The sequence below is a fragment of the Aquabacterium sp. G14 genome, from assembly GCF_037482285.1.
In the GTDB taxonomy this organism is placed as follows: Bacteria; Pseudomonadota; Gammaproteobacteria; order Burkholderiales; family Burkholderiaceae_C; genus Aquabacterium.
Genome location: NZ_JBBEYB010000002.1, coordinates 344,690 through 399,519, shown reverse-complemented (window position 1 = coordinate 399,519; position 54,830 = coordinate 344,690). Strand labels below are relative to the sequence as shown.

Annotated in this window: 56 protein-coding genes and 1 pseudogene (2 of these 57 running past the window's edge); 14 read left to right on the top strand and 43 right to left on the bottom strand. The window is 63.7% G+C overall.

Annotation, left to right across the window (positions count from 1 at the left end; all coding sequences use genetic code 11):
* The 8 genes from WIT60_RS04175 to WIT60_RS04140 form a co-directional block, all read right to left on the bottom strand.
* Positions 1–162 carry the beginning of an exodeoxyribonuclease III gene (locus WIT60_RS04175; RefSeq protein WP_339582680.1) on the bottom strand. Its footprint begins 618 nt before the window's first position, so the window shows 162 of its 780 coding nt (coding positions 1–162); its start codon is at positions 160–162; its stop codon lies off the left edge, out of view.
* Positions 163–352: 190 nt separating this feature from the next.
* The gene (locus WIT60_RS04170; protein WP_339582679.1) at positions 353–1,111 is read right to left on the bottom strand and encodes a TerC family protein; all 759 of its coding nucleotides are present in this window, start codon (positions 1,109–1,111) and stop codon (positions 353–355) included.
* Positions 1,112–1,250: 139 nt separating this feature from the next.
* Positions 1,251–1,742, bottom strand: a complete 492-nt coding sequence (locus WIT60_RS04165) for a dihydrofolate reductase (protein ID WP_339582678.1) — start codon at positions 1,740–1,742, stop codon at positions 1,251–1,253.
* 75 nt (positions 1,743–1,817) lie between these two features.
* Complete coding sequence (locus WIT60_RS04160) at positions 1,818–3,416, bottom strand: hypothetical protein (RefSeq protein ID WP_339582677.1); 1,599 nt, start codon at positions 3,414–3,416, stop codon at positions 1,818–1,820.
* Positions 3,417–3,509: 93 nt separating this feature from the next.
* Positions 3,510–4,553: an NAD(P)H-dependent flavin oxidoreductase gene (locus WIT60_RS04155; protein ID WP_339582676.1), complete on the bottom strand. Its 1,044-nt coding sequence runs from the start codon at positions 4,551–4,553 to the stop codon at positions 3,510–3,512.
* 65 nt (positions 4,554–4,618) lie between these two features.
* Positions 4,619–4,975: a DUF1304 domain-containing protein gene (locus tag WIT60_RS04150; protein ID WP_339582675.1), complete on the bottom strand. Its 357-nt coding sequence runs from the start codon at positions 4,973–4,975 to the stop codon at positions 4,619–4,621.
* A 33-nt stretch (positions 4,976–5,008) separates the two neighbouring features.
* Positions 5,009–5,287, bottom strand: coding sequence for a hypothetical protein (locus WIT60_RS04145; protein WP_339582674.1), 279 nt, complete (start codon positions 5,285–5,287; stop codon positions 5,009–5,011).
* Between the two features lie 26 nt (positions 5,288–5,313).
* A complete protein-coding gene (locus WIT60_RS04140; protein WP_339582673.1) occupies positions 5,314–5,649 on the bottom strand; it encodes an ankyrin repeat domain-containing protein in 336 nt (111 codons plus the stop codon).
* Between the two features lie 351 nt (positions 5,650–6,000).
* Here WIT60_RS04140 and WIT60_RS04135 point away from each other — a divergent pair, with 351 nt between their 5' ends.
* The 3 genes from WIT60_RS04135 to WIT60_RS04125 are packed head-to-tail and all read left to right on the top strand — an operon-like array spanning position 6,001 to position 9,555.
* Positions 6,001–8,190, top strand: a complete 2,190-nt coding sequence (locus tag WIT60_RS04135) for a TonB-dependent siderophore receptor (protein ID WP_339582672.1) — start codon at positions 6,001–6,003, stop codon at positions 8,188–8,190.
* 7 nt (positions 8,191–8,197) lie between these two features.
* The gene (locus tag WIT60_RS04130; RefSeq protein ID WP_339582671.1) at positions 8,198–9,349 is read left to right on the top strand and encodes a PepSY-associated TM helix domain-containing protein; all 1,152 of its coding nucleotides are present in this window, start codon (positions 8,198–8,200) and stop codon (positions 9,347–9,349) included.
* Complete coding sequence (locus WIT60_RS04125; protein WP_339582670.1) at positions 9,346–9,555, top strand: hypothetical protein; 210 nt, start codon at positions 9,346–9,348, stop codon at positions 9,553–9,555. Before WIT60_RS04130 ends, WIT60_RS04125 begins: the two co-directional genes overlap by 4 nt.
* Positions 9,556–9,585: 30 nt before the next feature.
* Here the strand turns inward: WIT60_RS04125 and WIT60_RS04120 are convergent, their stop codons facing one another.
* The 7 genes from WIT60_RS04120 to WIT60_RS04090 form a co-directional block, all read right to left on the bottom strand.
* Positions 9,586–10,110, bottom strand: coding sequence for a cytochrome b (locus tag WIT60_RS04120; protein WP_339582669.1), 525 nt, complete (start codon positions 10,108–10,110; stop codon positions 9,586–9,588).
* A 23-nt stretch (positions 10,111–10,133) separates the two neighbouring features.
* The gene (locus tag WIT60_RS04115) at positions 10,134–11,144 is read right to left on the bottom strand and encodes a catalase family peroxidase (RefSeq protein WP_339582668.1); all 1,011 of its coding nucleotides are present in this window, start codon (positions 11,142–11,144) and stop codon (positions 10,134–10,136) included.
* A gap of 106 nt (positions 11,145–11,250) precedes the next feature.
* On the bottom strand, positions 11,251–11,721 hold the full coding sequence (locus tag WIT60_RS04110) for a DUF2059 domain-containing protein (protein ID WP_339582667.1): 471 nt from the start codon (positions 11,719–11,721) through the stop codon (positions 11,251–11,253).
* 39 nt (positions 11,722–11,760) lie between these two features.
* Entirely contained in the window at positions 11,761–12,168 is a 408-nt protein-coding gene (locus tag WIT60_RS04105) for a VOC family protein (RefSeq protein ID WP_339582666.1), read from the bottom strand.
* Between the two features lie 19 nt (positions 12,169–12,187).
* On the bottom strand, positions 12,188–12,832 hold the full coding sequence (gene yfcF, locus WIT60_RS04100; protein WP_339582665.1) for a glutathione transferase: 645 nt from the start codon (positions 12,830–12,832) through the stop codon (positions 12,188–12,190).
* Between the two features lie 62 nt (positions 12,833–12,894).
* The gene (locus WIT60_RS04095; protein WP_339582664.1) at positions 12,895–13,287 is read right to left on the bottom strand and encodes a VOC family protein; all 393 of its coding nucleotides are present in this window, start codon (positions 13,285–13,287) and stop codon (positions 12,895–12,897) included.
* A 49-nt stretch (positions 13,288–13,336) separates the two neighbouring features.
* Positions 13,337–13,786 carry a hypothetical protein gene (locus tag WIT60_RS04090; RefSeq protein ID WP_339582663.1) on the bottom strand — a complete coding sequence of 150 codons (450 nt, stop codon included), beginning with the start codon at positions 13,784–13,786 and terminating at the stop codon, positions 13,337–13,339.
* A 397-nt stretch (positions 13,787–14,183) separates the two neighbouring features.
* On the opposite strand from WIT60_RS04090, the gene WIT60_RS04085 reads away from it, so the two are divergent.
* Together WIT60_RS04085 and WIT60_RS04080 are read left to right on the top strand one after the other, a co-directional pair.
* A complete protein-coding gene (locus tag WIT60_RS04085) occupies positions 14,184–14,465 on the top strand; it encodes a type II toxin-antitoxin system Phd/YefM family antitoxin (protein ID WP_339582662.1) in 282 nt (93 codons plus the stop codon).
* 5 nt (positions 14,466–14,470) lie between these two features.
* The gene (locus WIT60_RS04080; protein ID WP_339582661.1) at positions 14,471–14,878 is read left to right on the top strand and encodes a type II toxin-antitoxin system VapC family toxin; all 408 of its coding nucleotides are present in this window, start codon (positions 14,471–14,473) and stop codon (positions 14,876–14,878) included.
* A 465-nt stretch (positions 14,879–15,343) separates the two neighbouring features.
* On the opposite strand, the gene WIT60_RS04075 is transcribed toward WIT60_RS04080, so the two are convergent.
* Both WIT60_RS04075 and WIT60_RS04070 read right to left on the bottom strand, forming a co-directional pair.
* The gene (locus WIT60_RS04075; protein ID WP_339582660.1) at positions 15,344–16,030 is read right to left on the bottom strand and encodes an alpha/beta hydrolase; all 687 of its coding nucleotides are present in this window, start codon (positions 16,028–16,030) and stop codon (positions 15,344–15,346) included.
* A gap of 311 nt (positions 16,031–16,341) precedes the next feature.
* Positions 16,342–16,602: pseudogene (locus WIT60_RS04070) on the bottom strand (PAAR domain-containing protein); the annotation flags it as partial.
* Positions 16,603–16,781: 179 nt separating this feature from the next.
* Between WIT60_RS04070 and WIT60_RS04065 the strand changes: the two are divergent.
* A complete protein-coding gene (locus WIT60_RS04065; RefSeq protein WP_339582659.1) occupies positions 16,782–17,798 on the top strand; it encodes an IS110 family RNA-guided transposase in 1,017 nt (338 codons plus the stop codon).
* Between the two features lie 446 nt (positions 17,799–18,244).
* On the opposite strand, the gene WIT60_RS04060 is transcribed toward WIT60_RS04065, so the two are convergent.
* A complete protein-coding gene (locus WIT60_RS04060) occupies positions 18,245–18,490 on the bottom strand; it encodes a hypothetical protein (RefSeq protein ID WP_339582658.1) in 246 nt (81 codons plus the stop codon).
* A gap of 390 nt (positions 18,491–18,880) precedes the next feature.
* Positions 18,881–19,237, bottom strand: a complete 357-nt coding sequence (locus tag WIT60_RS04055; protein ID WP_339582657.1) for a ribonuclease E inhibitor RraB — start codon at positions 19,235–19,237, stop codon at positions 18,881–18,883.
* Between the two features lie 636 nt (positions 19,238–19,873).
* Between WIT60_RS04055 and WIT60_RS04050 the strand changes: the two genes are divergently transcribed.
* The gene (locus WIT60_RS04050) at positions 19,874–20,866 is read left to right on the top strand and encodes an IS5 family transposase (RefSeq protein WP_339582656.1); all 993 of its coding nucleotides are present in this window, start codon (positions 19,874–19,876) and stop codon (positions 20,864–20,866) included.
* Between the two features lie 437 nt (positions 20,867–21,303).
* Here WIT60_RS04050 and WIT60_RS04045 read toward each other — a convergent pair whose 3' ends face one another.
* The 11 genes from WIT60_RS04045 to WIT60_RS03995 all read right to left on the bottom strand — a co-directional run bounded on the left by WIT60_RS04045 (position 21,304) and on the right by WIT60_RS03995 (position 31,007).
* Positions 21,304–21,666 carry a hypothetical protein gene (locus WIT60_RS04045; RefSeq protein WP_339582655.1) on the bottom strand — a complete coding sequence of 121 codons (363 nt, stop codon included), beginning with the start codon at positions 21,664–21,666 and terminating at the stop codon, positions 21,304–21,306.
* A gap of 261 nt (positions 21,667–21,927) precedes the next feature.
* Positions 21,928–22,545 carry a pseudaminic acid biosynthesis-associated methylase gene (locus WIT60_RS04040; protein ID WP_339582654.1) on the bottom strand — a complete coding sequence of 206 codons (618 nt, stop codon included), beginning with the start codon at positions 22,543–22,545 and terminating at the stop codon, positions 21,928–21,930.
* A gap of 164 nt (positions 22,546–22,709) precedes the next feature.
* Positions 22,710–22,997 carry a copper-binding protein gene (locus WIT60_RS04035; protein ID WP_339582653.1) on the bottom strand — a complete coding sequence of 96 codons (288 nt, stop codon included), beginning with the start codon at positions 22,995–22,997 and terminating at the stop codon, positions 22,710–22,712.
* An 11-nt stretch (positions 22,998–23,008) separates the two neighbouring features.
* On the bottom strand, positions 23,009–23,491 hold the full coding sequence (locus WIT60_RS04030) for a DUF411 domain-containing protein (RefSeq protein WP_339582652.1): 483 nt from the start codon (positions 23,489–23,491) through the stop codon (positions 23,009–23,011).
* Between the two features lie 30 nt (positions 23,492–23,521).
* Positions 23,522–24,931 (bottom strand): multicopper oxidase domain-containing protein, encoded by a 1,410-nt coding sequence (locus tag WIT60_RS04025; RefSeq protein ID WP_339582651.1) that lies wholly within the window; start codon positions 24,929–24,931, stop codon positions 23,522–23,524.
* Between the two features lie 13 nt (positions 24,932–24,944).
* Positions 24,945–26,348, bottom strand: a complete 1,404-nt coding sequence (locus WIT60_RS04020; protein WP_339582650.1) for a TolC family protein — start codon at positions 26,346–26,348, stop codon at positions 24,945–24,947.
* Positions 26,345–26,770: a hypothetical protein gene (locus WIT60_RS04015; protein ID WP_339582649.1), complete on the bottom strand. Its 426-nt coding sequence runs from the start codon at positions 26,768–26,770 to the stop codon at positions 26,345–26,347. Before WIT60_RS04015 ends, WIT60_RS04020 begins: the two co-directional genes overlap by 4 nt.
* Positions 26,771–26,859: 89 nt before the next feature.
* Positions 26,860–27,282: a hypothetical protein gene (locus WIT60_RS04010; protein WP_339582648.1), complete on the bottom strand. Its 423-nt coding sequence runs from the start codon at positions 27,280–27,282 to the stop codon at positions 26,860–26,862.
* Positions 27,283–27,335: 53 nt separating this feature from the next.
* Complete coding sequence (locus WIT60_RS04005) at positions 27,336–28,313, bottom strand: thymidylate synthase (RefSeq protein ID WP_339582647.1); 978 nt, start codon at positions 28,311–28,313, stop codon at positions 27,336–27,338.
* 122 nt (positions 28,314–28,435) lie between these two features.
* Positions 28,436–29,125 carry a YiaD family glycine zipper/OmpA-like lipoprotein gene (locus WIT60_RS04000; protein WP_339582646.1) on the bottom strand — a complete coding sequence of 230 codons (690 nt, stop codon included), beginning with the start codon at positions 29,123–29,125 and terminating at the stop codon, positions 28,436–28,438.
* Positions 29,126–29,216: 91 nt separating this feature from the next.
* The gene (locus WIT60_RS03995) at positions 29,217–31,007 is read right to left on the bottom strand and encodes an ABC transporter transmembrane domain-containing protein (RefSeq protein ID WP_339582645.1); all 1,791 of its coding nucleotides are present in this window, start codon (positions 31,005–31,007) and stop codon (positions 29,217–29,219) included.
* Positions 31,008–31,096: 89 nt separating this feature from the next.
* Here WIT60_RS03995 and WIT60_RS03990 point away from each other — a divergent pair, with 89 nt between their 5' ends.
* From WIT60_RS03990 to WIT60_RS03980, 3 genes are read left to right on the top strand one after another with little or no spacing between them, the layout of a single operon-like run.
* Positions 31,097–31,645, top strand: coding sequence for a MarR family winged helix-turn-helix transcriptional regulator (locus WIT60_RS03990; protein WP_339582644.1), 549 nt, complete (start codon positions 31,097–31,099; stop codon positions 31,643–31,645).
* A complete protein-coding gene (locus tag WIT60_RS03985) occupies positions 31,642–32,889 on the top strand; it encodes an HlyD family secretion protein (protein WP_445207641.1) in 1,248 nt (415 codons plus the stop codon). The genes WIT60_RS03990 and WIT60_RS03985 overlap by 4 nt, the downstream gene beginning before the upstream one ends.
* A gap of 2 nt (positions 32,890–32,891) precedes the next feature.
* Entirely contained in the window at positions 32,892–34,463 is a 1,572-nt protein-coding gene (locus tag WIT60_RS03980; RefSeq protein WP_339582643.1) for a DHA2 family efflux MFS transporter permease subunit, read from the top strand.
* Positions 34,464–34,563: 100 nt separating this feature from the next.
* On the opposite strand, the gene WIT60_RS03975 is transcribed toward WIT60_RS03980, so the two are convergent.
* The 5 genes from WIT60_RS03975 to mutL all read right to left on the bottom strand — a co-directional run bounded on the left by WIT60_RS03975 (position 34,564) and on the right by mutL (position 41,225).
* Entirely contained in the window at positions 34,564–35,337 is a 774-nt protein-coding gene (locus WIT60_RS03975) for an oxygen-binding di-iron domain-containing protein (protein ID WP_339582642.1), read from the bottom strand.
* Between the two features lie 135 nt (positions 35,338–35,472).
* Positions 35,473–36,435 carry a tRNA (adenosine(37)-N6)-dimethylallyltransferase MiaA gene (miaA, locus tag WIT60_RS03970; protein ID WP_339582641.1) on the bottom strand — a complete coding sequence of 321 codons (963 nt, stop codon included), beginning with the start codon at positions 36,433–36,435 and terminating at the stop codon, positions 35,473–35,475.
* Positions 36,432–37,724, bottom strand: a complete 1,293-nt coding sequence (locus WIT60_RS03965; protein ID WP_339582640.1) for a multidrug effflux MFS transporter — start codon at positions 37,722–37,724, stop codon at positions 36,432–36,434. The genes miaA and WIT60_RS03965 overlap by 4 nt, the downstream gene beginning before the upstream one ends.
* Positions 37,711–39,135, bottom strand: coding sequence for a pseudouridine synthase (locus WIT60_RS03960; protein WP_339582639.1), 1,425 nt, complete (start codon positions 39,133–39,135; stop codon positions 37,711–37,713). The genes WIT60_RS03965 and WIT60_RS03960 overlap by 14 nt, the downstream gene beginning before the upstream one ends.
* Before the next feature lie 20 nt (positions 39,136–39,155).
* Positions 39,156–41,225, bottom strand: coding sequence for a DNA mismatch repair endonuclease MutL (mutL, locus tag WIT60_RS03955; protein WP_339582638.1), 2,070 nt, complete (start codon positions 41,223–41,225; stop codon positions 39,156–39,158).
* A gap of 70 nt (positions 41,226–41,295) precedes the next feature.
* Here mutL and WIT60_RS03950 point away from each other — a divergent pair, with 70 nt between their 5' ends.
* Positions 41,296–41,946, top strand: coding sequence for a DedA family protein (locus WIT60_RS03950; protein ID WP_339582637.1), 651 nt, complete (start codon positions 41,296–41,298; stop codon positions 41,944–41,946).
* 63 nt (positions 41,947–42,009) lie between these two features.
* On the opposite strand, the gene WIT60_RS03945 is transcribed toward WIT60_RS03950, so the two are convergent.
* Complete coding sequence (locus WIT60_RS03945; RefSeq protein WP_339582636.1) at positions 42,010–43,566, bottom strand: N-acetylmuramoyl-L-alanine amidase; 1,557 nt, start codon at positions 43,564–43,566, stop codon at positions 42,010–42,012.
* Positions 43,563–44,096 carry a tRNA (adenosine(37)-N6)-threonylcarbamoyltransferase complex ATPase subunit type 1 TsaE gene (gene tsaE, locus WIT60_RS03940; protein ID WP_445207640.1) on the bottom strand — a complete coding sequence of 178 codons (534 nt, stop codon included), beginning with the start codon at positions 44,094–44,096 and terminating at the stop codon, positions 43,563–43,565. Before tsaE ends, WIT60_RS03945 begins: the two co-directional genes overlap by 4 nt.
* Positions 44,097–44,156: 60 nt before the next feature.
* Here tsaE and queG point away from each other — a divergent pair, with 60 nt between their 5' ends.
* The gene (queG, locus tag WIT60_RS03935) at positions 44,157–45,269 is read left to right on the top strand and encodes a tRNA epoxyqueuosine(34) reductase QueG (RefSeq protein WP_339582744.1); all 1,113 of its coding nucleotides are present in this window, start codon (positions 44,157–44,159) and stop codon (positions 45,267–45,269) included.
* An 18-nt stretch (positions 45,270–45,287) separates the two neighbouring features.
* On the opposite strand, the gene WIT60_RS03930 is transcribed toward queG, so the two are convergent.
* Complete coding sequence (locus WIT60_RS03930; RefSeq protein ID WP_339582634.1) at positions 45,288–46,265, bottom strand: NADPH:quinone oxidoreductase family protein; 978 nt, start codon at positions 46,263–46,265, stop codon at positions 45,288–45,290.
* A 40-nt stretch (positions 46,266–46,305) separates the two neighbouring features.
* Positions 46,306–47,178 carry a KPN_02809 family neutral zinc metallopeptidase gene (gene ypfJ, locus WIT60_RS03925; protein ID WP_339582633.1) on the bottom strand — a complete coding sequence of 291 codons (873 nt, stop codon included), beginning with the start codon at positions 47,176–47,178 and terminating at the stop codon, positions 46,306–46,308.
* Between the two features lie 132 nt (positions 47,179–47,310).
* Between ypfJ and WIT60_RS03920 the strand changes: the two genes are divergently transcribed.
* Both WIT60_RS03920 and nadB read left to right on the top strand, forming a co-directional pair.
* Complete coding sequence (locus WIT60_RS03920) at positions 47,311–48,903, top strand: ArnT family glycosyltransferase (RefSeq protein WP_339582632.1); 1,593 nt, start codon at positions 47,311–47,313, stop codon at positions 48,901–48,903.
* Between the two features lie 80 nt (positions 48,904–48,983).
* Positions 48,984–50,618: an L-aspartate oxidase gene (gene nadB, locus WIT60_RS03915; protein ID WP_339582631.1), complete on the top strand. Its 1,635-nt coding sequence runs from the start codon at positions 48,984–48,986 to the stop codon at positions 50,616–50,618.
* A gap of 56 nt (positions 50,619–50,674) precedes the next feature.
* On the opposite strand, the gene nadC is transcribed toward nadB, so the two are convergent.
* From nadC to WIT60_RS03895, 4 genes are all read right to left on the bottom strand, one after another.
* On the bottom strand, positions 50,675–51,583 hold the full coding sequence (gene nadC / locus WIT60_RS03910) for a carboxylating nicotinate-nucleotide diphosphorylase (protein WP_339582630.1): 909 nt from the start codon (positions 51,581–51,583) through the stop codon (positions 50,675–50,677).
* A gap of 43 nt (positions 51,584–51,626) precedes the next feature.
* Positions 51,627–52,748, bottom strand: coding sequence for a quinolinate synthase NadA (gene nadA / locus WIT60_RS03905; RefSeq protein ID WP_339582629.1), 1,122 nt, complete (start codon positions 52,746–52,748; stop codon positions 51,627–51,629).
* 89 nt (positions 52,749–52,837) lie between these two features.
* Positions 52,838–53,596: a phosphatase PAP2 family protein gene (locus tag WIT60_RS03900; protein WP_339582628.1), complete on the bottom strand. Its 759-nt coding sequence runs from the start codon at positions 53,594–53,596 to the stop codon at positions 52,838–52,840.
* Positions 53,589–54,830, bottom strand: partial view of an ArnT family glycosyltransferase gene (locus WIT60_RS03895; protein WP_339582627.1) — the 3' portion only. Its footprint extends 492 nt past the window's final position; only the last 1,242 of its 1,734 coding nucleotides appear in the window; its start codon lies off the right edge, out of view — the gene reads right to left on this strand; the stop codon is at positions 53,589–53,591. Before WIT60_RS03895 ends, WIT60_RS03900 begins: the two co-directional genes overlap by 8 nt.

The window sequence follows — 54,830 nt, the reverse complement described above, 5'->3', positions numbered from 1 at the left end:
GGCCTGATAGCCGGCGGCTTCCAGATCGGCGTGGGGGAACTTGTCGTCGGTGAGCTTGGTTTCCTGTAGCACCAGGGCATCGACCGGGTTGGCGGCGAGCCAGTCCAGCAGTTGCGGCAGGCGCACGGAGAGGGAGTTGACGTTCCAGGTGGCAAGTTGCATGGGGGGGAGGCCTTGGCGGATCGAGTCTGGGAGGCGCACAGGGCGCGTCGGATGATCCGGATTGTCGCTGTTGTGGGTGGACCTTGCTGGCAGCGGGGCGGGTGTTGCAGGTGTGCGGCGCATGAAAAAGGCCGACACAGGGTCGGCCTTGGTTGCATGGCGAGCAGTGCAGGCGCTGAGCGCCTGAGCATCAAGCCTGAGATGCCGCCTTCAACGCCAGGCGCTTGGTGCGCGCGCGGATGTTGAGGAACTCCACCGCCAGCGAGAAGGACATGGCGGCGTAGATGTAGCCTTTGGGCACGTGAGCGTCCAGTGCTTCGGCAGTCAGGGCCATGCCGACCATCACGAGGAAGGCCAGGGCCAGCACCTTGACGGAGGGGTGGGCATCGACGAAGTCGCCAATGGGCTTGGCGGCAAACAGCATCACGCCGACCGAGGTGATGACGGCGGCGATCATCACGCCGAGTTGGTCGACCATGCCGACCGCGGTGATGACCGAGTCGAGCGAGAACACGATGTCGATGACGGCGATCTGGGCGATGATGCCCCAGAACAGGCGGGCGCCGGCGGCCTTGATGAGGGCCGGGTCGGTGTCAGGGGCGTGATCTTCTTCGCGGGCTTCCACTTCGACGAAGATTTCGTGCGAGGCCTTCCACAGCAGGAACAGGCCACCGAACAGCAGCACCAGATCGCGGCCACTGATACCCAGGTCGAAGATGTGGAAGAGGTCGGCCTTGAGGCTCATGACCCAGCTCAGCGAGAACAGCAGCAGCAGGCGCGAGATCATCGCAAAGGCCAGGCCCATGCGGCGGGCCTTGTCGCGCACGTCGGCGGGCAGGCGGCCGACCAGGATGGAGATGAAGATGATGTTGTCGACGCCGAGGACGATTTCCAGGGCAGTCAGCATCGCGAAGGCGATCCAGATATTGGGGTCGAACAGGAAATCCATGAGGAGCGGTGCAGGAGGTGCAGTGAAAGGAAAACTGGCGGCGCAACAGGCCAAACCGTCGAAGATAACTCGCGCCGGTTCTCAGGTAAATTCGAATTTCAAATGAATTCGAGTTTGTAAAAACTGAATTTGGGGAAACTTATTTCCGTCGCTGGTAGACGACGAAGTGGTAAGGCCAGCCTGCCTCGGCCTGGTGGGTTTCGCGGCTGACCTCGTTGAAGGCGCTGCGGTCCCAGGAGGGGAAGAAGGTGTCGGCGTCGAAGTCGGCATCGACTTCGGTGAGGATGAGTTCGTCGGCCTGAGGCAGTGCCTGCGCATACAGTTCGCCGCCGCCGATGACGAAGACACGGGCCTGGTCGGCGACCCGTGCCTGGGCCTCCTCCAGTGTGTGGGCCACTTCGACCCCTTCGTGTTGCCAGGCGGTGTTACGGGTGATGACGATGTTGCGACGTCCGGGCAGCGGGCGTCCGATGGACTCGAAGGTCTTGCGGCCCATGATGACCGGGCAACCCAGGGTGGTGCGCTTGAAGAACTTGAGGTCTTCGGGCAGACGCCACAGCAGGGCGTTGTCTTTGCCGATGGCGCCATTGCGGGCCACGGCGGCGATCAGGATGAGGGTGGAGGTGGACATGGTGACAGCGGATACCAGACGGCGTTCAGGGCGGGGAGTGTAGGCCGTCTGGCGTCAGGTGTGCGGACGATCGGGTCAGGGGCGCACCATCTGGGCGTCGCGTCGCATGCGTCGCTCGGCTTCCAGCTGGCGTCGTTGCTCCTCCGCCTCGCGCAGTCGTCGGGCTTGATAGGCCTCCAGTTCGCGCTGTCGGGCCTGCATCTCGAGGCGACGTTGTTCTTCGTCACGCATCAGGCGGTTCTGAAAGGCGTCCCGAGTCTGTTGTGCGCGCAACATGGTGTCTTGCATGGCTTGTTCGCGCGAGAACATTTCCAGCTTGTGCTGGTTGGCGGCATCGACCAGTGCGGCCAGCACATTGCTCAGTGGAACGGGCGGGAGAGTTGGCAGGCTGTCGAGCAAGGTGATCTTGCTGTCGCTGATCACGGCCTGGCGGTTGACCGATGGCACGTAGGTGAACTGACGCGATGGCAGTTCGCTGCTGTTGACTTCGGACAGGGTGTTGGCGCTCAGGCTGAAGACGTAGTCCTTGCCACCATGGGTGGGGACGCCTTGAACGTAGCCCCGGATGATGATCTTGTCTGCATCGGGGGTGGCGCTGCCCTGCTGGATGTACAGCGGCTCGGTCTGGATTTCACGGGCTTGCAGGTCTTCGAGGTTGATCACTGTGAGTTGACGGGAAGCCTCGAAAGCGTGCTTGCCTCCTGGCAACACGCCAGAGGTGTTGGTGGACCAGTTGATGGCGCGGGGCAGGTTGCGCTCGCTCACGAGGCGCACCTCGGGCTTGCCCGTGCCGCGGATCACCTCGATGCGGCTGGCTTGCTGGTGACCGAACACGACAAACTGGTTGGGGGTGCCCGGCACCGCTGCCACAGTGGTGAGCCCGCGCTGGATCATGGGCAGCTCCACTTCTTCACCCGAGACGAAATCGAGCAGGAAGGTTTTGCGGTTGTCGCTGCGCTCGTACAGGGCGGTGCGGTCGTCCAGCCAGTGGAACTCGTGCGGGTAGACGGACGGGATGTCTGCCAGCGTGGTGCCGGTGGCCGATTCACGAATTTGAAGGCGCTGTCCCAGTCCGACGGTGTAGAGCCGTCCGTTGGCGGAGAGGCGCCCGACGGCGGAGGTGTCTTTGGGGGCGCGGTGAATGGCCTTGTTGGCGCCCAGGTCCATCACCTCAAGGGTTTCGCGAGCTTCGAGCAAGGCCACGCCCGCCTTGTCTGCAAAGCGGGCGCTCTGGATGGTGGAGCTCGCCACGATGTAGGGCGGGACTGTGCTCGGGATCGCGCGCAGCGCAGGCTGGCTCAGTTGCATGCCGGCACGTCGCAGGCCCAGCCAGGTTTGCAAGGCGGCGTCGGCATCGGTGAAGCAGGTGCTGTCGCCCAGCTTTTCGCGGATGTCGGTCAGCGAAGCGTACCAGGACGGGGTGTAGTCTTTGGCGCATTCCAGGGCGCGCAGGCGCAGTCGCGACTTCAACAGGCGCTGGATGTCGTCTCGTTGCTCAGGGCTTGCTTGTTCCAGCAGGGTGACTTGGCTGAAGCGAACGGCTTCTGATACCGGAAAGGCCGCGTTGATCTTGTCTTCGGGTGAAAAGGTCAGCCGTCCATCCATGTTGCAACCGCTGAGCAGGCCGGTGGACAGCAGCGTGCAAGCCGCCAGTTTGCGGTACTTCATGTTCATCATCTTCCTGTGATCGTGCCCAAAGATCATAGAGCCAGCGCAGCGTCGTTTCACCCTTCAATCAGGGCGTCGTGGACAGTGAGCGTCGGTGGTTCAAGTGCGAACGAGGGTGGCCAGCGCGCGGGTGAGCTCGGCTGCAGGCTGGGTGTGACATCCGCTGGTGTTTTGCCCTGCCCACAAGGGCGTGAAGTCGGTGAGCCCGTGGCTTTCGGCCTGGGCCCGCAAGGGCGCGATGGCTGCGGTGGCGAGCGGGAAGGCCGGGGCGAGGGGGGAGATGGCGCCCATCTCACGCATGATGCGGTTGACGATGCCACGTGCCGGCCGGCCTGTGAACAGATTGGTGAGTGCCGTGACGCGGGCCTGCTCGCTTTGCAGTGCGGCACGGTGCAGGGGGCTGGTCGTGGCCTCGCTGCAGGTGAGGTAAGCGGTGCCGACCTGTACACCCGCAGCACCCAGGGACAGGGCGGCGGCCACCCCTGCTGCATCGGCAATGCCACCTGCGGCAATCACCGGGATGTTGACGGCCTGCACGACCTGGGGCAGCAGGGCAAAGGTGCCGACCTGGGTGTGGAGATCGTCGGTGAGGAACATGCCGCGGTGCCCACCGGCTTCGAGGCCTTGGGCAATGATGGCATCGGCCCCGTGGGCCTCAAGCCAGCACGCTTCGTCCACCGTGGTGGCCGACGACAGCACTTTCGCGCCCCAGCTTTTCACGCGAGCCAGCAGATCCGCCGAGGGCAGGCCGAAATGAAAGCTCACGACCGGGGGCTTGAACTCGGCCAGTACATCGGCCATGTCGGCGCTGAAGGGCTGCCGGCCAGGTCCCGATGGGATGACATTCGCATCCAGGCCCAGTTCTGTGAAGTAGGGGGTCAGGGCGGCGCGCCAGGCGGCCTCTCGCTCTGCATCAGGTGTGGGTGGTGTGTGGCAAAAGAAGTTGACGTTGTAGGGGTGGGTGGTCTGGGTCTGGAGGACGGTCAACTCACGGCGCAGTGTCTCGGGGGTGAGCATGGCGCAGGGCAGTGAGCCCAGTCCGCCCGCGTTCGACACCGCCACGGCCAGCGCGCTCCCTTGAACGCCGGCCATGGGCGCCTGGATGATGGGGAGGTGAATGCCGAGGAGTTGTTGCAGGCACATGGTGATGGCTCAGGTGGCGTGAGGACGTGCGGTCTGGGCGGCATGGCCCCTGCTGCGCATGAGGCTCAGGCCAGCAGGAGCAAGCCCAGACCGATGGCCGCTGGCAGGGCCTGAATGAAGAGGATTTTGCGGCTGGCGGTTGCCGCGCCAAAGACGCCAGCCACGATCACGCAGCCCAGGAAGAAGACTTGGATGTGGGTGCCGTCTGCGCCGCGCAGCAGCCCCCAGATCAGACCCGCGGCGAGGAAGCCGTTGTACAGGCCTTGGTTGGCCGCAAGGACTTTGGTGGCCTTGGCTTGCTCCAGCTTTTGGCCGAAGGCTTTCAACCCTGCAGGCTTGTCCCACAAGAACATCTCAAGGACGAGAAAGTAGATGTGCAAGGCCGCCACCATGGCGATGACGATGCTGGCGATCAGGCCCATGAGGTGCTTTCGATGAAGGTGGTCAGAGCGTCATTATGAAACGATGGAGGACCCGATGAGCCAGTAGCCTGCGAGCGCAAGTCCCCCCGCCACCTGTGTCCACAGTGCCCAGCGGAGGTGGCGCTTGCAGGTTGCATGGGGCGCCTTGAACCAGGCGATCAGCCCTGCGAGGAGCGTCAGCAGGTACAGGCCGGACCATGCAAACCACGCAACCCCCAGTCCCATGCAGCCAAAGCTCTCGCAACGGAGTCTGAAGTTGAGAACCGCGACCACCGCGGTGGCCATCAGAAGCAGTCCGTATACGTAGCGCATGGTGTGTTGCCTGGGTGTGCCATCGCCTAGATGGGCAGCCAGCGCCACCAAAAGGGCTGATGAGGAGCCTTCGCGCGCAAGCGGGTCAGCTCGGTGACCAGGGCGGTGCGACCGTGCTTGCGAGCCGCTTGCAGTGGTGTGAGCCCGTCAAAGTCAGACATGAGGTTTGGGTCGGCGCCGTGCGTGAGCAGGTAATGCGCAACCTCGTCGTGTCCGTGGATCAGGCTGGCCACGAGCGGTGTGCACAGGATCTCGGGGTGCTGGTAGTTGGGGTTGACGCCCTGGCTGATGTGGTAGTCGACCAGCGCGAGGTTGCCATCCAGGGCGGCCTGGTAGAGGTCCTTCCAGTCTCCAGCGGACATTGTGATCTCCCGTGTGTGCGCTTGTGTTGCGCACTATAGGGCAGTCATGCCGGGCTGTGCAGGGTTCAGGCCTGTACGGGCACGAAGACCCAGACACACACGATGGTGATGGCCAGGGCGGTCCATTCCAGGATGGCTTGCAGGCGGCTGTTGCGCATGGTTCGTTCCTTGTACATGAGAAGCGGGTGAGGGGGCCCGATGGCAGGCCCGCGGCGTAACCCTGTTGGCATCATAGCAATGAATATAAATGAGAGTGATTTGTATTTACAATAAAGTGAGCTGAACGGTGAACGTGACGTTTGGAGCGCAAGGCTGGTTCAGCACCCACGCTTTTCATGAGAGGTAAATCGGATGAACTCGCAAGCGCGCGCCACCCAGCGCCATCAGCTCACTCCCTTGGCTTTGTGCATCGCTTTGGCCATGCCTGCGGGGGCCTGGGCACAAACGCAGAACGCGGACAAGGCGGACAGCACCTTGCCAGCGGTGGGGGTCAAAGCCACCAAGCAGCGGGACACGACGGAGGGCACGGGCTCGTACACCACCACCGGCAAGACAAAGACGGCGACCCCCTTGGGCTTGTCTTTGCGTGATACGCCGCAATCGGTGTCGGTGGTGACGCGGCAACGCATCGAAGACCAGTCGATGCTCACGGTGACCGATGCGGTCAACAACGTGACCGGGGTGTCGGTGAACCAGTACGAAACCAACCGAGGCCAGTTCACGGCCCGGGGCTTCAAGATCAACACCTTGATGATCGATGGGGTGCCCACGACCTGGGAGCAGCCCTGGAGTTCGGGCGAGATCCTGACCAGCCTGGCCCCCTATGACCGCGTGGAGATGGTGCGTGGTTCGACGGGGCTGACCACGGGCGCGGGCGACCCCTCGGCGGCAATCAACCTGGTGCGCAAGCGCGCCAACAGCAAGACCTTGCAGGGCACCGTTGAGACCGATGTAGGCAGCTGGAACCAGCGCCGCGTGATGGGGGACTTGCAGGCGCCACTCAACGAGGCGCAAACCGTGCGCGGTCGTGTGGTGGCCGAACATACCGAGCGAGACAGCTGGGTGGATGGCTTGCACAACCAGAGCCAGACGCTGTACGCAACGTTGGAGGCCGACTTGGGTCCGCACACGCTCTTGTCGACCGGCTTGACTCACCAGACCCATGACACCGATGGGCCGATGTGGGGTGGCTTGCCTGTTTGGTACAGCGATGGCTCGCGCACACACTGGGATCGCTCGAAATCCACCGCGGCGGACTGGACTCGATGGGACACCGACCATGACAGCTACTTCGTGACGCTGGACCATCGTTTCGCCAATGACTGGAAGGTCAAGGCCAGCTACAACCAGAGTGACCGTCGGGCTGACTCTTACCTGCTGTATCTGATGGGGGCGCCGAATGCCGGCACGGGCCTGGGCATGTTCACGTGGCCGGGCTCCTACAAGGTGAGCACCAAGCAGGAGGACATGGCTTTGCAGGCTTCCGGGCCGTTCCAGTTGCTGGGCCGCAGCCATGAACTGGCGCTGGGATACACCCATTCTCGACAGGACTTCCGGGCGCGCAGCCGCGCGGCCGCTGGAGGGGCGGCGCCCAACTTCAACACCTGGGATGGCTCCTATGCGGAGCCCGCGTGGGGGCCTTTGAGCTACTACGGCAATGGCAGGGTCACACAGGAGGCGGTGTATGGCGCTGCGCGTTTGAGCCTGTCTGACCCGCTGAAGCTCATCCTGGGCGCCCGCTGGACCAACTATGAGCGCAAGGGCGACGACTACCAGGCCACGCCGGCGTACAAGATGAAGTTCGAGCGGGAGTTCACGCCATATGCCGGCATCGTCTACGACCTGAACGACACCTACTCGGCCTACGCCAGCTACACCGACATCTTCCAGCCGCAGCAAAAGCGCGATGTGGATGGCAACTATCTGGATCCCATTGTGGGCACCAGTACCGAGGTCGGGGTGAAGGGGGAGTTTCTGGAGGGCCGCGTGAATGCCTCTGCGGCTGTGTTCCGCATTCAGCAAGACAAGCTGGCCCAGGCCACCGGGAGCTTTGTGACCGGCACCACTGCCGAGACCGCGTACCGAGCCTCGGAAGGGGCGACGAGTGAAGGCTTCGAGCTGGATGTTTCTGGCGAGTTGGCCCCGGGCTGGAACGCCAGCGCCGGCTACAGCCAGTTCAAGGCCAAGGACGCCAGCGGCAAGGATGTGAACAGCATTTACCCACGCAAGTTGCTGCGTCTGTTCACCACCTACCGCCTGCCCGGTGCATGGAACGCCTTGACCCTGGGGGGGGGCGTGAACTGGGAAGGGGCCACCTATACGAATGCCCAGAACCCGCTGGGGGTGGTTCAGAAGATTGACCAGAACAGCTATGCCCTGGTCAACCTGATGGCCCGCTATGACTTCAGCCCGCAACTGTCGGCGCAGTTGAACGTCCACAACGTCTTTGACAAGACCTACTACGGCATGTTCGACGCCTACAGCCAGTTCACCTATGGGGCACCGCGCAGTGCCACGTTGAGCCTGAAGTACAAGTTCTGAGCACGCCATGCAGAACAAGACCATCAAAGCGTGGACCTGGCTTCACAAATGGAGCAGCCTGGTCTGTACCGCGTTCATGCTGCTGCTGTGCATCACGGGCTTGCCCTTGATCTTTCACCATGAGATCGGGCATCTGCTTGGCACCGAGGTCGAGGCGCGCGAGATGCCGGCCGATACGCCGCGCCTCAGCCTTGACAAGGTGCTGGCCATCGCTCGGGCCGAGCACCCGGACCGCGTGGTGCAGTACGCCTCGCAACCGGAGGACAGCCCTGACCTGTGGTTCGTCACCATGACGCCCACACCGGCCCCCACGGATGACTTTCGCTCGGTGGCGGTGGACGCCCGCACGGGTGAGGTGTATGAGCGGCCACGTGTGGATCAGGGATTCATGTGGGTGATGTTCAAGCTGCATGTGGACCTGTTTGCTGGCCTGCCCGGCATGCTGTTCCTTGGCTTGATGGGCTTCTTGCTGCTGGTGGCCATCGTCAGCGGGGCCGTCTTGTACAGCCCCTTCATGCGCAAGCTGGACTTTGGCACCGTGCGGCGCGAGCGGCGTGCACGCTTGAAGTGGCTGGACCTGCACAACTTGCTGGGCATCGTCACCCTGGTGTGGCTGTTCGTGGTGGGTGCCACGGGCATGGTCAACACCTGGGCTGACCTGATGGTGAAGTACTGGCAGCACGACCAGCTCAGTGCCCTGCTGGCGCCGTATCAGGGGCAGCCCACGGTCCCGCTGGCCGAACGTGGTTCGGTGCAGGTGGGGCTGGACAAGGCTTTGGCCCAGTTGCCGGGCAAGGAGTTGTCGTTCGTGGCGTTTCCGGGCACGGCCTATTCCAGCCCGCATCACACCACCTTCTTCCTGCGTGGCAACGAACCCCTGAGTGCACGGCTGTTGCAGCCCGTGCTGGTGGATGCACGCACGCTGGTGGTGACATCGTCTCCCGAGTTGCCGTGGTACCTGACGGCGCTGTTGGTGTCGCAGCCGCTGCACTTCGGCGACTATGGTGGTCTGCCCATGCAGATCCTGTGGGCCGTGCTCGACATCGCCAGCATCATCGTGCTGGGCAGCGGCTTGTACCTGTGGCTGCGCAAGGGCCAACCGGCCAAGGCGCGTGATCATGCAGCGGCCGTGGTGGTCAGCTCCGGGAGCACCACATGAGCCAGGAACATCGCTTGGGTGCCATGGCGATCTGGCGTTGGCCGTTGCTGCTGGGCGTGCTGACCAGCATCGGGCTGGTGGCAGCCTTGTTCAGCGACGGGGGCTGGGGCGACACCGTTGCCAACGCCTGCCTGGCGATGCCGGTGGTGGTGGCGCTGTGGTTTGGGTGGCTCCATCGACTCGTCAGACCGCGTCCACCGGGCTGACCGGTGAGCCTGACACGGGTTCGTCCAGGCTCACAGCATGCTGCGCAGCACCTTGTCGCGCTTGATCAGCCCATGGTGCAAGGCGGCGGTGACGTGCAGCAGCACCAGCGCGATGAGGCCCCACGCGCCCCAGCCATGCAACTCGCGCAACAGGCCATAGGCGCGCAGGTCGACGGGTAGCAGCGCTGGCACCGTGAACAGACCCAACACGTTCACAGGCCGGCCGGCTGCGCCTTGCATCAGCAGGCCTGTGAGCGGCATGGCAAACATGGCCACATACAACAGCACCTGTGTGGCGTGGGCGGCGCGCTTCTGTGCGGCCGGCAGGCTGGTGGGCAAGGCCGGTGGCGTGTGGGTGAGGCGAACCGCCAGCCGTATCACGGCCAACAGCAAGGCCAATACGCCGAAGGACTTGTGCGTCGCCAGCAAGGTGAGATGCCAGGTTTGCAGGCTCTGCACCATGGCCAGACCGGCCAGCAAGAGCGAGAACAACAACAGCGCCATGGCCCAGTGCAGGATGCGTGCGGGCAGGCTGTAAACGTCAGCTTGACTCATGATGTGCATGCCAATCGGGTGGGTCACAAACTTTCGCGGGCGCGACGGCGATAAGACTCCGCATACGCGGCCGAGCGGGCGCGCAAGATGGGGTCCGCCGTGGCAGCCATGCCGGTGGGCAACACCAACGGATCAAAGTTGATGTCCTTGCATGACCCCTCGGCTTCGGACTGGGCGGCGCGGATCAGCAACTGGCCCGCCACCACCGTGGGGCGAGACGCAGGCCAAGGCACCGTGGGGTTGGCCTCGTCATCGGTGGGCGCCGCCAGCGTGAAAACCAGATCGAACACCACAGGCGCCTGCTTCACACGTGCCAAAAACTCGGCTTGCAGCGCATCCGGGTCGTTGGGGTCGAGTGCCGTTGCTGCTTGGAGCCCTGTGCCTGCCACCGGCACGGCAGCCCAGCGCACGGCCTGGCGCTGCCCGTTGGGCGCCAGCAGGTAGAAGGCATTGATGCTGTGATAGCGCTCGGTGGCAAAGCTCTGCGTGGGCACATAGCTCTTTTGCCATGCCAGAAAGGCTTGCGTTTCCGGGTGCGAGGCAAAGAAGGCTTGAATGCGCTGTGGGTTGCGCTGACCCGTGGCGGGGTCGGGCGCCAGCGCCGACAACTGCTCGTAGAACGACTCGGGTGTGCCCACGGCCATCACAGGCGGTGTGTTCATGGCGGTGCGCCAACCATCTGCATCGCCGCGGCCCAGGCTCAGCGCCAGGCTGCGAACAGGCGAGCGCAGGTCAGGCGCGGTGGGGTTGGTGCCCGCAATCGAGATGCGGCCCACAAAACCCGTTTGACCCGGCTGAAACACACGGGCGCTGGAGTAGGGGGCCAGCTTGCCGCTGGATTGGAACTCGCCCACCACGCAAAAGCCCTTGGCATGAGCCCGACGGAAGCCCTCGTGAACTTGGGGACCCTCCTGCAGGTTCACAAACCGTTGGGCGGTGATGCTGGACTGTCCGGCTCCGCTGGCCGCAGCGTAAATCACGCCAGCCAGTGAGCCCACCGCCAGCACCAAAGCGGCATACCGAAAAGCGGTCATGAACCGGCCATCCTTTCGTGTTGTCGTGACATGAAGTGGTGAAGCGGCACATTGTGGGCAACTTCACGCACGACCGGGGATGTGGGGTTAATGCCGCCTAGCGCGCTTACTGACCTTGACCCTGATCCTGACCCTGACCCTGACCCTGACCCTGACGCTTCGCGATGGCGCGCATGACCTCTTGCTGCGCCACCGGCATGATGTCGGCCATGTAGAACTTCATCTTGCCCATGGCCGACTTGCCCTCGGGCTTTTCCATGAAGGCCACAAAGGCCGACAACTCCTGTGCCGTCATGTGCTTGGACATGCTCTCCTTGGCCGCGGTCTCCAGCACATCCGCCCGGATCTCCTGGGTCATGAGCTGAATGAAGTCCTGACGCTGCTCTGGGGGCAGGTTGTTGGCCATTTCCACCGATATGTCATTGACCATCTGGGTCAGCGGCACCAGCTTGAAGTACTTGTTGACCAGTTCGGTGCGGGCTTCAGGGGAGTCCTGCACGGGGGCTTCGGTTTTGGCGTTGCATGCAGCCAGTGCAATGGCCGAAGCGAGCAGGACAGACTTGACGACGAATTTCATGGGTTCCCTTGTTTGAATGTGAAGGATCACTACGCCGTCTCAAGCAGGTCGGATCACGACCGAAGGTGCACTGCGATGATGAGGCCCATGGCAGACCGCTTCGATGTTGTTGCCGTCCGGGTCCAGCACAAAGGCAGCGTAGTAGCCCGGATGATAGGCGCGTTCGCCGGGCGGGCCGTTGTCTACGCCGCCTGCGGCCAAGGCAGCCCGATGGAAGGCCTGGACGGTGGCTCGATCAGGCGCCTGGAAGGCCAGGTGCACGCGCGACACGTACTCTCCTGCGGCTTCCACCACCAGTTCGTCGGCATAGAAAAAGTCAGGCCCCTCTTGCACGATGTCGGGCCAGCCCAATGCGGTGAACACCGCTCGGTAGAAGCGCTTGCTCGCCGTCAGGTCGGAGACCCGCAAGTGCACATGATCAAACAGCCTGCCTCGGTGGAATTCCATGGCGCGCTCCTGTCAGACCTCAACACCCCGGCCGGGGCTGGTTCACCCATTCCTGCACGCTGGGGCGCTGCCATTGAGCCTCGGCATACGCGGCCAGTCGGGCGGGCAGCGCATCGCCGGCCACACGCAGACGGTTGAGCATCAACGCCAGATCGGTGTCGGCAATGGACCACTGATCGAACAAGGATGTGCGACCAGGTGGCAGGTAGGCCTGCGTGGCTGCGACAAGCTTGCGCAGTGCCGCCTGGGCTTCCGCCGTCAGAGGGGGCAGCGCACCGTGCTTGAGAAAGACCACCTCGGCCGAACGTTCCTGCCGAATGGGCATGAGGTCGCTGCGCAGCCAAGCCTGAATCTCGCGGGCCTTGGCTTTGGATTGGATGTCTGCCGGGTAGAGCGCCGTACCGGGATAGCGGTCTTCCAGGTATTCGCAAATGGCCGACGATTCCGACAGGTGGAAGCCATCGTCGCTGAGGGCGGGCACACGACGGGTGGTGGACACCTCGGCGTACAGCGGGTCGGACTGTTCTTGCCGCCCCAGGTTGACGAGCACCAGCTCAAAGGGGATCTGTTTCTCACGCAGCGCCACGAATGCGGTCATGGCGTAGGGAGACAGGTAGTTGGAATCCACAAACAGCTTCATGGCGCAGCCCCCTGTTGTGTTCATGCCCGCAGCGCAAGGATGGGCGGGCGTGGCTCATTGAACCACAAAGCACCGTGCAGGTGGCCTCAGGCGGAGATGGGCGAGCACAGCTCAACCAACAAGCCGTCCGGACAGCGCACGTAAGACACCACCTGTCCCCACGGCTTGGTGACAGGGGCGGACAGCTCGGTGGCGCCCGCCTTCACCGCCCTGGCATGGGCGCCGGCCACGTCGCTGGTGACCAGGCCGATTTCAAAACCCAGTGGTTGCGTCGATGTGTGGGCGGCCACGTGCCCGCCGGGGAAGTTGGCATCACCCAACTCGTGGGCGGCAAAGGACAGCGTGGTCTCGCCTGTGTCCAGCTCGCCATAAGTGCCCGATTCGTGCAGAAAGCGCCGCGTCAGGCCGAAGGCTTGCTCGCAGAACGCCAGAGAGGCCGCCACGTCTGGGACGTAGATGATGGTGTAGCCAAGCTTCATGGGGCCTCCATGGCGGACGGTGTGGACGATGGCGAGGTGGGCGCGCGCTTCACTTGCCTGAGAAGGCTGCCTCAAACTTCGCGCGGTCCAGATACTTGACGTAGTTGGAGAATGACGCGGCGACGGCGGGGTTGGTGGTGAGCTCCTGCATGGCCAGCCGCCCCAGCGCGTTGAAGGCGAACTCGAAGGACTTTTCACCCTCGGTGGAGAACGCCAGATGGGCCTCGGTGCGGCAACTCTCGGTGATCAGCTTGGTGGCAATGTTGGCCAGGTTCTTGTCGAGAGATTCCTTGACGGCGTCGCTGGCCTTGGACAGAGGCTTGATTTCAGGGTGGGCCGACATGGCGACGAAAACCCACTTGGCCAAGTCCTTGCGGTCTTTACCAGTGGTGTTGTCGGCCACGCAAGAGGCCAGCGCATCGGTGGCCGGCCCCGCCACACTGACGGCAGGCATGAGGGTGACCGTGAGGGCGATGGCGGAGAGGAGGGGTTTGATCATCTTGAGTAGGCCGAAGCCTTCAGAAGGAATGGAACAGAGGGGCGCTCATCAGGCTCTTTGTAGCGCAACCCGGCTTCATTTTGCAAAGGGACGGTCTGCCTACTGTTGCATCGCGTTCAGGAAGAAGCCGTACACCGCCAGTGAGTCGCCTTCACTGGCAACGGTGATCTTCATTTCACCAGTCGGAATGGAACCACCAGAAAGACGCACCTTGTAAAAGATGGTCTTGAACGCCTTGCCATCATGGCTTCCAGCGGCGCCCGTGTGGGAATACGCGTAGTCGTCAACCTTGCTGAAGCGATGGCCGTAACAGCGTCCACGTTGAACTTACAGTTAGCCCGGGCCCCAGCACCAACGGTGGTTTGACATGGACTGCAATCAGTGGCAGACTAGTTAAATGACTAGTTCGATTGAGGTTGCTATGCATACATGGCCAGTTCAGGATGCGAAAGCACGTTTTAGCGAGTTCTTGGATGCGTGCCTCGTGGAGGGGCCGCAGATGGTGACAAGGAGGGGCGCTGAAGCTGCCGTGCTTGTGCCTGTGCAAGAGTGGCGCCGCTTGCAGTCTGCCGCACGCCCCTCTTTGAAGCAACTGCTGCTCTCTGACCAAGCTCGTTCCGACTTGAACGTGCCAGCAAGAGGGAAGGCGAAGCGCCGCAATGTGGAGCCTATGCTGTGACGAGCATGTATTTGCTTGACACCAATGTTGTCTCTGAGCTCCGCAAGCAGCGCCCACACGGCGGCGTGGTTGCTTGGCTGCAGTCGATTGATGACGCCCAGTTGTACCTTTCCGCGGTGACCCTCGGTGAGATACAAGCCGGTATCGAGTTGACGCGAGAGCAAGACCCTCGCAAAGCCGAAGAAATTGAAACGTGGCTGGAGTTGGTTGCAGGCGCTTATAACGTTTTGCCAATGGATGCGGCGACCTTCAGGGCTTGGGCGAGATTGATGCACAGGAAATCCGATACGCTTTATGAAGATGCCATGATCGCGGCAACCGCGAAAGTGCATGGGTTGACGGTTGCAACGAGAAACGTCAGTGACTTCAATGCTCTCGGGCTAGACGTTTTCAATCCATTTGCTCCGGCATAGGCCTGAAGGTGCCAAGAGGGCTAACGAACGAGTTAACTGGCGCCGGAGCCCGAAGGGCGCAGGGCACCAACAGCGGCCAATAAAATGCCGAAGGCATGGCCAGTGTTGGCGTCCGCGTTGAACCGACAGTTAGACCTGGCGCCAGATGCATATTAGGTCGCGCTGCTGATGAGTGGGCGACTGATTACAAAGACAACGACCGCAGCCGCAATTGCAAGTGCTCCCCCCAAGAAGGCTGACCTCCAAAGATGATGCCGGGTTCGAGCAAGGTAGCCTACAGAGCCAGCAAGAACGACAAGTGAAACGCTCGACACGGCAAGCAGTACGGCGGCGTAAAACGTGATGGCGCCTATGTACACGCTCTGCTTGGTTATGGTGACGGCGCTTAGGTATGCGAAATAACAAAGCCAACTGCCGCCTAGCGTGGCGCTTGCCGCAAGCGCCAGCCAATAGGCAATTGGCTTCTTAGCGTAGACCTGCGTCATAGATTTTCTTTGCAAGATCGGTCCAGCGGCGCTGGCTATCGGGCACAACGTGACCGTAATAAAAATGTCCCTCGCCTTTGTTGGCGAGCATGTCTTTTGCCAGTTGCGGGACGCCTGCGGTCAACTCCGTGAGCGGCATGCCTGCATAGATTGGGTCGCCATGCTCTCGGAGGTCAATAACCGTGACTTTGCCGATGTTTCTGTAGGCACGAAGCTTGAAAAGGAACTCCTTCTCGATCGGTGAACCGATTAACACGAGGTTGTCCACTTTGAAGCCCTTCTTCGAATAGAAGTTGGCCGTTTGCGCAGCAAGTAATGAACCGTAGGAATACCCGATCAGGTTGAATTGTTCGGCAGGTTGATCCATGCCGGAGTCAATGGTCCAAGGGCTCTCGTCCTCGTAGCGAATGATCAGTCCGGCGCGGATGGCATCAACAATGGTGCCGAATTCGCCACCCATGACTTTGGTGGCGGTGTTTGTGAGTCCAACCCATATGTGCTTGATGCCCGCCTTTCGGAAGGCTTCGATTTGTGGTTGGACGTAGCCACCATTGAGCCCGGCACCGCCCCAGTAGATGGTGCCCCGTGGCACCTTGACTTTGAGCTTGACGGGCTCTTTGTCTGTGGTCGGCGTTGTTGACGCGACATGCTCAAGGATTGAGCTCATGCTTGTGCCTCCACCCCGAGGAGTTCGATTTTTACGTCTGACTTTTCCTTGGCAGCAATTTTTTGAGTTTGCCCAGAATCGTCGGTGATGCCTTCCACTGTCTTGTCGCCGCAGGTGAGTCGGTACTTCCAGTGAGGTAGCGGCTCACCAGTCAGTTCGTCTGTAAACACGAAAAACTGGTCGTGGTTGAGAACGAAAAGACCTGATGTTTCGTCTACTTCCATGCGCGGTGTGGAGTGCTGCGCGAGATGGGCGGAACTTGCTGCCTGTGCTGCGCTGGCCGCTTGCGGATTTGATGCGCCACCGTCCGAAGTGGTGGAGACGAATTGGCTTGAAATGAGCGTTGCGCCACAAGCGCACTTGTCGCCGTGACGGGCTGCTGGCATGCCATCAATGATCATTGTCGGATCGCCGCTGACGATGACCGTGGTGCCGTGGCCCTTCTTTGGGCAAGTGACCTGATCGCCCACTCTGGCGATGCGCTTGCCGTGTGTGTCTGTTGTGCCAGAGGCACCGACTACGACGCCACCGTGATCTGTCTGATCACCGATGACGATAAATGGGCGTCCCATGTGGACTCTCCTGCTTTTTTGTATGCGTCACTGTAGCAGTCTGCTGTACCTGGCTGCTGAAGGGTCTAACGAATGAAAGGGACTTCCCCGTCCCGAGCTAGCCGCGGTTTGCGGCGAACGGCATCAAGTGCCACGATGGGGTTGCGAAATCTCATCGAATCACTCGGAAGGGGAAGTCCATGACCATTATTGCGATCGGCATTGATCTCGCCAAGAACGTTTTTGCTGTGCATGGCGTGAATGAGGGGGGTAAGGCGGTGCTTGTGCGCCCGACGGTCAAGCGCGATGCCTTGCTGGAGATGGTGGCCAAGTTGCCGCCGTGCCTCATTGGGATGGAGGCATGCTCAGGTGCTCACCACTGGGCGCGCGAGTTCGCCAAGTTCGGCCACGATGTCCGGATCATCGCGGCGAAGTTCGTCGCTCCGTACCGACTCAGTGGTCGGCGTGGCAAGAACGACGCGGCTGACGCCCAGGCCATTTGCGAAGCGGTTCAACGGCCGCACATGCGCTTTGTCCCGATCAAGAGCGAGGACGCGCAGGCCCGGCTGTCGATTCACCGTGTGCGACAAGGGTTCGTCGAGCAACGCACTGCCACGATCAACCGCATTCGCGGCCTGCTCAGTGAGTACGGTCACATCCTGCCGCAGAAGGCCGAAGTGGTGCGCCGCGAAGCGGGTCGATGTCTGGAAGATCTGCCTGGATGGGCGAACACGGCCATTGGCGACCTGCTCAGTGAGGTTCACCGACTCGATGAGCGCATTGCCGAATACGACCGCCATATTGCGGTGATGGCGCAAGCCGACGAGCGCTGCAGGCGCTTGATGGGAATGCCCGGCATTGGCGAGAAGACCGCGACGGCTCTGATGGCCAGCATTGGCAACGGACACGACTTCAAGTGCGGCCGGCAACTGGCCGCCTGGTTGGGTCTGGTGCCGGGGCAATACAGCTCGGGCGGCAAACAGAGGCTGGGCCGCATCACCAAAGCCGGAGATAGCTACCTGCGGATGCTGTTGATACTGGGTGCGCGATCGGTGGTGGTTGCGGCCAAGAAGAAGGCCGACAGACTCAGTCGCTGGGTGACTGAGCTGGTTAACCGAAGAGGCTACTGGAAAGCTGTGGTGGCCGTGGCGGCAAAGAATGCGCGTATGGCCTGGGCGATGCTCAGTAAAGGCGAAGCGTTCGAGCCGATCAGCTGAACGATGCCGGGGAGAGCAAGTAGCCCGAGACTGATTCATGGTGTGATGTCGCGTTGATGTGCCAAGGTTGGACCTGCGCGGGGAGTGCTCGATAACCTGAGGAAGGTGCCATTGGCAACCTTGACTAACGAATGGAGCCCCCGCGTGCGTCTTTCATCAGGGCCCGCAGCAGCAAGCTGCAATAAAGGCCGTTTGTAGTACCGCCGTCCTTATCCTGGGCAATATCTGAGCGACTGAATCCTGATTGGTTGAATGGGTTACTTATTGAGGAAATGAATCACCTTTGGTGATTCAGTGGGATGATTTTGCTTGACAGACGGGGAAGCCCTTGTAGAACTAGTTAACTGGCGCCCATAAGGCGTATCCGAAGCGATGGGCCGTATCAGCGTCCACGTTGAACTTACAGTTAGGCTGATGCAGGACGGCGCGGTGACGCACCCCGCATTTTAACCTGTGTTGTGTTGTGATTTGGGGTAATAGCGGGCGACGGTGAAAATGGTCAGGCCGATTGCGAGAAATGCGCAGACTACGACCGTAAAGAGGGCGCCTCGGTAACCGCAGGTTCCTTCAAACGGCGATCCAAACCAGTGGCATGGCGCGACAGAAAGGAATGCATAACCAATCATTGCAAATGTTGCAGACCAAAATGCAAGCGATAGGGCGAGCAAAAATAGAACTTTGATAGCTTTCATGCTTTAGAAGTGGTTCGGGTTCACCAAGTGGTAAAGGCTCTCTTGTGGGTAATGCGACGATATTGCCTAACAGGGCCTAACGCCCTGGTTAACCGGCGCCGGAAGCCGAAGGCTGGAGGGCACCAACATAAGCCATGAAAATGCCGAAGGCATGGCTTATGTTGGCGTCCGCGTTGAACCTACAGTTAGGCTGGGGCGCGAAGTGGAAGGTGGGAGAGCACACGGCAACTTGGGCATGGCTTGAATGACAGCAATGCTGCATAGACGCTCCCTTTGATGTTTCCAGAGAGTTTGCCAGACGCTAAGGCTTGATGGAATGGTTGGATGTCTTAGCAGCATTGAGCCCAAGAGGGGCGCCGAGGGTGATTCCAGGAGCGCGTTCGACGTGACTCACGCAACAACCTCTGCGCCCCACCCGTCATAGCTGGCACCGTACTTTTCAGCTAACGATTCAAATTTGGACGAAAGCTGGTTGAGAACTCCTAGATCCAGAACCATCGTTGTCATTGCAACAACTTTGTATTCTGGATTTTCATCATCGGGCTCATAGAGTTGTACCTCATAGTCAAGCTGACAAAGATCTTGGGCTAGGGCCTCGGCACTTTCCTTGTTTGGTACATCGAATGCGAAGTCGGGTTCGTGTGGCTTTCGGAGGTCTGCCCCCACCTTGGCCATATGAAGTAGAACCAAGGCGTCAGGGTCTGTGCTCCTGGACAAGGCAGTGATTAACTCTGGTGGTGTTGGCATGACTCTTCTAGCCTAACTACCAAGTTCAGGGGCGCGCGCTTGGCGTTGCCGAAGCGCGCAGTGGTGGAGGCGTCCCCTGCAACGCCCAGTTAGGCCGGTGCAAGTGGCAGAGCCGCTGCGCTGGCAGCGAGCCCGCACACGAGGCGCCAGCCTGGTGTGCGCGATGAGCTGCTGAGGCAGCCTTTGAATTGAACCGTGCCATCACGCCTCCCTTTGCGTATGGCGTCAGCCATGCGCTGACGAATGCCTCAATCTAACGTACGTTCAACCTGAGCAGCGAAGGTGCCAGCACACCAACTTGATGGCAAGAACGAATGTTCGACTGCCGCCGAGGAGGCGGCTCGTGTGGCCTGCGCACGCGGCGCATTTACGCGAGGGCCTAACTACCAAGGTAACCGGCGCGGGAGCCCGCCAGGGCGGAGGGTACAAGCAAGGGCCATGAGAATGCCGAAGGCATGGCCCTTGGTTGCGTCCGCGTTGACCTGACAGTTAGGCTGGGGCGCGGAGTGGAAGGTATTAACATTGCTGTTGCTTGGATTCTATTCATGCCTCACCTTTAATTGAGCGAGTTTTGGCTACCTTAGGGATGGTCTGCAAAACCTCCGCATGCAGCCCTGAATGTGAGACAGTGACAGCATGAAGCAGATGAGCCTGAGCACCACTGGATTTGAACGCAAGACCAAGAGAACGCGCAAGCGCGAGTTCCTCGACGAGATGAACCTGGTCGTGCCTTGGGCTGAGCTTGTGGGCTTGATTGCGCCACACGCGCCGGCGCGTGGTGCCAAAGGTGGGCGTCCACCGTTTGCTGTGGAAACAATGCTGCGCATCCACTTTTTGCAGCAGTGGTTCAACTTGTCTGACCCGGCCATGGAAGAGGCGCTGTACGACACGCCGATGTTCCGTGAGTTTGCCCGACTGGACATGGGGGAGGACCATCTTCCCGACGAAAGCACCATCTTGCGTTTTCGCCATTTGCTCGAAGCTCACGATCTGAGCTTGCAAATCTTGGCAACCGTCAACGCCACGCTCACCGCCAAGGGTTTGCTGCTCAAGCAAGGCACAGTCGTGGATGCGACGTTGATTGCGGCGCCGAGTTCGACCAAGAACAGCACAGGCGCGCGCGACCCCGAGATGCACCAGACCAAAAAGGGCAACCAGTGGCACCACGGCATGAAGGCGCACATCGGCTCGGATGCCGATTTGGGGCTGGTGCACAGCGTGACCACCACAGCGGCCAACGCGCACGACATCACCCAGGCACACGCGCTGTTGCACGGCCAAGAAACGGACGTCTTTGCCGATTCGGGCTACCGGGGTATTGAAAAGCGCGAAGAAATTCAAGCCAAGCACCCGGATGTGGAATGGCACATCGCCATGATGCCTGGCAAGCGAAAGGCCATGGACAAGAGCACGCCCATGGGCAGCATCCTGGAGCGGTTGGAAAAGACCAAAGCCAGCATCCGTGCCAAGGTGGAACATCCGTTTCGTGTCATCAAGCGGCAGTTCGGCTACGTCAAGGTCAAGTACCGTGGGCTGGCCAAGAATACGGCCAATCTGATGACGCTGTTTGCACTGTCCAACCTGTGGATGGTGCGCAAACGACTCTTGAATATGGGGGCGCAGGGATGAGTGCGCCCAAAAACGGCCAAGGGGCCACGACTGGGGCTCAATACGCCCCGTATCTGCCCTTTGAACGCAAAAAAGTGTCGTCATCTGAAATAACAGCCCCAAGCCGCCGCGTCAGCGGTGGTTGTGCAGACCTTCCCTAACTGATGAGTTAAGCCGAATGGACGCAGGCCATTTGGCTTCAACGGAGGGTTAGACCATGTGGTCTTGCGGGCCCGCACACGACTGATAATTTGACACTCATCGCAGGCATGGGGCAGATCTCGATGACTATGTTACGTAGCGCTGATGGCGTATGGCCTAAGCAAGCTTAGACCGTGCGCTAGCAGCGCTACGCAGGCTAGCAGAAATTTCGCTAACTGCACATCCCCATTAAGGTGGCTTTATATTCTTCACATATGCGAATATGCAAATCGAGCAAGGCCATGTGGTCTAACGAATTAGTTAACTGGCGCCGGAGCCCCGCAGGGGCGCAGGGTACCAACAGCGGCCAATAAAATGCCGAAGGCATGGCCGCTGTTGGCGTCCACGTTGAACGCACAGTTAGGTTTTGCACCTGTGGCACGGCTTTGAAACACACGACAGATGAAGTCGAGGTGAGGGCGGGTCACGGTGAATTTTTGCTGCTGCCAGAATTCCAGAGAGTGTGACAGACAAACCGACCTGGTTGAAGCACCCAAACCGGTGATAGTAGATTGAGACATGGCGCTGCACCCGGTGAACGAACTGCTTGCCAGTAAAACGCCAAACTTCAAGATGCGAACAACTGCTTGAGTGAGCACGGAAGCGGCGTTGGCGAACATCAGTGTTCTCGCGTGGGAGTGGCGACGCGTAATGCGCAACCCTTGCCATGCAAAGAAAACAACCTTGGCACGACAAGTGATTCCCGCGTGCTGGATGTATGAACTTGCACCGATGTTGACATTTGCCAGAGCCTTTGCACCGAGTTACCTGAGCGTATTTTTAAACGGGACCTAACGTCGCAAATCACCGGCAGCAAAAAGCAGAGCGACGAAGGAGCGGCGCTTTTTGCTGTCCGAGTGCATTTGCCTTGTTATGTGATTCTACTGTTTTTCCAATAGAAACCATGTAGTGTCATCTTGCGGGAAATTATTGTCTCGATGATAAACAAAACCGTAATCAATTAGCTTTACATCAGGAAATTGGTCCATAATTTCACCCGCAAAATCTCTTTTAAAAAGTTTTCCTTCGTGCCCACGGTATCTTACTTCCACAGGTGATGGGTTGTAGTATTCAGCAACACAGATATATTTTCTGCTTGTTTTATACAATAGCTCATAGACGTTTTTCAATTCGTCTGGATTGATATGTATTAACACCCCCTTAATTAATACTAAATCTCTTTCCTCGTCGGGGTTAAAATCCAGAATTGAAGAATGATAAACATTGATGTTTTTGGTTTCTTTTAATTGAGAAACAGCCTTTTCGTTTATTTCTATCGCTGACAACTGAGCTTCAGGTATTAGGCGTTTTATTGCTTCCAAGTTAAGACCAATATTTGCCCCAAACTCAATAACACTTGAGATGGAGTTCGTTGATTTTAATATTGTTGAAAACAACGCAGTATTTGAAGCAATACTCGCTTCACCTTGATTCCTTCCAATGTACTCATCACCAAATTCCCCTGACCAAAATTGTTCTTGCTCCGTTTTGTAACTCATATTTGTTCCTTATTGTTGGATTGTTGATTTTTACACATAACTGTTATTAGGCCTCACGCACGCACAAGCGAAACGCGGCCTAATGACGCCTGTCGCACCAGCCGTTTTCATCTTTCTCATCAGAATCAACACCTTGGCAACAGGCTTACAAATTGTTGAACATGTTATCCCTGGCTCAGCACCTGCTTGTCCGATATTCCAAAAACCATGGTCATGGGCGGCATATCCAGGCTGGGTATATACCCATGCTTCAGGGTCACTTTTCCGGTCTTCAGGTCTATTTTCCTGATTTCCCCCTCAGCCCACGCTTCAGTGTTGACAGGCGCCGAGGCTGGCGCGGTGTCGGTTTGGGTGTCATGCCCATGTCCAGCATGTGATCCGGCTTGTGCCTGCGCACCCGTGGCCACGCTCAGCCACAGTCCAGCCATCACGGCAAAGTGTTTCACTGTCATCGTTCGTCCTTTCAGGCTTGGGGTTTGGTTTTCGGGTAATGGCTGAATACGCTGGTGCGGCCATCGCGTTGCACCAGCAGCACGTCATACGGGTCTAGGCGCGGCCCCATTTCCATCCCGGGTGAGCCCACGGGCATTCCAGGCACGCTCAGGCCCAGGCCGGCGGTTTTGGTGCGCAGCAGGCGCTTCACGTCATCCGCAGGCACGTGGCCTTCCAGTACGTAGCCGCCCACCAGGGCGGTGTGGCAGCTGCCCAGCTTGGCGGGCATGCCCAGGCGTTTGCGTGTGGGGCCGGTGTCGTCCACCTCCGTGATGTTCACGGTGAAGCCTGCGGCGCGCATGTGGTCCACCCAGGCGGTGCAGCAACCGCAGGTGGGGCTCTTCCACACATGCACGGTGGGCAGCTTGAAGGGGTTGGCTTGCGCGTGGGCAGCCAGCAGGGCAGCGGGTGTGGCGGCCAGGGCCAGCATTAGGTGTCGGCGTGAGGGGTTCATGGTTGCTCCTTGCTCAAATGGGTTGAGGTGTCAGTGGCCGCTGTGCCCGCCATGGCCGGCAGGTTTGCGGATGTTCACTTCCACCTTGGGTTGTGGGGTGGTGGCGGCTGGCGCCTGGGGGGCGGCCGGTGTGGGGCCTTGCCATTCGCGCGCCACGGTGCCGGCGGGGTGTTTGAACCAGCCCGGGTCGCTGTAGTCGCCGCGCTTTTGGCCTTTGCGCACTTTCAGCACGCTGAACATGCCGCCCATGCCAATGGCACCGAAGGGGCCGTGCCCGGTCATCATGGGCACGGTGTTGTCGGGCAGGGGCATTTCCATTTCGGTCATGTCGTGCATGCCGCGCTCGCCCATCACCATGTAGTCCGGAATCAGGCGGGTGATCTGCTTGGCCACCTGGCGGTGGTCCACGCCAATCATGGTGGGCACGGCGTGGCCCATGGCGTTCATGGTGTGATGGCTCTTGTGGCAGTGCAGTGACCAGTCACCTTCCTCGTCGGCCACAAAGTCGAGCTGGCGCATCTGGCCCACGGCCACATCGGTGGTCACTTCGGGCCAGCGGGCGGTTTTGGGCACGGGGCCACCGTCGGTGCCGGTCACCATGAACTCGTGCCCATGCAGGTGGATGGGGTGGTTGGTCATGGTCAGGTTGCCCACGCGGATGCGCACCTTGTCCATGTGGCGCACCACCAGTGGGTCAATACCGGGAAAGACGCGGCTGTTCCAGCTCCATAGGTTGAAGTCGAGCATGGTGTTGACCTTGGGGGTGTAGCTGCCGGGGTCCACGTCGTAGGCGTTGAGCAGGAAGCAGAAGTCGCGGTCCACGTCGTCGATCAGCGGGTGCTTGCCGTGTTTGTCGAGTTTGGGGTGGGTGATCCACATGCCCATCATGCCCATGGCCATCTGCACCATCTCGTCGGCATGCGGGTGGTACATGAAGGTGCCGGGGCGGCGTGCCACAAACTCGTACACAAAGGTTTTGCCGGGCGCGATGGGCGGCTGGGTGAGGCCCGTGACGCCGTCCATGCCGCAGGGCAGGCGCTGGCCGTGCCAGTGCACGCTGGTGACCTCGGGCAGCTTGTTGGTGACGAAGATGCGCACGCGGTCGCCTTCGACCACTTCGATGGTGGGGCCGGGCGACTGGCCGTTGTAGCCCCACAGGTGGGCGACGAAGCCGGGCGCCATTTCGCGCACCACGGGCTCGGCCACGAGGTGGAACTCCTTGACGCCGTTGTTCATGCGCCAGGGCAGGGTCCAGCCGTTGAGGGTGACGACGGGGTTGTAGGGGCGGCCGTTGGGCGGTACCAGCGGGGCCTGGGTGTCGGCGCTGGTCTGGATGACCGGCTCGGGCAGGGCGGCGAGGGCGGCTTTGCTGACCGTGGCGCTGCCGACGGCGGCGGTGATGGCACCGGCGCCGGAGAGGAAGTTGCGTCTGGAAACCATGGGGTGTCCTTGTTCAGTGGCCGGCGCCTGCGGCCTCGGGGGCGGCGGCGCGTGGGGCGGTGCTTGCGCTAAGGTTGGCAGGGCCGACGAGGGCCATGTCCAGGTCGGCCTGGGCCAGCCAGAAGTCGCGCAGGGTGTCGATGTAGGTGGCCACGCTGCTGATCTGGGCACGGGCATCGGCCAGCAGTTCGAACACGCCGATGAGCATGCCGTTGTAGCGCAGCAGGTTTTCGTTGGCGATGCGTTGGCGCAGGGGCACGACTTCGTCGCGCTGGTGGCGAGCGATGTCGTAGGCTGAGCGGTAGTTGCCATAGGCCTCGCGCACTTCCGACCTCGCTTGGATGGCGGTGTCGGCGGCGGCGTGCAGGGACTGCATATAGATGGCCTCGGCCTTGGCCACGCGGGCACCGCCCCAGTTGAACAGAGGCAGTTCCAGGCTCACTTCCCAGCCACGGGTGGTCGGCGCTTCGTTGGACGAGTTGCGGATCAGGCCCAGCTCCAGCACGTTGATGAAGCGCGTGGTTTGGGTGAGGCCCAGGTTGCGCGCGGTTTGCTCGGTGGCGAGGCGGGCGGCTTGCACGTCCAGCCTTTGGGCGATGGCGGTGCGTTCGGCATCGGGCAGATCGCGCACGGTGGGAGGCAGGTCGGGCAGGCGATCGGGCAACTGGAAGGTGGTGGCGTCGCCCCACAGGCCCAGCAGGCGGATCAGGCGCTCGCGCGTGGCGGCTTCGTGGCGCTGGGCGCGGGCCAGGCCTTGGGCAGCGTCGGCATAGAAGCTTTGCTCGCGGGCCTGCTGCAGCTTGTTGAAGTTGCCCACCTGGGCCATGCGGCGGGCCAGTTCGGCGCTGGCTTCGGCAGCCTGCATGACCTGGTCCATGTAGCGGGTGGTCTCTTTGGCCGCCAAGGCTTCGTAATAGGCCTTGCGGGTGCGGCTGGCGAGCTGCAGCACCTGCTGAGCGGTTTGGGCCTGGGCTTGGGCGAAGCGGCGGTTTTCAAGCTGCTGCACGGTGGGCATCAACAGCAGACGTGCGAGGTTGACGTGCACGCTGCGCTCGATTTCGCGCTCGTCCCCCGTGCGTTGCTTGCCGAACGAGAAGCCGGGGTTGGGCAGGCGGCCGGCTTGCACCACGTCGGCCTCGGTGATGCCCAGTTCGGCCAATGAGGCTTGCAGGCCGCGGTTGTTGAGCAGGGCGATCTGCACAGCGCTGTCGGCGGTCAAAGGCTGGGCCAGCAGTTCGGCCACGCGCTGGGCGGTGCGGTCGTGGTCTGCATCGGTCTGGATGCGTTGCACGGCCTGGCCGGTGTGGGCCTGGGTGAGGGTGTTGACGGGCCCCAGGCCACCGTCGGGGCTGAAGCTGGCGCAGCCACCCAGCAGCAGGGTCAGCGCCAGGGGCGTGAGGAGTCGGGCGCGGGTCATGGCTTGCCTCCGTGGTGGTGCCGGTGGGAGGTGCCGTGCGAGTGGTGGTGTGGGTGCTTGTCTGGTTGGCCGGCTGCTTTGCCGGCGCCTGATGCACTGGGGGCGCTGGTCGCCGACGAAGCTGCCGACGGTGAGGCGACAGGGGCATCGGGCGCATGGGCCTCGCGGGCATAGGCGCGCCAGCCGCCAATTTGCGCGGTCAGGTCATTGGCCTTGCGCCAGGCGCCGACTTCGACGTCGGTGTGCGCCTTGTAGCGCGTGAGGGCCGAGTTGTGGCGCAGCGGTGGCACGGGGGCATCCGCCTGCAAAGGGTTGGGGCGTGCGGGTGGGGCGCTGGCCGCGGTTTGGGCGTGCAGGCCGGGGGCGAGCCAGGCCAGTGCCAACAGCACGGGCAGCCGCCAGGGGGAAAGGGAAACGCTCATGGCATCCTCGCGAACCTGAGTGGCCGCGTCAGCCAGGGGCTGAACACGGACGAAGGGTCAGCAACGCCCGCGTGTGCAGGCGCTGCGCGTCAGGCGAGGCGGTGTTGAGGCGGGCGTTCGAGGCTGTCGAGCGGCGGGGCGAGGCCCCCGGTCAGGGGCACCGGCACCAACTCGCTGTTCAAGGCGATGACGGGCAGGCGAAACGCCAGGTGAGGCAAGGCGGCACAGAGCGCGCAGTGGGCGCCGCCGCAACCGTGGTCTGCGCCTGTCTGGGCTTTGTCCTGGCAGTGGGCCTGGCCAGATGCGCAATGGCGGTCTGCGTTGGCAAGGGCTTGAGCTTGGGCCGCTGGGTGGGCGTGCGACACATGCTGCATCTCGGGCGGCATGGGCGCGGTGTGAGTTGGTGCGGCACCGTGGTCGTGCGCGTGTGCCGAGCGCGACATGGCCTGAGCCTGCAGGGGCAGGATCAGCATCGTCAGGCAGACCAGCAGCAGACGGACCAGTTGGCTCATGGCATCAGCCTAGCACAAGTGGCGTGGCGCGCAATGGATTCGACGGGCGTTGCTCAGACGGCCATGGGGGCGGTGAGCGGCGCGTGGTGTTGGTAGCCTTCCAGCCAGAAGTCAGAGGGCTCGACCTTTTCCAGCCACTCGGGCTCGTACTGGCCCGTCACGGCATAGTCGGGGATGCGGTCAGAGAGGACCAGCTTGGGCGCGGGGAAGGGCTCGCGCTTGAGCTGCTCTTGCAGCATGTCCACGTGGTTTTCGTAGATGTGCGCGTCACCGATGAAGTAGGTGAACCAGCGTGGCTTGTAGCCGGTCAGGCGGCCCATCAGGGTCAGCAGCGCGGCGCCTTCGGTGAGGTTGAAGGGCGTGCCCAGGCCCACGTCGTTGCTGCGGATGTAGAGGCACAGCGAGATCTCGCCCTTGGCCTGGTTGACCAGGAACTGGTAGAGCAGGTGGCAGGGCGGCAGCGCCATTTCTTCGAGCTGCGCCCAGTTCCAGCCGTGGAAGAGGATGCGGCGGTTGCCGGGGTCCTTGATGATGGTGTCCAGGCATTGGCGCAGCTGGTCCACGGCCTTGTAGAGCAGCACTTGCTCGCCCTGGCCATCGGTGCTGTCGAAGCGGCCGAGCAGATGGTAGCCGCGTGCGGTGGCGTCTTCGATCTGGCGGGTTTCACCGGCGGGCAGCATTTTGTAGGCCGGCCAGTTGCGCCATTGCACACCGTACACGGGGCCCAGGTCGTCTTCACCGAGGCGGTAGGGGTTGGCCAGCCATTGCTGGTTTTCGTTGGCGTTCTGGTCCCATACCTTGCAGCCCAGGGCGCGGAACTCGGCGGCGTTGCGGCTGCCGCGCAGGAAACCCACCATTTCGCCAATGGCCGACTTGAACGCCAGCTTCTTGGTGGTGACGGCCGGGAAGCCCTCTTGCAGGTCGAAACGCATCATGGCGCCGGGCATGCTCAGGGTGCGCACGCCGGTGCGGTTGTCCTGCCAGCTGCCGGTGTCGAAGATGGATTGAACGAGGTCGAGGTACTGTTTCATGGTGGTCTGCAAAGTACAACAGCCGGCGCGTGGCCGGCTGTTGGCATTGTGGCAGTCAATCCGCCTGAATTGCCCCGCTCATGGAATATCCCACATATCCATGCTGACGGGGCTGGGTCGGTTTACTGTTGCGCCGGGTCGCGCAGGAAGATTTCGACGCGGCGGTTCTTGGCCTGGCCTGCAGCGGTGGCGTTGCTGGCGATCGGCTCACGCGAGCCACGCCCCACGGTTTCGATGCGCGAGGCCGGCACGCCGCGGTCGTTCAGGTAGTTCTTGACGCTTTCAGCGCGCTGCAGCGACAGGGGGTTGTTGATGGCGTCGGTGCCGGTGCTGTCGGTGTGGCCGACGATGCGCACGACCATGCCGCTGCCATTGCGGGTCAGACCTTGGGCGAAGGTGTCGAGCACCGAACGCAGCTCAGGTTTGAGGGTGGCGCTGTTGCGGTCAAACGAGATGTCGCTGGGGATGTTCAGCTTGAGCTGGTTGTCGTCGGTGCGGGTGACTTCGACCGGGGTGCCCGCCGTGGCTTGCTCCATGGCGGCCTGCTGTTCTTGCATCCGCTTGGACCACAGGTTGCCAGCGATGGCGCCAGCCGCGGCACCAATGGCGGCGCCGCGCACAGTGTTGTCACCACCGGTGGCATTGCCGATGAGGGCGCCCGCGATGGCACCCAGGGCAGCACCCTTGGCGGTACCTTGTTGGGTTTGGTCCATGTTCGCGCAACCCGTGGCCGCGATGGCACCGGCCACAGCCACGATCAAGGCGGGGTGGCTCAGGCGGGCGGCTGCTTGGGAGGTTTTGGCGAAGGTCATGTGTCTTCCTTTATAGGTAGAGCGAGGCAGGGCCTCGGAACTGGCTTGTCACCCTAACGCGCGACAGGTGCGCCGCGATGACAAGCCTTCATCAGGCCGGAGCCTGATCGAACTGCATGGAGGCCAGTTTGGCATACAGGCCGTTGCGGTGCATCAACTCGGCGTGGGTGCCCACATCGACGATGGCGCCGGCCTCCAGCACGATGATGCGATGGGCATTGACCACGGTGCTCAGACGGTGGGCAATGACCAGGGTGGTTCGGTCTTTCATGGCCTCTTCGAGCGCGGCCTGCACGGCCCGCTCGCTTTCAGTATCGAGTGCACTGGTGGCTTCGTCAAGCAGCAGCAAGGGCGCGTTTTTCAAGATGGCGCGCGCGATGCTGATGCGTTGGCGCTGACCACCGGACAGGCGCACGCCGCGCTCGCCCAGGAAGGTGGCGTAGCCCTCGGGCAGCTGGGTGATGAAGTCGTGCGCGTGGGCGGCGCGGGCGGCGGCTTGCACTTCCTCGTCGGTGGCGCCGGGGCGGCCGTAGCGGATGTTTTCCATCGCGCTGGTCGAGAAGATGACGCTGTCTTGCGGGACGATGCCGATGCGCTCACGCAGGGCTTCGAGGCTCAGCTGGCGGATGGGCACGCCGTCCAGGTCGATCTGGCCGGATTGGGGATCGTAAAAACGCAGCAACAACTGAAACACGGTGCTTTTGCCGGCGCCGCTGGGGCCCACCAGGGCGATGGTTTCGCCCGGCTGCACTTCCAGGTTGAGGTGGCTGAGCGCGCTTTGCGTGGGCCGCGAGGGGTAGCTGAAGCTCAGGTCGCGCACGCTCAGGCGCGAGCCACCGTGGGCGGCCGGCAGGCTTTGCGGTTGGGCGGGTGGCTGGATGGGCGAGCGGGTTTGCAGCAACTCGATCAGGCGCTCGGTGGCGCCAGCGGCACGCAAGATGTCGCCATAGACCTCAGACAGGGCGGCCACGGCGCTCAGCAGCAGGATGACGTAGACCACGGTCTGGCCCATGTGCCCGGCGGTGATCTGCCCTTGCAGCACGGCCTGGGTGCCCTGGTACAGGCCCCACAACAGCGCGCCGGTGGTGGCGGTGATGATGAAGGCGACCAGCACGGCGCGGGCCTTGATGCGGCGCTCGCCGGTCTTGAAGGCACCCTCGGTGGCGTCGTCAAAGCGGCGGGCTTCGCGTTGCTCGGCGGTGTAGCTTTGCACCACCGGCACGGCGTTGAGCACCTCGGCGGCGATGGCGCTGGCGTCGGCCACGCGGTCCTGGCTGTCGCGCGAGAGGCGGCGCACACGGCGGCCGTAGGCGATGGCCGGCAGCACGACCAGCACCAGCCCGCCGATGACCTGGGCCATCACATAAGGGTTGGTGACGATCAGCATGGTCAGGGCGCCGGCGGCCATGATGGCGTTGCGCAGACCCATCGACACGCTGGTGCCCACCACCGTCTGGATCAGCGTGGTGTCGGCGGTGAGGCGGGACAGCACTTCGCCGCTTTGCGTGGTCTCAAAGAAGGCCGGACTTTGGCGCAGCACGTGGGCATACACGGCGCGCTTGAGGTCGGAGGTGATGCGTTCGCCCAGCCAGGTCACCATGAAGTAACGCGAGGCCGAGAACACGCCCAGCGCGGCCCCCACGCCGAACAAGGCCAGGAAGTGTTCACGCAGGGCCATGACGCGGTCGTTGGGGTCGGCCGAGACGATGCCCTGGTCGATCAGGGTGCGCAGCGCGATGGGCAGCACCAGCGTGGTCAAGGCCGCCAGGATCAGGAAGACCAGCGCCAGGCCGATGCGGCCTTTGTAAGGCGCGAGGTAAGGGCCCAGTGCGCGCAAGGCGGTGGGGGACTTGGCAGGGGCGGGGCCGGTGGCTTTGGACATGGTGCGCGCGAAGTGACGGTCAGCCATTATCTTGCCACCGGCAATTTCTTGCCTTGACAATGGTTGCTTAGGCAAATAAATTGAAGGGCATGTCTGAAGACACCGAAACGCCCCAGCCCGAGCGCCCCGACTTTTACCGTCTGGGCACCTTTGTCCGTGAAGACAGCCCCGGCTACCTGATGCGCCGCATCATGCAGGTGGTGGTCAACCAGCTGGACCGCCGTCTGGAAGTGGGCGATCTGACCTATGCCCAATGGGCCCCGCTGTACCTGATCCAGCGCCTGGAACACCCCACCTTGGCCACGCTGGCGCGCGAACTGCGCACCGACCCCGGCGCCATGACACGCACGCTGGACCGGCTGGAGGCCAAGGGCCTGTGCCGCCGCGAGCGCTCCACCGAAGACCGGCGCGTGGTTCACCTGTCGCTCACGCCAGCGGGGGAGGCCGCCACGGCGCCCGTGCCGCAACTGCTGTGTGAGATCTCGAACGAATTGCTGACCGGTTTCAGCCACGACGAGTGGCAGACCTTCATGACGCTGCTGCGCCGCGTGGCGGGCAACGCCGAAACCTTGCAGGCGCAGACGCCCCTGTCGTCCACCTCGTACGCATGTCCTGCGTCCCCCGGAGAACCTTCATGAGCCCTACCGATTCCACATCTTCTGTGGCCGCACCGCAGGTCCGGCGCAAGAAGGCCCTGAAGGCCATTGCCGTGGCGGTGCTGGTGGGCGGGGTGGCTTACGGGGCTTACTACGGCCTGTTTGCCAGCCACTACGAACACACCGACAACGCCTATGTACAGGCCAACATCGTGCAGCTGACGCCGCAGGTGGGCGGCACGGTGCTGAGCATTGGGGCCGATGACACCGACCGCGTGCAGGCTGGGCAGGTGCTGGTGAAGCTGGACGCGGCCGATGCTCAGGTGGCCCTCGACCAGGCCGAGGCGCAACTGGCACAGACGGTGCGCGAGGTGCGCACCCTGTTTGCCAACAACGCCACCTTGTCGGCCCAGATTGCTTTGCGTGAGGCCGAACTGAGCAAGGCCCGCAACGACGTGGTGCGTGCGCAAGACGATGTCAAGCGCCGTGAGCCCTTGTGGGCCAGCCGTGCCATTGGCAAGGAAGAGTACGACCATGCCACCTCGCAGCTGGCATCGGCCCGCAGCGCGGTGGCTGCGGCCGAGTCGGCGCTGGCGGCATCGCGTCAGCAACTCAGCGCCAACCAGACCTTGACCGAGGGCACCTCGGTGTCGGCGCACCCGAACGTGGCGCGCGCTGCCTCGCGGGTGCGAGAGGCTTACCTGGCCTTGCAGCGCGTGACGCTGCGCTCGCCCGTGGATGGCTATGTGGCCAAGCGCAGTGTGCAGTTGGGCCAGCGTGTGCAGGCCGGTGCGCCCATGATGTCGGTGGTGACACTGGACCAGGCCTGGGTGGACGCCAACTTCAAGGAAAGCCAGTTGCAGCGCCTGCGCATGGGTCAGCCCGCCACGCTGACGGCCGATGTGTATGGGCGCAAGGTGGTGTACCACGGCATCGTGGTGGGCCTGGGCGCGGGCACGGGGGCGGCGTTCTCGCTGCTGCCGGCGCAGAACGCCACGGGCAACTGGATCAAGGTGGTGCAGCGCGTGCCGGTGCGGGTGGCGCTGAAGCCTGAAGAGGTCAAGACACATCCTTTGCGGGTGGGCCTGTCGATGCAGGTGGAAGTGGATGTGAGCCAGCAAGATGGCCCGATGCTGGCCCAGGCGCCACGCGCCGGTGCCGAGCGCAGCACGACCGTGTTTGACAACCTGCAAGCCGATGCCGACGCCCGCGTGGCCCACATCATCGCGGCCAACATGGGGGCACGCAGCGGCACGCCCCAGCAGGCCGCCGCAACGGGCGTCTGAGCATGTCTCAGCCCAGCCCGGCCGCGCCACCGATGGCGCACCCACCGCTCACCGGCCGGTCTCTGGCCCTGGGCACCTTGGCCCTGTCACTGGCCACGTTCATGAACGTGCTGGACTCGTCGATCGCGAACGTGTCCTTGCCTGCGATTGCCGGTGACCTGGGCGTGAGCCCCACGCAGGGCACCTGGGTCATCACCAGCTTCGGGGTGGCCAATGCGATTTCGGTGCCGCTGACCGGGTGGCTCACGCAGCGATTCGGTGCGGTGCGCCTGTTCACGGCCAGTGTGTTGTTGTTCGTGTTGGCATCCTGGCTGTGCGGCTTTGCGCCGTCATTGGAATGGCTGATTGCGTTCCGGGTGCTGCAAGGTCTGGTGGCGGGGCCGATGATCCCGCTGTCGCAGACCTTGTTGTTGCAGAGCTATCCACCGGCCAAGGCGGGGACGGCGCTGGCTTTATGGGCCATGACGACACTGGTGGCGCCTGTCACCGGGCCTTTGTTAGGGGGCTGGATCACCGACAACGTGTCCTGGCCCTGGATCTTCTACATCAACGTGCCGGTGGGGCTGGGCGCGGCCCTGGTCACGTGGCGCATCTACGCCCAGCGCGAAACGCCCACCCGCAAATTGCCCATCGACACCGTGGGGCTGGCCCTGCTGGTGTTGTGGGTGGGGGCGTTGCAGCTCATGCTTGACAAGGGCAAGGAGCTGGAGTGGTTCGAAAGCTCGCAGATCGTCATCCTGGGCCTGGTGGCGCTGGTGAGCTTTCTGGCGTTTCTGGCCTGGGAGCTGACGGCCGAGCACCCGGTGGTGGAGTTGCGCCTGTTTGCCACCCGCAACTTCGCGGTGGGGGCGCTGGCGCTGTCGGTGGGCTACGGCCTGTTCTTTGGCAACGTGGTTCTGTTGCCGCTGTGGCTGCAGCAGTACATGAGCTACACCGCCTCGGCAGCCGGCATGGCCATTGCACCGGTGGGCCTGCTAGCCATCTTGCTGTCGCCGATTGTGGGCAAGAACGTGGCCAAGGTCGATCCGCGCAAGATGGCCACCGTGTCGTTCCTGGTCTTTGCACTGGTGCTGTGGATGCGCTCGCGCTTCAACACCCTGGCCGACTTCGACACCATCATGGTGCCGACCATCATCCAGGGCGCGGCGCTGGCCTGCTTCTTCATTCCGTTGAGTGCCATCACCTTGTCGGGCTTGTCACCGGATCGGATTCCGTCGGCATCGGGCCTGAGCAACTTCGTACGCATCACGGCAGGCGCCATGGGCACCTCGGTGGTGACCACCTTGTGGGACGACCGCGCCACGATGCACCACGCGCATCTCACCGAGCACATCACCCGCACCGACCCGGGAGCGATGAGCGCATTCGATACCTTGATGGCTCAGGGCTTGAGCTTTGAGCAGGCAGCCGCGCAGGTCACGCGCCTGATTGACCAGCAGGCCTTCACGCGCTCGGCCAACGACGTGTTCCTGGCTTCGGCCGTGCTGTTCGTGTGTCTGATTCCGCTGGTGTGGATGGCCAGTCGCCCTCGGCCTCGAATGGCAGGGCCGTCGGACGCGGGTGGGGCGCACTGAGGTGCTCCCCACGTGTGGCCGCTTGTTGCGCCGCCCATGAAAAAACGCCCCTCGGGGCGTTTGGTTGTGGCGGCCAGGGTGGCCTGTGCGGGCGACGAGATCAGACGCCCGGCACGGTGTAGTTGGCGTCGGTCATCAGGTCGATGCCGCACGACAGGCCTTCGACCCAATCGATGAACTCCTTGACGGCGGGGCCGGCCATCGGGGCGCCGTGCTGCGGCACGATCATCTGGATGTCCATCTGGCGCACCATGCGAGCCCAGAAACGCAGGATCTTGCCCGACACCATGTAGCGGCGGTGGAAGGCTTCCATGCCATTGGGCAGCGGGGACAGCGAGGTGATGTAGTCCGACGCCTTGTTCTTGCCCAGGAAGTTCACCCCCAGGTCACCCGAGAACAGGATCTTGCTGATCGGATCGTAGAACTGGAAGTTGCCTTCGGCGTGCATGAAGTGCGCCGGCAGGGCGATCAACTCGCAGTTGCCGATTTGGATGTGCATGCCCGGATCAGGGATGCCTACCACGCGGCCCAGCGTCTTGCCCGGCTTGCAGAAGTGGGGCACGAAGCGCTCCCACAGGGTCGAGACATACAGCTTGGCGTCGGGCGTGGCCGTCATCCAGCGGTCGAGCGAGGCGATGATGTCCGGGTCTGCGTGCGAGGCGATGATGGCCGACAGGCGCGAGGGCGGGAAGTACTTGGTCATGCCCAGGTACAGCTCGCTGTAGGCCAGGTTGCCACCCGGGTCGATGATGGCGCCGGTGTCGTCGTTGACGATCAGAAACTGGTTGGCTTGAACAGCCTCACCGCCCTCCATGCTGAGGTCGGAGAACATCAGGCACACGTGGCCCTTGTGACGGAATAGTTCGTGAGGCATGTTGAATCTCGATCAAGAATTGCCAGGGTAGGACGATCTTGCGTCAACGGAGTTAACTCAGATCAAAACTACTGGAATTGACCGAAATCATGAAGGCCAGGTGTTGCGTGCACGATGCAGCCTCACCCACACGCCTCACCGGCTGAGGTGCAGAGCTTGTCGAATGGCTGGCAAGGGGTCGCCGACATCGCAGGGCACCACATGCCGTTGCGGCATGCTGCGCAGCCACGTGATCTGGCGCTTGGCCAGTTGCCGCGTGGCGGCAATGCCCTTGTCCATGACATCGCGCAGCACGGCGGGCCGATCAAGATCGAGGCCCGCATCCAGCGCCTCCCACACCTGTCGGTAGCCCACGCAGCGGATCGAGGGCAGGCCCACATGCAGATCGGGACGCTGACGCAGGCGCTTGACCTCGTCGATGAAGCCAGCGGCCATCATCTGCTCGAAGCGCAGCGCGATGCGCTGGTGCAGCCAGGCACGGTCGTTGGGCTCCAGCGAAACCAGAATCGCATCGTGCACGGGCGTCTGCTCGCTGCCGCGGGTGTGGAAGGCCGACAGCGGGCGACCGCTGCTGTGCCACACCTCCAGCGCGCGCTGGATGCGTTGCGTGTCGCCCGGTGCCAGACGGGCGGCGGTGATCGGGTCAACCAGAGCCAGTTCGGCGTGCAGCGCGGCGCTGCCGCGCACGGCCATCTGGGCATCGAGTTGCGCGCGGATCACCGGGTCGGCGGGCGGCAGTTCATCCAAGCCTTCCAGCAAGGCCTTGATGTAAAGCATCGTGCCGCCCACCAGCAGCGGGGTGCGCCCGCGGGCACGTATCTCGCCCATCAGGCGGTGCGTGTCCTGCACAAAGCGTGCGGCGCTGTAGCTCTCGGTCGGGTCGAGGATGTCGATGAGGTGGTGGGGCACCTGGGCGAGTTCGTCGGCCGTGGGCTTGGCGGTGCCAATGTCCATGCCCCGGTAGATCAGGGCTGAATCGACGCTGATGATCTCCAGCTCGATCTCGCGGGCCAGCGCCAGGGCCGCCGCGGTTTTGCCGCAGGCGGTGGGGCCGGCCAGGATCCAGGTGGGTGGGTGAGGTGGCTGGTCATGACTCATGTGTGTCTCCGGGGCAGGCCGTCACGTTGCACTCGGCGCAATGCCACCCAGGCGGTGCACACGCCGCCCAGGCCCATGCCCAGTGTCATGGGGTAGAGCGTGCCAGCCCAGCCGGGCAGCGAGGTCCACCATGACAGCAGCGCGCCCACCACAAAGGCCGTGCTGGCCAGGATGAAGCCGGACAGCGCCGAGGCGGCGCCGGCCTGTTTGGGGAAGGCCGCGACCACCCCAGCCTGACCGCAGGGTTGGTGAATGCCGTGGCCCACCGCGTACAGCCACATGCCGGGCAGCAAGGCCACCGGATGCACGGTCCAGCCCAGCAAAAACTGGGCCCCGGCGACGAGGGCAATGCCGATGCCGCCCGACAACGACAGCCAGCCGCCGATGCGGATGGTGCGGATCAAGCCGATGCGGTGCAGGGCGCGTCGGCACACGAAGGTGCCACCCAGGTAGGCCAGCGACAAGGTGGCCATGAAGACGCCGTAGGTGGTGCGGCTGGTGTGCAGCACATCGATGAAAGCGAAGGCGGACAAGGCCAGGTACACGTACAGTCCGCCGTAGGTGGACGAGGTGAGCAGGGTGTGGGCGCGGAAGGTGGGGTGCTTGGAAATCCGCCACCATTGGCTCACCAGTGTGAGCCACGATTGCGCAGGTTGACGCCGGTGCGCCGGCAAGGTCTCGGGCAGGTGGCGCCAGATGAACAGCAGGATCAGGCTGGAGAACAGCAAGAGCAAGGCCATGGTGGCTCGCCAGCCACCCAAGGTGGCCGCCACAGCACCCACGACAGGGCCCAGCAAGGCGAGCACGCCCAGCAGCCCCATGCCCTTGGTCATCACTTTGGCGCCTTCTTCGGGTTGGTACAGGTCGCGGATCATGGCGCGGCCGCACACCACCGCGGCCGAGAGGCTGGCGCCTTGGGCGATGCGTGCCAGCAGCACGATGCTGAGGTCTGGTGCCAGCGTGGCCGCGGCGCTGGCCAGGGCGTACAGGCCCAGCCCCCAGCGCAGCACGGGCTGACGGCCGATACGGTCAGCCACCGGGCCCCACACCAGTTGTCCAGCGCCGAAGGCCATGATCAACACCGACAAGGTCCACTGCACCTGGGGGGAGGTCAGTGACAGGGCGCGCTGCATTTCCGGCAGGGCCGGCAGGTACATGTCTGTGCTGAGCGGCTGCAAGCCTGTCAACAGGCCCACCGCCATCACGGCCACCCAGGCAGGCACGGCAGGTGATGCCGTGGCGTCAGACGCCGTGGGCTCCGAGCCCACGCTGCGATCAGAAGCGCTCATCCGGACGCAGGAAACGCCATTGGCCCAAGGGCAGCTTGCCGAGGGTCACGCTGCCCATGCGCACGCGCTTGAGGCCCACCACCTTCAGGCCGACCTGTTCGCACATGCGCCTGATCTGGCGCTTGCGGCCTTCGCGCAGCACGAAACGCAGCTGCTGCTCGTTTTGCCACGAGACCTGGGCCGGGCGCAGTTGGCGACCATCCAGTTCCAGGCCAAAGCGCAGGCGTTCGATGGCTTCGGGCGGCACCACGGCCGAGACGTTCTCGGCGCCGGGCGCGGGCATGTACTCCACGCGCACCAGGTATTCCTTCTCCACGCCCGAATCTTCACCGATCAGGTGCTTGGCGATGCGCCCGTCTTGCGAGAGCACCAGCAGGCCGGTGGAGTCGATGTCGAGGCGGCCGCAGGGTGCCAGGTGCTTGAGGTGACCACGCGTCAGCTTGATCGGCATGCGGTCATCTGCCCAGCGGTTCTCGGGCGTGATCAGGACGACAGCGGGCTCGTAGCCGTCTTCGGCCTGACCGCTGACGTAGCCGATGGGCTTGTGCAGCAAGATGGTGACGCGCTCGGCCTGCTGGGTGCGGGCCAGCGGGTCGATGGTGATCGTGACGTCGGGATCGACGCGGGTGCCCAGTTCGGCCACCACCTCGCCGTTGACGCGGACCCAGCCGTGCTCGATCCACTCGTCGGCTTCGCGGCGCGAGGCCAGGCCCCGCTCACTCATCAGCTTGGACAGGCGCACGCGGCCGTCGTGATCGACCTCGGCAACGGGGGCGGGCGCTGGGGCGCGCGTGGGCTGAGTCGGGCGCGTGTCCTGACGCGTGTCAGGGCGTGCATCCGGTCGGCGGGGGCGGTCGTCGTGGCCCATGGCGCGGCGGTCATCGCGACGCTCATAGCGGCTGTCGGGGCGACCGTCCTCGCGCCGTGGGGCCGATGAGCGCTGCGGTGCGCGCTCGTCACGGCGGCCTTCGAAGCGGTCGTCGCGTCGGTCGTCTCGGCGCTCACCCGGGCGCTCGTGGCGGGCTTCGCCAGGACGTTGGGGGCGGCGATCATCACGCGCAGCACGGTCATCGCGCACACCACGGTCGTCACGGGCCGGGCGGTTGGACCATTCGCCGCGCGGTGCATCGCCTTGACGGGGGCGGTCGCCATAGGGCGCGCGCTCGGGGTTGTGGGGGCGGGCACGGCGATCGTCACGCGGCCCACGTTCGTCGCGGCCCTGGAAGGGCTCTGCCGGTGCCGAGCGACGTGGGCGGGCAGCGGCTTCTTCGCGGGCTTGCGCGGCCTCGGCGGCCGACATGCGCTTGCGCGGAGCGGTCCCACGCACGGGCGGCTTGCGGTAGTCAGGGCCCGTGGCAGGGGTGTCGGCTGCAGCAGGCTTGCGCAGGGTCAGTTTTTTACGTTCGGTCATGTTCGGTTCCTGCCTGAGCGTCAGCGGCCGCGCAGGAAAAGCGCGTCAAGGTCGCGCAGGGTGAGCTGGCGCCAGGTGGGGCGACCGTGGTTGCACTGGTCGGCCCGCTCCGTGGCTTCCATGTCGCGCAGCAGCGCGTTCATTTCAGTGAGGGTGAGCTTGCGGTTGGCGCGCACGGCGCCGTGGCAGGCCATGGTGGCCAGCAGTTCATGCTGGGCACGCTGGATCACGTTGCTGGCGTCGAGCTGGGCCAGTTCGGCCAGGACCGAGCGTGCCAGGTCGATGCCATCGGCCTGCGCCAGGGCCATGGGCGTGGCGCGGATGGCCAGCTTGCCGGGGCCGATGGCGTCCACGTCCAGCCCAAGGGACAGCAGGGCGTCGCGCTGGGTTTCGGCGGTCGCCATTTCCTGCGGCGTGGCGGCGAACACCAGCGGGATCAGCAGGGGCTGGCTTTCCAGCCGCTCGTGTGCCATCTGGGCCTTGAGGCGCTCGTAGACCACACGTTCGTGGGCGGCGTGCATGTCCACGATGATCAGGCCCTTGGCGTTTTCGGCCAGCACATAAATGCCGCCAACCTGCGCGATGGCGCGGCCCAACGGCCACTCGTGCGTGTCGTCCAGCTTGTCGGCTTCCGTGGTGCTGAGGCCCACCGCGAAGGCGGACGGCGTGGTGGCCACCGGTGGGTGCGTCACGCTCAAGGGCGGCAGCGCGTCGGTCGGCTCATTGAGCTCGGTGTTGGCTGCCACCACGCGAGGCAAGTTCAGGTTGGCGAACGGGTCGACGCCGGTGCCGGTGTGCGCAGAGGGCTGATCGGCGGCAGTCGGCCAGCCCGCCCAGCGGCGCTCTGGCGCGCTGTCTTGCACTCGGGTCCAGGGCAGGGTGTTCTGCTGGTGGGTCGGCGTCGGCCAAGCCACGGCGGGCGCTGCGGCGTCCGCCGAGTTGCCGGCGGTCGAGGTATCCGTTGCGCCTGTCGAGGCGGAGGCCGGGGCGTCTGCACCGATGGGTGTGACATGCGAGGCATCGGCTTTCACCTGACCGGCGCGTGACAAGGCCAGGGCGCTTTCCACCGCCTTGCGCACCGCCTGGTGCACCTCGCGCGAATCGCGGAAGCGCACTTCGATCTTGGTCGGGTGGACGTTCACGTCCACACGCTCAGGGTCGATCTCGATGAACAGCACGTAGGTGGGCTGGCGCGAGCCATGCAACACGTCTTCGTAGGCCGAGCGCACGCCGTGCGAGATCAGCTTGTCGCGCACATAGCGGCCATTCACATAGCAGTACTGCCAGTCGGCGCGCGAGCGGGCGGCATCGGGCAGGCCGGCGCGGCCGTGCACGCGCATCGGGCCGATCTGCAGGTCCACCTCGCGGCTGGTCTCGATGAAGGTGTCACCCAGCACGTCTTGCAGGCGCTGGCTGGCACTGCCGGGGCGCAATTGCTCGACCAGCTTGCCTTCGTGCCACACGCTGAAGCCCACGTCAGGACGTGACAAGGCATGGCGGCGCACCGATTCCAGGCAGTGCGCCAGCTCGGTGGCTTCACTTTTCAAAAATTTACGTCGGGCCGGCGTGCTGAAAAACAGCTCGCGCACCTCGACGCTGGTACCCACGCTGCGCGCCGCCGGGCTCAACTCGCCGGAGCGTGCATCCAGGCGGTGCGCATGGGCGGCGTCGCCCGTCCGGCTGGAGATCGAGGCATCAGACACCGAGGCAATGGCCGCCAGAGCTTCACCCCGAAAACCCATGGTGCCGACGCTTTCCAGGTCTTCCAGCGAGCGGATCTTGGAGGTGGCATGGCGACGCAGCGCCAGGGGCAGCTCTTCGAGCGGAATGCCGCAGCCATCGTCTTCCACGAGGATCTGGCGGATGCCGCCGGCCATCAGCTTGACGGTGATCTGGCTGGCACCCGCGTCCAGCGCGTTGTCCACCAGTTCGCGCACGACCGAGGCCGGGCGCTCGACCACCTCACCGGCAGCGATCTGACTGATCAGTTCGTCGGGCAGTTCGCGGATGGTGCGGCGAGGACGCACCTCACCGACTCCTGAGGCTTGCGCATCATCGGACAAGGGGGCGCGGGCAGGCTCTTGCGTCATCCCCGTATTGTAGGAGGCTGGGGGTGGTCGGCCCCGAGAGGCTCACGAATCGCCCTGATAATCCGGCGCCATGGAAATCATCTACTTTCTCATCGATTTCATCCTGCATGTCGACAAGCACCTGGCCGAATTCGTCCAGACCTACGGCATGTGGGTGTACGCCCTGCTGTTCCTGATCGTGTTCGTGGAAACCGGTCTGGTGGTGATGCCCTTTCTGCCGGGTGATTCCCTGCTGTTCATGGTGGGGGCTCTCGCGGGCACCGGCGCCATGAGCTTGCCGGTGGCGATGGCGGTGCTGCTGGTGGCGGCCATTGCGGGCGACCAACTCAACTACACGATCGGACGCTACATCGGGCCCAAGGTGTTCCAGTGGGAGGACTCACGCTGGTTCAACCGCAAGGCCTTTGACGCCGCCCACAACTTCTACGAGAAGCACGGTGGCATCACCATCATCCTCGCGCGCTTCATGCCTTTCATCCGCACCTTCGCACCCTTTGTCGCCGGCGTGGCCGAGATGAACCGTGCCACCTTCACCGCCTACAACGTCATCGGCGCGTTGATCTGGGTGTGTGGACTGACCACGGTGGGCTACCTGTTCGGTAACCTGCCGTTTGTGCAGCAGCACCTGAGCAAGATCATCTGGGCGCTGATCCTGATCCCGGGCTTGATTGCGCTGTTCGGGGCCTGGAAGGCCAGTCGCCAAGCCCGCACGGCAGCCTGACGCGCAGCCCACCCATTACAACGGCCCGCAAGGGCCGTTGTGCGTTTTCGGGCCTCCCACGTATCACATGGCGTTGCCGCGAGCCAGGGGCGGGTTCTTCTCGAAGTAGCGGGCAATGCCGGCCATCAGGGCCTCGGCCAGCTGATCCTGATAGCTGTCGTCCTTGAGTTTGGACTCTTCTTCCGGATTGGTGATGAAGCCCGTTTCCACCAGGATGGAGGGGATGTCCGGGGCCTTGAGCACGGCAAAGCCTGCCTGCTCAACGCGGGGTTTGTGTAGCCGTCCGACCTTGCCCAGGTGACCCAGCACGGCCGAACCCAGCTTGAGGCTGTCCTTGATCTGCGCCGTGGTCGACATGTCGAGCAAGGTGCGCATGATCGCGGCATCCTTGGCCTTGATGTTCACGCCGCCCACCAGGTCGGAGGCATTCTCCTTCTTGGCCAGCCAGCGTGCCGAGGCGCTGGAGGCGCCGTTCTCTGACAGCACGAACACCGAGGCACCCCGTGCCTGCGGGTTGGTGAAGGCGTCGGCGTGGATGGAGACGAACAGATCCGCCTGCACGCGGCGGGCTTTGTTGACACGCTCGTGCAAGGGCACAAAGTAGTCGGACTCGCGTGTGAGCATGGCGCGCATGCCCGGTGTGGCATTGATGCGATTGCGCAACTTTTGGGCCACGGCCAGCACCACGTTCTTTTCATACAGCCCGCTGGGGCCGATGGCGCCGGGGTCTTCGCCACCATGGCCGGCGTCCAGCGCCACGATGACCAGACGTTGCGCGCTGGCGCGTGGGTTGCCAGTGGCCACAGTGGTTTTACGGTCGACGCCCGGCTTGTCCGCCTTGTCGGCTTTCTCAGCGGGGCGTGGCGCGGCCTTGGCCACGGCCTTGTCTTGCGATTTGCCATGCAGAGAACCAATGAACTCGTCAAGCGCGTCGTTCATGGCCGCAGCGGCCTGTTCGGAACTGCCGGCTTCGGGCTTGGTTGTGGCCAGGGGAGGCGCAGATGGCACCGAGGGCTGTGGCCCGGCGCCGGTGCCCGGCACGTTGCCAGCGCCAGGAGCGGACATGTAGGCCCCAGGGCTGGTACCGATGGCTGGTTTGCCGGGGGCTGCCGGTGCCGCGGGGGGCGTCAAGGCGTGGCTGCGCTGCAAGGCCAGAATCGGGTCGGCGTCCAGCGTGGGGTAGAGGTCAAACACCAGTCGGTGCTGGTAGGCCGCCACCGGCGCCAGGCCGAACACCTGAGGTTTGGTCTGCTGCTTCAGGTCCAATACCAGACGAACCACATTGGGCTTGTTCTGCCCCACGCGCACGCCGGCGATGAAGGGGTCGTCCGAGCGAACCTTGCTGACCAACTCCTTGATCTGCGGACTCAGGGCCAGGCCCTCGATGTCGATGACCAAACGGTTGGGATGCTCGACCGCAAAGAAGTTGGCGTTGAGCGCCGTGTCAGACTCCAGCGTGACGCGGGTATAGGCCTCGGCCGGCCACACGCGCACGGCCACCAGGTCGGCACCCCACGCCAGCTGCTGAGGTCCCAGGCACAGCACCACGGCGCCACCCAGCGATTGCTGAAGCAGCTTGCGGCGGGACGCGGACACCGGAGCGAGATGTTTCTGACTCATGGTTGGGTCATCCCCTTGATCGCCTCCATCCGCAAAGTCTCGCCCGTGGGGGTGAGGGCTTCCAGGCGCACTTCGCGGCGCGTGTCGGAGACGGGAGTGAGGTGCAGTCGCAGATCAGGGCGAGGCAACAGGCCTGCGGCCTGCTCGGGCCACTCGGCCAGTTTCAGACCGGGCGCGGCAAACAGGTCGCGGAAACCTGCGTCTTCCCATTCCTGCGGATCATTGAAGCGGTAAAAGTCAAAGTGATGAATCTGGATGCCGCCTGGGGCTTCGTGGGGTTCGACCACCGCGTAGCTGGGGCTCTTGATGCGACCTTCGACCCCCAGAGCCCGCAGCAGATGCCGCGTGAAGGTGGTTTTGCCTGCGCCCAGCGTGCCGTGCAGCTCGATGTACACCGTGCCCCCTTGGCTGAGCAGGGGGCGCAGACCCTCGGCCAGACGCTGGGCCATGGCGCCGCAGTCGCTTTCGTCCGACCAGAAGAAAGCGTCGGCGGGGGAGGGGGGCGAACTTGCTACGATCGACACATGCATCCTGAACTTCAGTCACCTTTGACCAATGGGCCACGCCTGCAGGCCGATCCTGCCGAGGTCATGGCTCAACTGCGCCAGTGGGCGACAACGTTGGGATTTTCTCAGATTGGCGTAGCCGATGTGGATTTGTCAAGTGCAGAGCCCGGTTTGATGGCCTGGCTGGCGCGTGGTTTCCACGGCGAGATGCGCTACATGGCCAGCCACGGCCTCAAGCGCGCGCGTCCGGCCGAGCTGGTGCCGGGCACCGTGCGTGTGATCACGGCGCGCATGGACTACCTGCCCGCCAGTGTGGCCGCCGAGGGCTGGCAGGCGGTGGAGTGGGCGCGCTTGCAACGTCCCGACGCCGCGGCCGTGTCGATGTACGCCCGCGGGCGGGACTATCACAAGGTGCTGCGCGCGCGCCTGCAAAAGCTGGCCGATCAGCTGGCCGCTTTGATCGGGCCATTGGGCTACCGCGTCTTCACCGATTCGGCCCCTGTGCTGGAGGTTGAACTGGCCAGCCGAAGTGGCGTGGGCTGGCGTGGCAAACACACCTTGCTGCTGTCGCGCGAGGCCGGCTCCACTTTCTTTTTGGGTGAGATCTATGTGGACGTGCCCTTGCCGTTGACGGAGCCGGTCACGGCGCACTGCGGCGCCTGCCGTTCGTGCATGGACATGTGCCCCACCCAGGCCATCGTGGGAGAGCGTCAGGTGGATGCACGCCGTTGCATCTCTTACCTCACCATCGAGCACGATGGCCCGATCCCGGCTGAGCTGCGACCCTTGATGGGCAACCGCATCTACGGCTGTGACGACTGCCAGCTGGCCTGCCCGTGGAACAAGTTCGCACAGCGCGCCCGCGTGCCCGATTTCGATGTGCGCCCGGCCTTGAACGATCCGACGCTGCTGCAACTGTGGCGGTGGGACGAGGCCACCTTCTTGCGCCTGACCGAAGGCAGCCCGATCCGGCGCATTGGTCATGCACGCTGGCAGCGCAACATCGCGGTGGCGATGGGCAATGCGCTGGCCGCCTGGCGCGATCGCGTACTCACGGCCGACGAGGCCAGCTTGCGTGCCCAGATGGTGCAGGCCCTGCAAGCCTGGCTGGCAGCCCCCACGGTGACGGGGGAGGCCCAGGCGCAGGTGGCGGAGCATGTGCACTGGGCCTTGGCCCAGCAACACGCCCCGCAGTGACGCTCAATCAGCGCTGGTTCAGCTGTTGACCAGCACGACCTTGCCGCGCACCTGACGGGTGCCCATCAGCGCAAAGGCTTCCTTGAGCTGCGACATCGGCAGCTTGTGCTCGATGACGGGCTTGATCTTGCCTTCCATGTACCAGGCAGCCAATTGCATCAGGCACGCAGCGTTGTTTTGCGGTTCGCGGCGGGCGAACTCGCCCCAGAACACGCCCATGACCGAGGCGCCCTTGAGCAGCGTCAGGTTCAGTGGCAGCGAGGGGATGGCGCCATTGGCAAAGCCCACCACCAGCAGGCGGCCGCGCCAGCCGATGGAACGGAAGGCCTGCTCGGTCAGGTCGCCGCCGACCGGGTCATAGATCACGTCCGGGCCCTTGCCTTCGGTCAGGGTCTTGAGCTCGTCGCGCAGGTTCTGCGTGCTGTAGTTGATGGTGGCGTCGGCCCCCAGTTCCTTGCAGAGCGCGCACTTCTCGTCGGTCGAGGCCGCGGCGATCACCTTGGCACCCGCGGCCTTGGCGATCTGGATGGCGGCGGTGCCCACGCCCCCGGCGGCGCCCAGCACCAGCACGGTCTCGCCTGCCTTCAAGGCAGCGCGGTCCATCAGGCCGTGGTAGGTGGTGCCATAGGTGCACAGGAAGGCGGCGGCGTCCTCAAACGAGAAGGCTGGCGGCAGCGGCATCAGCACCGTGGCTTTCGAGATCGTGTGTGTGCCAAAACCGCCTGTGCCGCCGAAGCCGGCTACGTGGCTGCCCACGCTCAGGTGCTTGACGCCATCGCCCACGGCTTCGACCACGCCTGCAAACTCGGCTCCCGGCACGAAGGGCAGGGGCGGCTTCATCTGGTACTTGCCCTGCACGATCAGCAGGTCGGGGAAGTTCAGGCTGGCGGCCTTGATGGCCACGCGCACCTCGCCCGGTCCGGGCTCGGGGGTGGGGGCGTCTTGCCAGGTCAGGGCATCAGGGCCGCTCAGTTCGTTGCAGATCCAGGCTTGCATGTTGAAAATGTCTCCGAGGGTCGTTGAGCCCTGAACTGGGTCACAGGGCGTTCTTGTCAAAGGTGTTGCACTGGCGGATGTCGCCGGTGTCCATGCCGCGCTTGAACCAGGTCATGCGCTGCTGGCTGGTGCCGTGTGTGAAGCTTTCGGGGGACACGGCACCCCCACTTTTGCGTTGCAGGGTGTCGTCGCCAATCTGGGCGGCCGCATTCAGGGCCTCTTCCACATCACCGGCTTCGATGATCTGGCGGCTGTTTTGCGCGTGGTGGGCCCATACGCCGGCGTAGCAGTCGGCTTGCAGCTCCAGTCGCACGCTCATGGCGTTGTACTGGGTCTCGCTCAGGCGCTGGCGCATCTGGTCCATCTTGGCCGAGGTGCCGACCAGGTTCTGCACATGGTGACCCACCTCGTGCGCGATCACATAGGCTTGGGCGAAGTCGCCCGGGGCGCCCAGGCGCTCACGCATCACGTCGAAAAAGTCCAAGTCCAGATAGACCTTGTTGTCGCCCGGGCAGTAAAAGGGGCCCATGGCCGACTGGCCGGTGCCGCAGGCCGTGGGGACGGCGCCGCGAAACAGCACCAGCTTGGGGTCCTGGTATTGACCGCCCGCTTGCTGAAACAGCACGCGCCAGACGTCTTCGGTGTCCGCCAGCACGGTGCGCACGAAGCGGGTGGCTTCGTCATTGGCCGGTGGGGTGTTGGGACCGGGGGCGTTGACGGTCGGGGCGTCGCCACCACCCAGCAGGTTGAGCACCGTCATGGGGTTGATGCCCAGAAAGTAGCTGGCCACCAAGGCGATCACCACGCCGCCCAGGCCCAGCTTGCCGCCGCCGAGCCCGATGCCGGACGGGCGCCCGCCACCATCACGGACGTCTTCGACGTTGTCGCTTTCTCGGTTGCCTTGCCAACGCATGGGACGGTCCTTTCGGAATGGACGTGGGGCACATCGCTTGCGCCAAATGGTAGCAGCGGCCACCTAGAATCCAGGGCCCGGTTCCGTCTTGCGGATCGACTGCGGCACTTTCTTTTGCCCCACCCCCTGATCATGTCGTTTTTGTCCGTTTTCAACCGCTCGGCCACGTCCTCTGCGACAGGTGCCGACCGCCTGTCCATGCCGACCCGCTGGCTGTGGCTGGTGGCCTTGGCGTCCCTCGCCTGGCGGGGCTGGATGGCCGCTGTCATGCCCTTGACGGGCGATGAAGCGCTGTTCTACTGGTGGGCGCGCTTTCTGGACTATGGCTATTACGACCACCCGCCCATGGTGGCCTGGTGGATTGCCGGGATGCGTGCGGTGCTGGGGGATGCCGAATGGGCCATTCGGATGCCAGCGGTGCTCTTGCCCTTGGGCGTGGGCTGGGCGCTGTGGTGGGCGTGGTCGCCGGTCAGTCGCGAGCGGGCGGCCTGGGCCATCTTGCTGTACTGGCTGGCCCCGGTGAACTGGCTCAATGCCCTGATCGCCACGGACTCGCCGTTGATCTTGTGGGCCGCCTGGGCCACCGCCTCCCTGGTGCGTGCTGAGCAGGCTGCTGACCGGGGGCGTTCGCCGTGGGGGCTGTATGCGTTCAGCGGTTTCTTCATGGGCCTGGCGTTTTTGTCCAAGTACTTCGCCGTGCTGCTGGGGATGGCCTTTGTCGTGTACTTCGCGCTGTGCGCGCGGGCCCGCTGGCGGGGGCTGGTGCTGATCGTGTTGGCGGCCCTGCCGGCCGTGGCGGTGAACGTGCTGTGGAACCTCCAGCATTGCTGGACCAACATCATGTTCAACCTGTTCAACCGCAACGAGGGGGCGGAGGCGTCGCCCGCCAACGTCGTGGTGTACCTGGTGATGATGGCCTACCTGATCAGCCCGGTGTTGTTGTGGCTGGGCTGGCGCCATCGCAGCGCGTGGCGTGAGGGCCTGAAGGGCCAGGCCTTGCTGGTGTGCGCCGCGGTGGTTCCGCTGGCGCTGTTTGGCGTGTTGGCGATCAAGAAGGAAATCGGCCTGCATTGGGTCATGGGCTTCTATCCCTTCCTGTTTGTGATGTGGACCTGGGCTTTGCCGGCTTCAGCCTTGCGCACGGCGGCGCGCGGCCTGGGCGTCTTCCTGGTCTTGCACTTGCTGGTCGCAGGGGGGGCCGCGCTATCTGATCTGAGCCAGTGGCATCGCATGTCATCACACGTCCGGGTGGTCGAGAAGAACTACCACCGGTTCGTCGAAGCGGCCCGCGCTGATGAGATGGTCAAACAGGTGCAGGTGCCCGGTGTGGTGCTGGCGTCGAATGCTTACTCTGCGGCCTCGATCTTTGGCTATGCCGCGGGTCACCATGTGCCGGTGCTGGGCATCGGCGGCAAGCATGCGCGCCAAGATGACCTGATCGTGGATTACGCGGCGCTGGAGGGCAAGACCATCCGCGTGATGGCCACGCGCAAGCTGTCGCCGGACGATTACCGGGGCTTCTTTGACTCGGTGCGCTTGCTGACCTTTGAGCAAGACGGGGCGACCTTCTACGCCTTGGAAGGCGTCAACTTCTCGTACGCAGCCTACCGCGAGCAGGTGATGGCCGAGGTCAACCGCCGTTACTACGCCTTCCCGTCGTGGTTGCCGGTGTGGGGCTGCAGTTTCTGCCAACGTTATTGCGGTGCCGATCGCTGTACGCCCTGAATGGTTTTTGACCCGAGACCACCTGAACGGGGGGCGTAGAATCGTCGCTCTCCTTCTGCCCTGAGGCCATTGTGAGCGCTATGTCTGCTGTGTCTGAATCGTCCCTGCCTGTCGTCATCGTCGGTGCGGGGCTGGCTGGTTTGACGGTGGCCTTGCACCTGGCAGAAACGCAGCCCGTGATCGTGCTGGCCAAGCGCGAGATGCACGAAGCTGCCACGGCCTGGGCCCAGGGTGGCATCGTCGGCGTGCTGGGCAGCGACGACAGCATCGAGTCCCATGTGCGCGACACCCAGGAAGCCGGCGGCGGCCTGGTTGACGAGCGCACCGCCGAGTTCATTGCACGCCACAGTGCCGAAGCCATTGAGTGGCTGGTTGCACGCGGTGTGCCGTTCTCGCCCGATCCGGCCGGTCCGCTGGGCCTGCACCTGACTCGCGAAGGCGGCCATGCGGTGCGCCGCATCGCCCACGCGGCCGATGCCACCGGTAAGGCCATTCACGATGTGCTGCTCGACGAGGTCAAGCGTCATCCCAACATCACCTTGCGTGAGAAGTGGATGGCGATCGACCTGATCACCGAGCGCCACCTGAAGAAGAACGCGGTGGAGTCGGGTGCGACGCAGCGCTGTCACGGCGTGTACGCCCTGGACATCGAAACCCACCGCGTGGAGACCCTGGTCGCCTCGGCGGTGGTGCTGGCCACCGGCGGTGTGGGCAAGGTGTACCGCTACACCAGCAACCCCGACACCTCGACCGGCGACGGCATTGCCATGGCTTGGCGCGCCGGCTGTCGCGTGGCGAACATGGAGTTCATCCAGTTCCACCCGACCTGCCTGTACCACCCGCAAGAGCGCAGCTTCCTCATCACCGAAGCGCTGCGTGGCGAGGGTGCCATCTTGCGTTTGCCCGATGGCACGCGCTTCATGCCTGAGCACGACGAGCGCGGCGAACTGGCTCCCCGTGACATCGTCGCCCGCGCCATTGACTTCGAGATGAAGAAGCATGGCCTGGACCATGTCTGGCTGGATGCGACCCACCTGGGCGAGGACTTCCTGAAGGAGCACTTCCCCACGATCCACGCGCGTTGCCTGTCCCTGGGCATCGACATTGCCAAGCAGCCGATTCCGGTCGTGCCAGCGGCGCACTACACCTGCGGTGGCGTGGTGACCGACCTGCATGGCCGCACCGACCTGCCGGGTCTGTATGCCGTGGGCGAGACCACCTACACGGGCCTGCACGGCGCCAACCGCCTGGCCAGCAACTCGCTGCTGGAGTGTGTGGTGTTGGGCCGCACTTGCGCCGACGACATCACCGCACAGATCCCGGCCAGCGCCCCCAAGGTGTCGGGCTGGGACGAAAGCCAGGTGTCGGATGCCGACGAAGAGGTCGTGATCGCCCACAACTGGGACGAGTTGCGCCTGGTGATGTGGAACTACGTGGGCATCGTGCGCACGACCCGTCGCCTGGAGCGCGCACTGCACCGCATCAAGCTGCTGCGCCACGAGATCGACGATTACTACGCGGCCTTCCGCGTCACGCGCGACCTGCTGGAGTTGCGCAACCTGGTCGATTGCGCCGAACTGATCGTGCGTTCGGCCTTGTCGCGTCAGGAAAGTCGCGGCCTGCACTTCAGCCGCGACTACCCGCGCACGCTGCCGGTGAGCTTCCCCACCATCTTGAGCAAGAAGCCCAAGAAGAAGGACGCCTGGTTGCCTTGAGGGGGCGCATGGCCCTCATCGGCCGCGCTTGACGCCGCCGATGGGGCTTGCCGGACTCAGCCGCCGATGCGTTCCAGCACGCGCAGCGAGAAGTCCACGGCCTTGACGTCCTTGGTCAGCTTGCCGATCGAGATGCGGTCCACGCCGGTGGCGGCGATGTCGCGCAGCTGGTCCATGGTCACACCGCCCGAGACTTCGAGCAGCGCAGCACCCTGAGCGACCTCCTGGTTGATGCGCACGGCTTCGCGCATCATCTCGTTGCTGAAGTTGTCCAGCAGCACGCTCACGGCACCTGCGGCCAGGGCTTCACGCAACTGGTCGAGCGTTTCCACTTCCACCTGAATCGTGATCTGCTCGCGCAGCGGCGAGGCTTGCGCGGCCACCAGGGCTTGGGCGTTCTTCAAGGCGGCGGTCACGCTGCCGGCGGCGGCAATGTGGTTTTCCTTGATCAGGATGCCGTCGTACAAAGCCAGGCGCTGGTTGGCGCCGCCACCCACGCGCACGGCGTACTTTTGCGCCAGACGCAGGCCAGGCAAGGTCTTGCGGGTGTCGAGCACCACGCAGCCACGCGGGTTGGGCGAAGCGCCCTCGATGGCCTGCATGTGACGGTGGGTGAGGGTGGCCACGGCCGACAAGGTCTGCAGGAAGTTGATGCCGGGGCGCTCGGCCGTCAGCATGGCGCGGGCATCGGCTTCGATCAGGCAGACCTCGGTGTTGGCGGCCATCAGGGCACCTTCTTCGTAGGCCCACTGGATGCGGGCGCTGGGGTCGAGCTTCAGCAGGCAGGCCTCGAACCAGTCACGGCCGCACAGCACGGCTTCTTCGCGCACCAGCAAGCGTGCCTTCACGCGTTGGTTGGCGGGCACCAGCTGCGCCGTCCAGTCGCACACGCCCACGTCTTCGAACAGGGCGTCGCGCACATTGCGCTCACGGGCTTCTTGCAGGGTTTCGTTGTGGTCGAACATGGGGAGTCGCAATGGGCAAAAAGACAAGTGACGGCGGCTGCAATCAGGCCGCGCCGATGTTGGACACGAAGCCCTGGGCGGGCTTGGTGATGGCAGCCGGGTTCTTGGCCACGAAGTCGAGCATGCGGTCGATGCAACCATGGGCCTTGACGCGGATGTCTTCGGGCACGGTGATCTCGCCAGTGCCCTTTTCCAGGCAGTCCAGCACGCCTTGCAGGGCGTTCATGGCCATCCAGGGGCAGTGGGCGCAGCTCTTGCAAGTGGCGCTGTTGCCCGAGGTGGGGGCTTCCAGCAGCACCTTGTGGGGCGCCAGTTGGCGCATGCGGTGCAGGATGCCGTTGTCGGTGGCGACGATGAACTCGGGCGCGTCGGACTCGACCACAGCCTTGAGCAGCTGCGAGGTCGAGCCCACCACGTCGGCCTGGGCCACCACGCTGTCGGGCGATTCGGGGTGCACCAGCACCAGGGCGTTCGGGTGGTCCTTCTTGAGCAGGTCCAGCTCCAGGCCCTTGAACTCGTCGTGCACGATGCAGGCGCCATTCCACATCAGCATGTCGGCGCCGGTTTCCTTCTGGATGTAGTGGCCCAGATGGCGATCGGGCGCCCACAGGATTTTTTCGCCCTGGTCCTTGAGGTGCTGGACGATGGCCAGCGCGCAGGAGCTCGTCACCATCCAGTCGGCGCGGGCCTTCACCGCGGCGCTGGTGTTGGCGTACACCACCACCTTGCGGTCGGGGTGGGCGTCGCAGAACTTGATGAAGTCCTCGGCGGGGCAACCCAGGTCGAGGGAGCAGGTGGCGTCCAGGTCGGGCATCAGCACGCGCTTGCCGGGGCTCAGGATCTTGGACGACTCGCCCATGAACTTCACGCCGGCCACGATCAGGGTCTGGGCGGCATGGTCACGGCCGAAACGGGCCATTTCCAGCGAGTCCGACACGCAGCCACCGGTCTCCATGGCCAGGTCTTGCAGGTCGCCATCGACGTAGTAGTGGGCGACCAGCACGGCGTTCTGCGCCTTGAGCAGCTCCTTGATGCGGGCCTTGACGCGTGCCTTCTCATCCGGTGCCAGCGGGGCGGGCACCTTGGCCCAGGCGTGGGCCGTGCAGGTGGCGCCGCTGGCGTCCTGCAGGTCGTAGTCGTAGGAAACGGTGTCGGTGGGGTTCATGGTCGTTGTCGTCTCGTGAACGGTCTGGACGCAAAGGAGCGTGTCTGGGCGTGTCTGGGCGCATCCGGCTCAGGCGCGCCAAGCGGGGGTCAAGTGTGTCGGCTGCGCCGGCGTTTGTCGAGCCAAGCCACGATTTCACATGACAGCCATACGGTGAAAAACGCGAACAGGATGTCACTGAAAAAATGGCCGCCTTGCAGGATGCGTCCCAGGCCCACCACGCCGCCGGTCACGATGCCGATGAGCAGCCAGCGGCGGCGCCACAGCGGGCCACAGGTCAGGCCCAGGCTCATCAGCCAGAAGCCCGCCGCGGCATGGCTGCTGACGAAGCTGCGGTTGCGCTCGGGCGTGGCGCCTTGCACGAAGGGGCCTTGGTAGGTGTCCTTGCCGCCAAACTCAACCACTTGCACGGGGCGGGGGCGCCCCATGTGGTTCTTGAAGATGCCTTCGATGATGAGACCTGGGCCCAGCAGGCCGCACACCACGGCCACGGTGGCCAGGTGGCGCCAGGAGCCGCCCGCACGCTGTGCCAGGCTGTGCTCGCCTTGCTTGGCAAAGTGGCGCGCCAACAGGGGCGCCACCAAGGCATACACCGCCAAGGCGATCACCAACCCGCGACCAATCCACGGCGTCCAGTCGTACAGGGCCAGCACCACGGGTTGGTTGCGGTGAAAGAAGCCCAGTTCTGGATCGTAGTAGCGCGCCGAGATCAGCAGGTCCAGACCCGGGAACTTGGCGAAGATGGCCAGGGCGAAGAAGAGCAGCGCCCAGATCAGGTGGGTGAGGCGCTGCAGGCTGACCTCGTCGGCCGCCTGATCATCTGGCGGAAGGGATGCAGACTCAGTCATCTTGACTTGGGGCGGACGTCGTTTCCGCAGAACGTGGACCGTAGCCAAGGAAGCCACGCAGGAAGTAGACGTGCAACTCAACCGCGCGGTCTGGCCCCACCGGCACCCGCACAGACTTCATGAGACGGGTGGTCGCAAAGCGGCTGGTGATCTGGGTTGGCTCGCGTTTGTTCGTCAGCAGCAGCACATCGGCACCCACCTGATCAGGCAGGCTGTGCGTCATCTCATAGTGGTTGTTGTGCGTGCCTCTGGGATTCCAGTACAGCGTGCGCACGTGTTGCTCGCGCCAGTGGTAAGCCGCATGGGTGATCAGCAGACGCTGGTCGGTCAACACCGGCAGACCGGTGGTGGTGGGGTCGGTGATGGCGGGCGTGAGTTGTTGGAATGCCGCATCCCAGCCCCGCATGCGCACAAGCACATCAAGCTTGGCGGGCAGCGTGGGGCCGACGATGTCACGCAGGTGCAGCACGGCCGATGTCAGCACGATGTTGCTCAGCAAGGCAGCCATCAGCCAGCGGTTGGGGCGGGGAGCCGACAAGCGTTGCAGCGGCGGGCTCAGGCGCGCAGCGATCAACAGTGTGAAGCCGACCATGGACGGTGCGGCCCAGTTGACATGGGCATCGGCATGGAAAGCTTGCACCAGCGCGATCAGCTGCAAGGGCACGCTGAGCGCCCACAAGTAGCGGAAGCTCGATTCAGAGGCGAGGTAGTAAGGTGAGTTGCGTGCGGCGACCTTGCGAGGTGTGGCCACCTCATCTGGCATGACCGCCGGACGGGTCGGGTCCATGATGGTGGTGGCAGCCCACTGGCTGGCGGGCACAGACACCATCTGGCTGTCGCTCGCTTGAGGTTGGCCACGACGTCGACGCAACCACCAGCCAGCCAGCACGGCCACGGGGCCCAGCATCAGGATCTGACCAACTGCGAACACCAGCACGGGCTCCAAGCCCCCACTGCGTGATGATTGCGTGGTGATCTCGGCCGTGTGCTGCAGGGTGGGGAAGCCGTTGTGCGCGTTCCACCACAAATTGGGCGACAGCAAGGCCACGGCCGTGATCAGGGTGAGCCATGGGCCCAGTCGGAACAAGCCTCGGCGTGGACCGTGGATGGCCCACAGCGCCCAGATGGCGGTCACGGCAAAGGCCGCCATCGTGTACTTGCTCATCAGGCCCAGACCACAGAACACACCCAGGGCGATCCAATAGCCGATGCGGTCGGTGACCTGCGCGCGCCA

Coding starts and splice junctions, on each gene's coding strand:
- WIT60_RS04170 (WP_339582679.1), bottom strand. CDS start 1,111: ATGGATTTCCTGTTCGACCCCAATATCTGGATCGCCTTCGCGATGCTG.
- WIT60_RS04165 (WP_339582678.1), bottom strand. CDS start 1,742: ATGTCCACCTCCACCCTCATCCTGATCGCCGCCGTGGCCCGCAATGGC.
- WIT60_RS04160 (WP_339582677.1), bottom strand. CDS start 3,416: ATGAACATGAAGTACCGCAAACTGGCGGCTTGCACGCTGCTGTCCACC.
- WIT60_RS04155 (WP_339582676.1), bottom strand. CDS start 4,553: ATGTGCCTGCAACAACTCCTCGGCATTCACCTCCCCATCATCCAGGCG.
- WIT60_RS04150 (WP_339582675.1), bottom strand. CDS start 4,975: ATGGGCCTGATCGCCAGCATCGTCATCGCCATGGTGGCGGCCTTGCAC.
- WIT60_RS04145 (WP_339582674.1), bottom strand. CDS start 5,287: ATGCGCTACGTATACGGACTGCTTCTGATGGCCACCGCGGTGGTCGCG.
- WIT60_RS04140 (WP_339582673.1), bottom strand. CDS start 5,649: ATGTCCGCTGGAGACTGGAAGGACCTCTACCAGGCCGCCCTGGATGGC.
- WIT60_RS04135 (WP_339582672.1), top strand. CDS start 6,001: ATGAACTCGCAAGCGCGCGCCACCCAGCGCCATCAGCTCACTCCCTTG.
- WIT60_RS04130 (WP_339582671.1), top strand. CDS start 8,198: ATGCAGAACAAGACCATCAAAGCGTGGACCTGGCTTCACAAATGGAGC.
- WIT60_RS04125 (WP_339582670.1), top strand. CDS start 9,346: ATGAGCCAGGAACATCGCTTGGGTGCCATGGCGATCTGGCGTTGGCCG.
- WIT60_RS04120 (WP_339582669.1), bottom strand. CDS start 10,110: ATGAGTCAAGCTGACGTTTACAGCCTGCCCGCACGCATCCTGCACTGG.
- WIT60_RS04115 (WP_339582668.1), bottom strand. CDS start 11,144: ATGACCGCTTTTCGGTATGCCGCTTTGGTGCTGGCGGTGGGCTCACTG.
- WIT60_RS04110 (WP_339582667.1), bottom strand. CDS start 11,721: ATGAAATTCGTCGTCAAGTCTGTCCTGCTCGCTTCGGCCATTGCACTG.
- WIT60_RS04105 (WP_339582666.1), bottom strand. CDS start 12,168: ATGGAATTCCACCGAGGCAGGCTGTTTGATCATGTGCACTTGCGGGTC.
- yfcF (WP_339582665.1), bottom strand. CDS start 12,832: ATGAACACAACAGGGGGCTGCGCCATGAAGCTGTTTGTGGATTCCAAC.
- WIT60_RS04095 (WP_339582664.1), bottom strand. CDS start 13,287: ATGAAGCTTGGCTACACCATCATCTACGTCCCAGACGTGGCGGCCTCT.
- WIT60_RS04090 (WP_339582663.1), bottom strand. CDS start 13,786: ATGATCAAACCCCTCCTCTCCGCCATCGCCCTCACGGTCACCCTCATG.
- WIT60_RS04085 (WP_339582662.1), top strand. CDS start 14,184: ATGACTAGTTCGATTGAGGTTGCTATGCATACATGGCCAGTTCAGGAT.
- WIT60_RS04080 (WP_339582661.1), top strand. CDS start 14,471: ATGTATTTGCTTGACACCAATGTTGTCTCTGAGCTCCGCAAGCAGCGC.
- WIT60_RS04075 (WP_339582660.1), bottom strand. CDS start 16,030: ATGAGCTCAATCCTTGAGCATGTCGCGTCAACAACGCCGACCACAGAC.
- WIT60_RS04065 (WP_339582659.1), top strand. CDS start 16,782: ATGACCATTATTGCGATCGGCATTGATCTCGCCAAGAACGTTTTTGCT.
- WIT60_RS04060 (WP_339582658.1), bottom strand. CDS start 18,490: ATGAAAGCTATCAAAGTTCTATTTTTGCTCGCCCTATCGCTTGCATTT.
- WIT60_RS04055 (WP_339582657.1), bottom strand. CDS start 19,237: ATGCCAACACCACCAGAGTTAATCACTGCCTTGTCCAGGAGCACAGAC.
- WIT60_RS04050 (WP_339582656.1), top strand. CDS start 19,874: ATGAAGCAGATGAGCCTGAGCACCACTGGATTTGAACGCAAGACCAAG.
- WIT60_RS04045 (WP_339582655.1), bottom strand. CDS start 21,666: ATGTTCGCCAACGCCGCTTCCGTGCTCACTCAAGCAGTTGTTCGCATC.
- WIT60_RS04040 (WP_339582654.1), bottom strand. CDS start 22,545: ATGAGTTACAAAACGGAGCAAGAACAATTTTGGTCAGGGGAATTTGGT.
- WIT60_RS04035 (WP_339582653.1), bottom strand. CDS start 22,997: ATGACAGTGAAACACTTTGCCGTGATGGCTGGACTGTGGCTGAGCGTG.
- WIT60_RS04030 (WP_339582652.1), bottom strand. CDS start 23,491: ATGAACCCCTCACGCCGACACCTAATGCTGGCCCTGGCCGCCACACCC.
- WIT60_RS04025 (WP_339582651.1), bottom strand. CDS start 24,931: ATGGTTTCCAGACGCAACTTCCTCTCCGGCGCCGGTGCCATCACCGCC.
- WIT60_RS04020 (WP_339582650.1), bottom strand. CDS start 26,348: ATGACCCGCGCCCGACTCCTCACGCCCCTGGCGCTGACCCTGCTGCTG.
- WIT60_RS04015 (WP_339582649.1), bottom strand. CDS start 26,770: ATGAGCGTTTCCCTTTCCCCCTGGCGGCTGCCCGTGCTGTTGGCACTG.
- WIT60_RS04010 (WP_339582648.1), bottom strand. CDS start 27,282: ATGAGCCAACTGGTCCGTCTGCTGCTGGTCTGCCTGACGATGCTGATC.
- WIT60_RS04005 (WP_339582647.1), bottom strand. CDS start 28,313: ATGAAACAGTACCTCGACCTCGTTCAATCCATCTTCGACACCGGCAGC.
- WIT60_RS04000 (WP_339582646.1), bottom strand. CDS start 29,125: ATGACCTTCGCCAAAACCTCCCAAGCAGCCGCCCGCCTGAGCCACCCC.
- WIT60_RS03995 (WP_339582645.1), bottom strand. CDS start 31,007: ATGTCCAAAGCCACCGGCCCCGCCCCTGCCAAGTCCCCCACCGCCTTG.
- WIT60_RS03990 (WP_339582644.1), top strand. CDS start 31,097: ATGTCTGAAGACACCGAAACGCCCCAGCCCGAGCGCCCCGACTTTTAC.
- WIT60_RS03985 (WP_445207641.1), top strand. CDS start 31,642: ATGAGCCCTACCGATTCCACATCTTCTGTGGCCGCACCGCAGGTCCGG.
- WIT60_RS03980 (WP_339582643.1), top strand. CDS start 32,892: ATGTCTCAGCCCAGCCCGGCCGCGCCACCGATGGCGCACCCACCGCTC.
- WIT60_RS03975 (WP_339582642.1), bottom strand. CDS start 35,337: ATGCCTCACGAACTATTCCGTCACAAGGGCCACGTGTGCCTGATGTTC.
- miaA (WP_339582641.1), bottom strand. CDS start 36,435: ATGAGTCATGACCAGCCACCTCACCCACCCACCTGGATCCTGGCCGGC.
- WIT60_RS03965 (WP_339582640.1), bottom strand. CDS start 37,724: ATGAGCGCTTCTGATCGCAGCGTGGGCTCGGAGCCCACGGCGTCTGAC.
- WIT60_RS03960 (WP_339582639.1), bottom strand. CDS start 39,135: ATGACCGAACGTAAAAAACTGACCCTGCGCAAGCCTGCTGCAGCCGAC.
- mutL (WP_339582638.1), bottom strand. CDS start 41,225: ATGACGCAAGAGCCTGCCCGCGCCCCCTTGTCCGATGATGCGCAAGCC.
- WIT60_RS03950 (WP_339582637.1), top strand. CDS start 41,296: ATGGAAATCATCTACTTTCTCATCGATTTCATCCTGCATGTCGACAAG.
- WIT60_RS03945 (WP_339582636.1), bottom strand. CDS start 43,566: ATGAGTCAGAAACATCTCGCTCCGGTGTCCGCGTCCCGCCGCAAGCTG.
- tsaE (WP_445207640.1), bottom strand. CDS start 44,096: ATGCATGTGTCGATCGTAGCAAGTTCGCCCCCCTCCCCCGCCGACGCT.
- queG (WP_339582744.1), top strand. CDS start 44,157: ATGGCTCAACTGCGCCAGTGGGCGACAACGTTGGGATTTTCTCAGATT.
- WIT60_RS03930 (WP_339582634.1), bottom strand. CDS start 46,265: ATGCAAGCCTGGATCTGCAACGAACTGAGCGGCCCTGATGCCCTGACC.
- ypfJ (WP_339582633.1), bottom strand. CDS start 47,178: ATGCGTTGGCAAGGCAACCGAGAAAGCGACAACGTCGAAGACGTCCGT.
- WIT60_RS03920 (WP_339582632.1), top strand. CDS start 47,311: ATGTCGTTTTTGTCCGTTTTCAACCGCTCGGCCACGTCCTCTGCGACA.
- nadB (WP_339582631.1), top strand. CDS start 48,984: ATGTCTGCTGTGTCTGAATCGTCCCTGCCTGTCGTCATCGTCGGTGCG.
- nadC (WP_339582630.1), bottom strand. CDS start 51,583: ATGTTCGACCACAACGAAACCCTGCAAGAAGCCCGTGAGCGCAATGTG.
- nadA (WP_339582629.1), bottom strand. CDS start 52,748: ATGAACCCCACCGACACCGTTTCCTACGACTACGACCTGCAGGACGCC.
- WIT60_RS03900 (WP_339582628.1), bottom strand. CDS start 53,596: ATGACTGAGTCTGCATCCCTTCCGCCAGATGATCAGGCGGCCGACGAG.